The following is a 57671-nucleotide window of genomic DNA, read 5'->3' as shown; positions in this document are numbered from 1 at the left end:
GCATCGGACTGGAAGATGTAGAACTCCACGTGCACGTAGCGTTCGGCCGCCCGGATGGCATCGGCCATGGCGTCCAGGCTCGCCTGATAGTCGGGGATCAGCTGCGCGGCGTTGTCGCCGGCCAGCGGCATCGCGCCGAGATTGCGGTTGAGTGTGACCAGCGAGGTGAACCAGGCGGGGGCGTGCGGGCGGAGCGTCCCGAAATCCAGCGATGCGCTGGTGTCATGGATGTAGTCGTTGATGCGCTCCTGCTTGCGGCGCCGCTTGCGGGGAAGCCGCGGGTTGCCGATCAGCAGGAACAGGAAGACGCCGATGATCGGGATGAAGTAGATGGCCAGCAGCCACGCCATCGCCGCGGTGGGCCGGCGATTGCGCGGCACCACGATGATCGCCGTGACGCGAATGATGATGTCGACGATGAAGACGAGCACCACCCACCACGTCGCGTCGAACGTGATGGTGATCATCGATCGGTGCCTCTCCACGCTCCCGCTGAGCCGATCTGCTCAGCGTATCGGTGAGGACCGACGGCCTCGGAATCAGCGGCCGCATGACGCGGCGCACGGTGCCGGAAGAGGACCTCAGTGGTCGGCGGGAGCAGTGCCCGAGGATGCCGGGGGCAGTCCGCGCTTGGCGCGCTCCTCGGCCTCGATCTTGGCGTAGACGCGCCGCTCCGTGCGATCGGCGCGGATCACACTGCGCAGCACGAAGAAGAAGATCGCGGAGACCAGGAGGGTCGGCAGAAGCGTCCAGAACGCGGCGACCCAGTAGTCCATGCCTCCAGGATACGCCGTGCCGGTTCGACGCTCCCCCTGAGCGCCGGTTCCTCCACAGGCGGTGCTGTGCGGCCTCTCGCGCCCGACTTCTTCGGAGCAGCACCATCGGCTCCCCGCCGCGCGTCCGCCGCGGCCAGAGTCATGGGCATGACCTCCACCGTCGTCAAAGCCGCCGATGCCGCGCAGTTCCTCTCGTTCCTTCCCCGCATGCTGGGGTATCGACCGTTCCGAAGCCTCGTCGTCGTCCCGTTCCACGGCCCGCGCAGCCTCGGTGCCATGCGGTTCGATCTGCCCACGACCGGCGACGACCCGGTCGACGCGATCGCGGCGACGGTGATCGGCACGGTCTGCCGTCTGCCCGACGCCGACGCGGTCGCCGCGATCGTCTACACGGACGCCCGGTTCGCCGACGGGGGACGGATGCCGCACCGCGCACTGCTGCGGGCGGTCGAGCGCCGCGCCGACGCGTGCGGGCTGCGCACTGCCGACCTGCTGTGCGTCGCGGCAGACGCGTGGGGTTCCGCCCTGGACCCCGAATGCCCGCCGACGGGCAGGGCACTGGAGGAGCTCGAGACCGACGACCCCCGGCTCGCGGAGCTTCCGCTCCCCCGTGGCGATCAACTCGCCGGCTCGGAGCTGCCCCCTGGTTCCGCACGCGATCGCAGGGCCGTGGCGACGGCACTGCGCGCCCTCGAGGAGGCCATCGGGACCCTGTGCGGCCAGGATCCCGACGCCGACGGTCCGGTGCGCGACGGCCTCGGGGAGCCTTCGTTCGAAGATGTCACGCTTCCGGCCGACCTCGGACCCGTCCCGGGTCCCCTGGACGACGGGCTCACGGACGAAGGCCCCGCCGACCCGCCTGCACGCGTCGACCCTCGCGCGCTCGCGACCGCGTGCCGCCTCGATGACCTGCCAGGCTTCTTCGAGGACGTGCTCACCACCGCGGAGCCGGACGCGTACGAGACGGCCGCCGTGGTGTGGTGCCTGTCGCGTCCGTCGCTGCGCGATGTCGCCCTGGTGCAGTGGAGCGGCAATGTCTCGGAGGGCGACGAGGCGCTCGACGCCCAGCTGCGCTGGGAGGACGGCGAGGACTACCCGGCCCATCTGGCGGCGCGGATGTGGGGCGAAGGCGACCGGCCGCAACCGGCGCGCCTGGAAGACGCACTCGCCCTCACCCGGCACGCGGCCGCGCTGGCCCCGCGCGAGCTCCGTCCGGGACCGCTCGCCATGTGCGCGTGGCTCGCGTGGGCCCTGGGGCGCTCGACGCACGCCTGGGCCTACGCCGACCGGGCATACGAGATCGACCCGGAGCACGGCCTGGCCCAGATCCTCCTGTCGTTCGTGCACGCCGGGCATCTGCCCGAGTGGGCCTTTCGGCACGGCAGCGCAGGGTGAGGACCGGTGCGAGCGACGTCGCTACTTCACGAGCGGGAACAGGATCGTCTCGCGGATGCCGAGACCCGTGATCGCCATCAGCAGGCGGTCGATCCCCATGCCCATCCCCCCGGTGGGGGGCATCCCGTGCTCGAGCGCGCGGAGGAATTCCTCGTCGATGCGCATGGCCTCGAGGTCGCCGCGCGCAGCCAGCTTGGCCTGCTCGACGAACCGCTCACGCTGGATGACCGGGTCGACGAGCTCGGAGTATCCGGTGGCGAGCTCGAAGCCGCGCGTGTACAGATCCCACTTCTCCACGACGCCCGGGATCGAGCGGTGTTCGCGCACCAGGGGGCTGGTGTCGAGCGGGAAGTCCATGACGAAGGTCGGCCGCTCCAGCTCGGGCTTGACGAAGTGCTCCCACAGCTCCTCGACGAGCTTGCCGTGGATGGCGTGCGGGGGCAGCTCGAGGCCTTCGGCCTCGGCGAGCGCCACGAGCTCCTCGAACGGCGTTTCGGGCGTGATCTCGCGGTCGGCAGCATCCGAGAGCGATCCGTACATCGAGAGGCGATCCCACTGGCCGCCGAGGTCGTACTCGGTGCCGTCCGCCCAGGTGACGGTCGTCGAGCCGGTGACGGCGACGGCCGCATTCTGGATGAGCTCCTGCGTCAGGTCCGCGATGCCGTTGTAGTCGCTGTACGCCTGATAGGCCTCGAGCATCGCGAACTCGGGGCTGTGCGTGGAGTCGGCGCCCTCGTTGCGGAAGTTCCGGTTGATCTCGAAGACCCGGTCGATGCCGCCGACCACCGCCCGCTTGAGGAACAGCTCCGGCGCGATGCGCAGGTACAGGTCGGTGTCGAACGCATTGGACCGCGTGATGAAGGGACGGGCGGATGCTCCACCGTGCTGCACCTGGAGCATCGGGGTCTCGACTTCGACGAAGCCGTGCGACGAGAAGGTCTCGCGCAGACTCGCGTTCACCTTCGCCCGCGCCAGGACCGTCTCACGGGCGCGGTCTCGCACGATGAGGTCGAGGAAACGGCTGCGGACGCGGCTCTCCTCGCTCAGCTCGGAGTGCAGGTTCGGCAGCGGCAGCACCGCCTTCGAGGCGATGCGCCAGTCCGACACCATGATCGACAGCTCACCTCGGCGGCTGGAGATCACCTCGCCCGACACGAAGACGTGGTCGCCGAGATCGACGAGTTCCTTCCACGCCTGCAGCGACTCCTCACCGACCGACGCGAGCGACACCATCGCCTGGATACGGCTTCCGTCTCCTGCCTGGAGCGTCGCGAAGCACAGCTTGCCGGTGTTGCGACTGAACACGATGCGACCGGCGACCGCCGCGGTGACGCCCGTCTCGGCCCCGGCCTCGAGGTCGCCATAGCGGGCGCGCAGGTCGGGGATCGTGTCGGTGATCGGCAGCGAGACCGGGTAGGCACCGCCCGCCGCGTCGGCGCGCTCTGCGATCAGCCGCTCGCGCTTGGCGAGCCGAACCGCCTTCTGCTCGAAGACCTCTTCCTCGGTCGGCTCGGCGGGCTGGTCGACGGACGCGTCAGTCATGGGTGGGCTCCTCGGAAAGCAGACCCCCAAGTCTACCGACGTCTCCGCAGAGCTCTCGGGCGAGGCCCGAGCGGGTCAGGGCAGGAAGATCTCGGTGTTGTCGACGAAGCGGTGCCCGGCGACCGTCGCGGCGATGAGGGCGAGCGCCGGTCCCCGGCTGCCGTCGTCCGCGGGCAGGAATGTCGCCGGGTCGACCACGGTCAGGTAGTCCAGCTGGATGCGGGGCTCACCCATGAGGGTTCCCTGCGCCGCGGCGATGCAGGCGTCCACGCCGCGATCGGCGTTCGCGGCTGCGGCATCCAGCGCGAGGGGGAGCAGCCGTGCGGCGGCGAGGTCCCGCTCTTCGAGCATTCCGACGCGGGTCGACACTGGGAGGCCGTCGTCGCGACGCACCGTCCCCACGGTCGCGACCTCGACGTCGAAGCAGAGATCGCGGATCATCCGACGCACCAGGAACACGCGCTGAGGGTCGCGCTCGCCATAGACGGCCACGTCGGGACGCACCAGGTTCAGCAGCTTCGCCTCGACCGTCAACAGGCCGTCGAAGTAGTAAGGCCGTGTCCTGCCTTCGTAACGCAGGCCGAGGTCGCCGGCGGCGACCCGCGTCGTGGCCGCGCCCTGTGGCAGGAGCTCGGGAGCGTCGGGGGCGAAGATGACGTCGACGCCGAGAGACCGCAGCAGCTCCACGTCGTCGACAAGGCTCCGTGGGTACTCCTCCCACTGCGCGGACGAGGCGAACCGCAGCGGGTTCACGAACACCGAGACCACGATGACATCGGCGACCTCGCGGGCGCGGTGCACCAGATCGATGTGCCCGTCGTGGAGCGAGCCGATCGTGGAGACGAGGGCGACCCGCGCGCCCGGAGCGGCGGCCCGGATCTCCGCAAGCCGAGCGCGGAGCCCGTCGACGGTGCTGATCACCCTTGGATGGTAGCGGGCGGCTCGGCCGCCGGCCCGGCGCCGGCCTCGCTCAGCGCGTGGTCGATGGTGGTGTGCACGAGCGACGAGAGGAAGGAGCCGGGTTGCGCAACGCCGGCCTCGGCGAGCAGCGCCGCCGCCTGGCGCACGATGGAGCGGGAGAAGTCCCGTGCCGTCGCGATCGCCTCGGCGTACGCGGGACGCGCGGCTTCGTCCACCACGACGGGCTCGCATCCCAGCTCCACCGCGAGCGCCTGCGCGATGGGAAGCACCGGCGCCGGTGCCGTCACCGCAGCGTATGAGCTCGCCAGGGCACGCAGGTCCATCGACGTTCCGCTGAAGGCGATGGCCGGGTGGACCGCCAGCGGGATCGCACCCTTGGCGACGGCGGGAGCGAGGATGCCGGCACCGAAAGCGGGATCGGTGTGCAGCACCAGCTGCCCGGGCTGCCAGGCGCCGACCTCGGCCAGCCCGGCCACGAGCCCGGGCAGCTCCGCGTGCGGCACGGCGACGATCACCAGTTCGCTGCGCCGGGCGACCTCGGTCGCGTCGATGACCGGCACGCCGGGGAGGATCGCTTCGACGCGCTCGGGGTCCGAGCCGGGCGTGACACCGACGACGGCGTGCCCGGCACCACCCAGTGCGGCTCCCAGCACCGGACCCACCCGGCCGGCGCCGATGATGCCGACGCCGAGGCGCCCTTCCCGGCTCACGCGCCCTCCCCCGCAGGCGAGGCCGGCGTGGGAGCGGACGCCGCCGGAGCGTCGAAAGGCTCCGCAGGAGTGGCCGGGGCTGCGACCGACGCCTCGGCGGGCGTGGCCGGGACTGGGGCGGACGACTCCGCACGAGTGGTTCGGACCGTGGGCGTGGGCGGGACCGCGGGGACCGCCTCGGCGGTGTCTGCAGCAATGGGAGTGGCGGGCACCGCCGCGCCGGGATTCTCCGCGGGGATGGCGGCCGCCACGGCGACGGGGGCGGCATCCTTCTGATCCTGTGCCCACCGGTGCGTCCGGTCGGCCAGTGCCGCGCGCACCGACCCGCGTGCGACCTCATCGAAGAGCGTCAGGGCGGTATCGCGATCCACGGCGGCGAGGAAGGGCGAGACCGGTCCGGTCACGACATGGGCGCGCACATTGGTCACCCGCGTGGCGCGGTCGAGTGGGCCCTGGTACAGGCCGAAGCTCTGCAGCCGCGCCAGCGGCAGCATCACGAGCCTGCGCCAGACGATGCCGCGCCGCATGAGCAGCGCCTCGTCGGTCAGGCGGAAGCCGTTGCGGCGGTACGACAGCGGACGGATCCACCAGGCCCGACGCGGCGAGTTCGTGAAGGTGTCGCCCGTGCTCGGGCCGAGCATGCCCTCATCCACGATGAGTGCCCGCTCCGCGTCGGGAAGCGACGGCTGCAGCAGCCGGAGCACCCGGTCGACATCGGAGGCCGTGCCCACGGGAAGCACCGTGGTGAACTGATCGGTCGTGGAGTCGGTGGCGCTGCGGCCGGTGAGCCGGTTGATCCGCACCATCCACCATCCGGCCGGCCGCCACAGGATCGGCTGGGTCACCTCGACCGCATGCACGCGTCCGGGCGGCACGATCTCGGTGATCGTCGTCAACAACCCGAAGGTGATCCGGACGCCGTCGGGAGTGGGCGCGATCGAGTAGCGCAGCGAGCGGACGATCGAGCGCACCCAGTACGCGCCGAAGCCGATGATCGTGGGCACGAAGCCGAAGAGCAGCCACGTGATGCCCTGGCTCACGCCGATGACGATGGCGACGAACGCCAGGATCAGGCCGATCGTCGACATGCTGAGCACGTGGGATGCCACGAGCCGGCCGACCGGGATGTTCACGACCGATTCGGGCTCGGCGACGACCGCCTCGGGCCCCTCGATGAGTCCCGTGAGACCCTGCCCGACCGTGCGACCGAGCGCCGCCACGCGGCCGCTCGCTCGCTGCCCCGCGGCGGCGGCACCGCCGGTCGCGGCGAGCCGGCGCCCCGAGGCCAGGCGCAGGATGTCGGCGCGCACCGCTTCGGCGTCGGCCGTCGACAGGTATTCGAGCTTGACGTTGGCGTCCGCGCCGGCTCCCACGACCTCGAGCTTGGCCATACCCAGCAGGCGGGCGATCATCGGGCGGGTCAGGTTCACGCCCTGCACGCGGTCCAGCGGGGCGCGGCGCTGCGTGCGGAAGAGGATGCCGCTGCGCACCTCGACGTCGTCGTCGGTGATCCGGAAGGTGTGGAAGCGCCACGACGTGTAGAACACCGCGACCAGCACGATCAGCACGCCGAGGACGGCGAGGCCGGCCACGACGACGAGGTTGTTCGCGATGATGAAGTCCACCGGGTCCCCGCCGGCGGTCTCCCATTCGGCGACGTCGTCGCCCACCTCGGGTGCGAGCCACGGCAGGAAGATGAACACCAGACGGTCGCGCAGATTGGCGAGAACGATGCCGATCACCACGATGAGGAACAGGCCGCCGCGCAGCAGCGCGGTGAACGGGTGAAGACGATGCCACTCGCCGTCGCTGAGGGGCGAACGCGGCGGCCCGTCGACCGTTCCAGGGACGGCGGCGGCCGGGGAGACGGGGTCGTTGCTCATAGGCCCGTACGCCGGCTCTCGGCCACCTCGACGAGATGGTCGCGCAGCGTCTCAGCGGTCGACTGCTCCAGGCCCGGGATGACGACGCCGGTCGCGGCGGCGGCGGTCACGAACTTCAGCTGCGCGATCCCGAACCCGCGGTCCAGCGGACCATGGGTGATGTCGATGAGCTGCATGCGCCCATAAGGCACGGCGACGAAACGCTGCCACAGGATGCCGCGGCGGAAGACGAGATCGTCATCGCGCAACTGATAGCCGATCGAGCGCGCCTGCCGGGGAAGGATCGCGAGGGTCCACACCAGGATCACGGTGGCGATGCCTCCGGGGATCCACGCCCACAGCTGATGCATCAGGAGGGTGAGGACGAGAGTGGCGGCCACGACGAGCACGAGGAACGAGCCGGTGGAGATCAGCTGCACCGTGACGTACTTGCGTGAGATCTGGTGCCACCCGCCCGACAGCACGAGCCGGTTCTCCGACCGCGGCTCGACGATCCCGTCGAAGGCGGAGCCCGCGTCAGTGGTCGTGGATGCGGGGCTCGGGGCCGGCGTCCCCTCCGGGCTGTTCGTCATCATCGTCCTTCCGGATGGTGCACAGGTGCTCCGCGACCAGACCGGCGGCGATCAACACGGCGCCGCACACGGTCGTCGCGATGACCGTTCCCAACGAGCCTAGCGAGGGCATGACCGGACGGGTGGCGAGGAAGACCCACAGCCCACCGCCGAACCCGCCGAGAGCCGCGCCGACGATGCTCGAGGCCTTGGCGAGCATCGCGATGCGCACCGCCCGGAACGGATTGATCCGCCCGCCGGAATCGCCGTGCGTCGCGCGGCGGATCGGGATGGCGAACCCGATGACCACCCCGCCCAGCACCACGAGCAGGATGGGCAGGGTCACCGCGGGAGTGAATGTGGGCCGCCCCATCGAGGTCAGCAGCTGGTCGACGAGAAAGCCGGCCGCGACGCCGAGCGCCGCCGCCACGACGAGGACGCCGGCGCCGGTGCGCTTCATCGGGCTCCCGCCTCATGGCCGTTCGGGCGGTCCACGCGGAGCCGCCGCAGCGCCTCGTCGACCCGGCCGACGCCGGGCAGGACCGCGTCGGGATCGACGGTCAGCCAGGGCTCGAGCACGAAGTCACGCTCAGCCGCCCGCGGGTGCGGCAGCAGCAGACGGGGGTCGTCACTGATGACGTCGCCGTACGCGATCAGATCCAGGTCGAGCGTGCGATCCTCCCACCCGGCCACGCGCGCCGACCGGTCCGCGGAGCGCACTCTGCCGTACCGGCGCTCGATGGCGTGCAGATAGCCCAGCAGCACGGACGGCGCCAGTCGTGTGGTCACGACAGCCACGGCATTGAGGTAGCCCGGCGCCAAGGCATCCGGCCCGTCCTGCTTGACGGCGACGGACTCGATCGGCAGCGACACCCGCACCTCGTCGACCAACGGCAGCCGGGCCAGGTCGCGGACGGCGGCCGACATCGTCTCGGAGCGGTCGCCGAGATTGGCGCCCAGGGCGATGACCGCCTGCACGGGGCTGCGAGGGTGGCTCTCGACCTCGCCGTCGAATCCCTGGGCGAGTCGCCGGTTCACGACGCGCCTGCCTGCTCGTCGGTGCCCCGGGCGCGCCGGATCGTAACCGAGACGTCGGAGAACGGCACGGTGATCGGTGCGTGGGGCTTGTGGATCGTCACGGCGACCATCTGCACCAGGTCGAACGTCAGCAGCGCGTCGGCGACGCGGGCGGCGACGCCCTCGATCAGGTTCAGCGGCTCACCGCCCACGAGCTCGACGATGCGCTCGGCGACCTCGCCGTAGTGCACGGTGTCGGCGACGTCGTCGGATGCCGCGGCCGGCGCGGTGCTGAGGTACAGGGTCGCGTCGACGACGAACTCCTGGCCGTCTCGGCGCTCTTGGGCGAACACACCGTGATGGCCGAACGCGCGCACGCCCGTCAGCGTGATCTCGTCGAGGACGTCCACCTGCTCCCCTCCTCCCAGCTGCGCGCCACGGTGAGAGCATCCCGCGTGCCGGCGACATCGTGCACCCGCACACCCCACACGCCCGCCTGCGCGGCCAGCACGCTGGTCACGGCGGTGGCGAGATCGCGCTGCGCCTCGTCGGCGTCTGCGGGGTCGTCGGCGAGCGTCTCGGCGAGGAACCGCTTGCGGCTCGTTCCCACCAGGACCCGCGGGCCGACGCGCACGAGCCGCTCGAGCCCACGGAGCATCGCCCAGTTCTGGGCACCCTTCTTTCCGAACCCGATTCCCGGGTCGAGGATGACCCGCGACGGCGCGATCCCCGCCGTGGCGGCGGCCTCGACACGGCCGCGCAGCTCGGTGACGACCTCGTCGACGACGTCGTCGTACTGGGCCCGCGCGTACATGTCGGTGGAGTGGCCGCGCCAGTGGCTGAGAACGAGGTCGGCGCGTGTCGGCGCGACGGCGGCGAGCATCTCCGGGTCGGCGAGGCCTCCCGCGACGTCGTTGACGATCCGCGCGCCCGCCTCCACGGCGGCCACCGCGGTGGAGGCGTTCATCGTGTCGATGCTGACCACGATGCCGGCCTCGGCCAGCGCCCGTACCACCGGCAGCACGCGCTCCTGCTCGACGCGAGGATCGACCCGCTCCGCGCCCGGCCGGGTCGACTCTCCTCCGATGTCGAGGATGTGCGCGCCATCGGCGCGGAGCTTCAGCCCGTGGGCGATGGCGACGTCGGCATCGACGTAGCGTCCGCCGTCGCTGAAGGAATCGGGGGTGACGTTGACGATCCCCATGATCACCGCGCTCATCCGCGACCCGCCCCGATCAGCGCGACCAGTTCCGTCCGTGCGGCGGGTTCCGCCAGCTCCCCACGCGCCGCGATAGTCACGGTCGAGGCATCCGTCTGCCGTCCGCCGCGCATCGTGACGCACTCGTGGGTGGCATCGAGCACGACCAGCACGCCACGGGCATCCAGGGATGCCGCGATCACGTCGGCGATCTGCTCGCCCAGGCGCTCCTGCACCTGCGGCCGCGACGACAGGATCTCGATCACCTTCGGCAGTGCGCCGAGGCCCACGACCTGCTCGCCCGGTAGGTAGGCGAGGTGCGCGTGACCGCGGAACGGGAGCAGATGGTGCTCGCAGACCGAGCGGAACAGGATGTCGCGCAGCAGCACCGCTCCCGAGGGCAGCGTGTCGGGCGCCGGCCCGCGCGAGACCGAGATGGTGTGAGCGAGCGGTGCCGCGGCATCCTCCCCCACACCCGCGAAGAACTCGGCGTACGTCGCGGCGACCCGCTCGGGCGTCTGCTTCAATCCCGGGCGTTCGGGGTCTTCACCGATCGCCTCGAGCAGTTCTCGCACGAGCGCGGCGATGCGCTCCCGGTCGACGGCCACGAGCCGAGCCTACGCGGTCGCGGGGCGCGCCTGTCCGGACGGGCGGCGCTTCGGCGCCTTCTCGGGCGCCGGCTGCTCGGCTTCGACGCTCGCGGCCAGGCCCGCCTCGTCGCGGCGACGGGGCACCTCGACCGGGGGCAGGGTCGAGACCGGGCGCTGCTCGCTCGAGAGCCACTGCGGGCGCGGAGGCAGGCGCTTGACGTCCTTGAAGATCTCGGCGAGCTCCAGGTGGTCGAGCGTCTCCTTCTCCAGGAGCGCCAGCGCCAGGCGGTCGAGCACCTCGCGGTTGTCGTTGATGACCTGGTACGCCTCGTTGTGCGCCTGCTCGATGAGATCGCGCACCTGCGAGTCGACCCGCTCGGCCAGACGCTCCGAGAAGTCCCGGCCGTGGCCCATGTCGCGGCCCATGAACACCTCGCCCGAGGACTGCCCGAGCTTGACCGGTCCGATGTCGCCGGTCATGCCGTACTCGGTGACCATCTTGCGCGCGATGTTCGTCGCCTTCTCGATGTCGTTGGAGGCGCCCGTGGTGGGGTCGTGGAACACGATCTCCTCGGCGACGCGGCCGCCCATGGCGTAGGTGAGCTGGTCCTGCAGCTCGTTGCGGGTGACGGAGTACTTGTCGTCCAGCGGCAGCACCATCGTGTAGCCGAGCGCCTTGCCGCGCGGCAGGATCGTGACCTTGGTCACCGGATCGGTGTGGTTCATCGCCGCCGCCGCGAGGGCATGTCCGCCCTCGTGGTAGGCCGTGATGAGCTTCTCCTTGTCCTTCATCACGCGGGTGCGACGCTGCGGGCCGGCGAGCACGCGGTCGATGGCCTCGTCGAGCGCACGGTTGTCGATGAGCTGCGCGTTCGAGCGGGCGGTCAGCAGCGCGGCCTCGTTCAGCACGTTCGCGAGGTCGGCGCCGGTGAAGCCGGGAGTCTTGCGGGCGACGACCTCGAGGTCGACACCGTCGGCCAGGGGCTTGCCGCGGCCGTGCACCTCGAGGATCTTCTGGCGGCCCTTGAGATCGGGGGCGTCCACGCCGATCTGCCGGTCGAAGCGGCCAGGACGCAGCAGGGCGGGGTCGAGGATGTCGGGGCGGTTGGTCGCCGCGATGACGATGACGTTGGCCTTGGGGGCGAAGCCGTCCATCTCGACGAGCATCTGGTTCAGCGTCTGCTCGCGCTCGTCGTGGCCACCGCCGAGACCTGCGCCACGGTGACGCCCGACGGCGTCGATCTCGTCGATGAAGATGATCGCGGGGGCGTTGTCTTTCGCGTTGTTGAACAGGTCGCGGACGCGGCTCGCGCCGACGCCGACGAACACCTCCACGAAGTCCGAGCCCGAGATGGAGTAGAACGGCACGCCCGCCTCGCCCGCGACGGCGCGGGCCAGCAGTGTCTTACCGGTTCCGGGAGGGCCGTACAGCAGCACACCCTTCGGGATGCGCGCGCCCACCGCCTGGAACTTCGAGGGGTCCTTCAGGAAGTCCTTGATCTCTTCGAGCTCTTCGATGGCCTCGTCCGAGCCCGCGACATCCTGGAAGGTGACCTGCGGCATCTCCTTGGTCACGAGCTTCGCGCGCGACTTGCCGAACTGCATGACCTTGCTGCCGCCGCCCTGGGCGCTGGACAGCAGGAACCAGAAGAGCAGACCGAGCAGCAGGATCGGCAGCAGCAGCGAGATGAAGCCGTCGAACCAGGTCGCCCGCGGCACCGCGTCGTTGAACCCGTCCTTGGGGTCGGCGTTGTTGATGGCGTCGACGACCTCTTCGGCACGCGCCGAGACGTAATAGAACTGCACGTCGGTGGCGCCCTCGTACTCCTTCGAGAGCTTCATGTCGACCCGCTGGTCGCCGTCGGTGTTGACGACCTCGGTGACGGTGTCTCCCGAGAGCAGCTCGAGGCCCTCCTGGGTCGAGATCTGCTTCGCACCGTTGAGACTCGAGATGAGCGAGAACCCCACGATGAGGAAGACCCCGATCAGCAGGACGTAGAAGAGCGGGTTGCGGGTGATCTTCTTGAAGTCCATGGCGCGGGCTGGTGCCCGACCCCTTTCGTCGACATGCCGCCGCAGACAGGACACACCCCGTCGACGGTTGAACCAGGGTATCGCGCGGATTCTAGGCGTCGTCTGTGCATTCGCCCCGGTATCCCCCCGCCCCTCTTCCTGGCGTTGCGCGCCGTCTCCCACCCCGTCTTCCGCGTGCCGAGGACCCGGTCGTATGCCTGGTTTGCCGCCGGTTGGAGTCTCGCGGGCGGGCAGGAGCGGGATTAAGCGGGACGGCGAGGTCGGGGCGGCGGGAGGCGACCGGGGCCGGCGTCAGCTGTAGACGTGGGGGGCGAGCACCGCGACGTCGCGCAGGTTGCGGTATTTCTCGGCGTAGTCGAGGCCGTACCCGACCACGAACTCCGTCGGGATGTCGAACCCGACGTACTTGCAGTCCACCTCGACCTTGGCGGCTTCGGGCTTGCGCAGCAGCGCGAAGACCTCGACGGATGCCGCGCCGCGGGCTGCGAAGTTCTCCAGCAGCCAGCTGAGGGTCAGGCCCGAGTCGATGATGTCCTCGACGATCAGCACGTTCTTGCCGAGGATGTCGGTGTCGAGGTCCTTGCGGATCTGCACGACACCGCTGGACTTCGTGCCGGCGCCGTAGGACGAGACGGCCATCCAGTCCATCGTCACGTGCTTCTTGAGGGCGCGGGAGAAGTCGGCCATCACCATGACGGCTCCCTTGAGGACTCCGACCAGGAGGAGGTCTCGTCCGTCGTAGTCCTCGGCGACCTGTGCCGCGATCTCGTCGAGCTTGGCTCGGATCTCCTCCTCGGTGACGAGGACTTCGGTGATGTCGCTGGAGACGTCGGCCGCGCGCATGGAACGAGTCTACGTGGACGACTGATCGTCGCCGCGGACGGTCTGAGGGCTGACCACGAGCACCTCGACCACCTCCGCCTTGCCCGGCCGCGAGGTCACCCACGTGACCTCGATGTACCACTTCTGCCCGTCCAGTTCCTTGCGGAATCCGTCGGTGAGGCGCGCGCCGCCTTCGGTCTCGCGCACCCGCGAGGCGGCCCAGCCGTCACCGGTGAGCTCCGCGGCGATCGTGGCGGCGGCGTCGGCCGAGGCATCCGCCTGCGCTGCCAGGTTCAGACTGTCGCGCGCCTGCCACCACGCCGGATCGGACGGGGCGGCCGTGCCCTCGGTCGGCCCGAACCGCGGCTCGGATTCGGAGAACCCCGATTCGGGGGCGAGCTGCTGCGGAATGAGCGCAACCGTCTCGGCCAGCAGCCGGTCGGCTTCCGCCCGGTATTCGTCGAGGCGGCTCTCGGACGTCATGCTGCATCCTCCCAGGGCGAGCGTGAGGAGGGCGACGGCGGCGACGAGAACCCGGCGCACGTCAGTCGACCTCCGTGTAGGCGGGCGTGTAGTCGTCGCGGTCGATGCCGCTGATGATGACCGGATAGCCGCCGCCGGTGAGGATCTCATCCTCGGCGTAGAGCTCGGCTCGACCGCCCGTGATGACGGCGACCATGTTCTCGAATGCCGTCGACCCAGGCGTGTACAGCGAGCTGTGGCTGTCGATCTGCGAAGGCATGCCGTTGCCGGGGACGTTGTAGTCCTCGATGTTCGTGCTGTCCGGTTGCGAGGCGTCGATCACACCGGTCTCCAGGCGCGTGACGCCCTCGGCCGTCAGCGAGGACTGCCCGTGAAGGGCGTGCAGCTCCCCCTCGCGCCCCTGGATGAGCCCCACGACCATGTCGTTGCGGCTCATCATCGCGTAGTGGGGAACGTCCGACGTGTACGGGAAGTCGTCCAGACCAGAGACGCCGTCGCCCATGCCGGCGGCCGCGATGTAGAGGATGCGATCGGCCCGCAGGCCCGCCGCCTCGGCCAGACCGACCGTCGCTCCGCCGTAGCTGTGACCCACCACGGTCAACGTCGCCGCAGCCGGCACGGCGATCCCGGCGGCGAAGTCCCGCAGCCGCGGCGCGAGGTCGTGCGAGTACCAGGCGTCCATCGCCTCGGGAATCCACTGCGGGAACGGCCCGCCCGCCCATTGGAAGACCGCCGAGCTCGGTCCCGCGGCGGCCTGCAGGTCGGCAGCGTGGTCGTCGCCGAAATCGGTGATGTTCGAGCCGGTGCCGGGCACCGAGATGGCCACCGAACGCACCCACGAGGGGATGTCGCCGGTCGCGGGGTCGATGGGTCCGTGGTAGGTGGCGATCGCCTGACGCGACGGATCGAAGACGACCACGCGCGCCCCGGTCTCGGTGTGCACGGTGCCGGACTCGTCTGCGACCTGGATCTCCTGGCTCAGCAGACCCTCGTAGTAGTCGATCAGTCGCTGCTGCTCGGCGATGAGGTCGTCGTACGCCTGCTCGACGGCGCGGCGGCTGTGGTAGGTGCGCTCCAGCGCGGCATCCCGTACGTCCTGCAGTCGCGCGATCTCGGCTTCGCCCGCCGCGATCTCTTCCTGGATGTTCACGCGGTTGGCTTCGACGCGGTCGCCGATCGGGATGCCGTCGAGATTGCCGATGACGCGGGGCTCGGCTGCGATGAGCGCATCCTTCTGCGCGCGGTCCAGGCTGTCCCACACCTGCCGGATGAGCTCCGGGTCGGCAAGCGCCGCCATCTGCTGCGCGGTCACCTCGTCGGTGTCGCCCGCCCACAGCGCGGTGGCGGCGACGAAGCCGCCCGCGCTCACCGCACCCTCATGCGTGATCTCGGCGATCAGCGGGATCGCCCGCAGCGACGCGGCGGTCTCGTGGTCGAGCCGGTCGCGCTCCTCGCGCAGCGCGTTGTACGCCGAGCGGGAGGCGCGGAAGTCGTCGATCGCGCCCTGCCAGCGGTCGAGGTACGACCGGTCGTCGAGGTAGAGCCAGGACGGCAGCACGTCGTCCCAATCCAGTGCCCAGCCGACGACGAGCTCCGACGCGGCGTTGAGGGCCGCCTCCCGCCGCGTGCCGATGGCGGCGAAGTCGGATTCCGCCTGTTCACGCGCCGCCGCGGCACGGCGGCGGAGGTCGGCCACGGCATCCGCGTACCCGTCCAGCACGCCCGCCGCCGCGTCGGCTGCCTCGGCGACCGACGTGAATCTGCCTGCCAGGGTCGTGATGCGAGGGCGGAGCGCGTCGACGCTCAGCGCCGTGACCGGCGAAAGGGCCCGCAGCGCGCGCTGCGACGAGGTGCCGCGGTCGCGCTCAGACGTCGCGCGCGCACGGAAGAAGGCGGCAAGGTCGCGGATCCCCTCGACGTTTCCCGCCCCCGGATCGGCGGCAAGACCGGGCGCGGTCATCCGCCCGCTCCCGCCAGTTCGGCGTCGAGGGCACGCAGTTCGGCGTGCACCGTGTCGACGTCGGCGCGGAGGTCTGCGCCGACGCCGGCGAGCGCCGTCATCGCCTGGGTGACGATCGAGTCGACGTCGCCCAGAGCGGACTCGACGACCGGGGACCCCAGCGCGCCGAAGGCGAGGCAGACCGAGTCGACCGGGGCGTCGCCTGCGTGCTGCAGGTGCATAACCGCCTCGGCGAAATCCGAGTCATCGAATTCGAGGTCCGCCATGATCGCCACTCACCCTAGCGACGCGCGGGCGGCCCGACGGAGGGGACAATTCCCCATCCGGCCCGCGCAGCGCCGGCATCCGTTCGGCACCGGCACACGCCGGCTCTGAACCGCAGCACTGTCGCGACCGGCGCGCTGGGCACCGTCAGCGGGCGGAGAACTCGATGCGTCCCCCGACGCGGCGGGCGCGGCATCCGGGCAGGTCGATCGGCCCCTGACCCGACCAGTCGGTCACCAGGCGCGCCACCTCGATCGTCTGCGTGCGTGTGAGGCTCTGGTGGAACTCGCTGGCGACGACGTGCCGGATGATGCGGTTCCGCAGCGCCGCCGGGTTGGCGGCGAGCGCCGCGACGGAGATCGAGATCCCGGCCTCTGCGTGCTCCACGATGTCTTCGATCGTCTCGTCGATCATCTCGTCGAACGCCTCGGCGTCCTCGCGCAGCTGCGCCGCCGTGCGGGCGAGCGCTTCGGCGATGCCGGGGCCGAGCTCCGCCTCGAGCACCGGCAGCACTGTCTCGCGCACGCGCACGCGCGCGTAACGACGGTCGGAGTTGTGCGGATCGTCCCAGGGCTCCAGCCCCTGCGCCACGCATGCGGCACGTGTGGTCGCGCGTCGCACCTCGAGTAGGGGACGCAGCAGCGTGACGCCGTCGAGTTCTGCGGCCTCCGGCATCCCTTGCAGGCTCGTCGCGCCGGCGCCCCGGGCGAGCCCGAGGAGCACCGTCTCGGCCTGATCGTCGAGCGTGTGCCCCGTGAGGACCGCGACGGCGTCCGCCTCGCGGGCGGCGTCACGGAGCGCCGTGTACCGTGCGCTGCGCGCGGCCGCTTCGGGTCCCCCGTCCGAGCCGACCTCGACACGGACGACGCGGGCCTCGAGCCCGAGTGCGGCTGCGGTCGCGGCGGCCGAGGCCGCGGCATCCGCTGATCCGGCTTGCAGGCCGTGGTCCACGGTCACCGACAGCGGACGGAGGCCGCGTTTGGGCGCCTCGAACGCCACAGCGGCGGCGAGGGCGAGCGAGTCGGCCCCGCCCGACAGTGCCACGACCACGGCGGCGGCGTCGGGCAGCTGCTCGAGCCCCCGGCGCACGGCCAGCCGCACCTGCGCGACGGCGGGGTCAAGACCGGGGCGGCGCTCCTCCACCCGCCCACCGTACCGGGCCCGGGCGGTCAAAGCGCCGGGCTGAATCGTCTCCTCCACCCCTCGACGGGCAGTGCGCGCGCGATCCAGCCCGCCCGTTTGACGCCGAGTGCGCGACTAGGCTGGTCGCGGCATCCCACCGTCTTCCGAAGGAGCACCACATGGGCGCGTACGACGCCGTCATCGAGATCCCGCGCAACAGCAAGATCAAGTACGAGGTCGACCACGGCACCGGTCGAGTGTTCCTCGACCGCATCCTGTACACGCCGATGGGCTATCCCACCAACTACGGCTTCTTCGAGAACACCCTCGGTGAGGACGGCGACCCGCTCGACGTGCTCGTGCTGCTCGACCACGACCTCGCGCCCGGAATCCTCGCGAAGGTGCGCCCGGTCGGCGTGCTGAAGATGAGCGACGAGGCCGGCGGCGACGACAAGGTCGTCGCGGTCCTCGCGAAGGACCCGCGCTGGGATTACATCCAGGACGTCGCCGACATCCCGGAGTACACCCAGAAGGAGATCGCGCACTTCTTCGAGCACTACAAGGACCTCGAGCCTGGCAAGTGGGTCAAGGTCGACGAGTGGGCCGGCGCCGCCGAGGCCGAGCGCCTGGTCGACGAGGCGTTCGCCCGCTTCGCCGAGCACGAGGGGCAGACCAAGACCCAGGGTGAGGGCGTCGCGCCGAACACCCTCTGAGCGTGCACGCGAAGAGCGGATGCCGTGGCATCCGCTCTTCGTCGTTTCCGGGCGCTTGTCGGGGCGCTACACCGAGATGCCGCGTGCCGCCATGAACGGGATCGGGTTGGTGGTGCCGCCGTTGATGTAGACCTCGAAGTGCACGTGGCATCCGAACGAGTTGCCGGTGTTGCCCTCGCTCGCGATGAGCTGGCCGGCCTGCACCCACTGCCCGTAGCCGACGAAGATGCCGCCGTTGCGGATGTGCCCGTAGCCGGTGCCCACGCCGTTGCCGTGGTCGATCTTGATGTAGTTGCCGTAGCCGCCGTTGTAGCCGGCGTAGACCACGCGGCCCGCGGAGGCGGCGTAGATGCCTGAGCCGCAGCCGGCGGCGAGGTCGACGCCGTAGTGGAAGCCGCTGGAGCAGTAGCTGTTGCCGCACTGCACGGTGCGGGGGCCGTAGCCGGAGCTGCGGTGACCGGAGGACGGGCGGGCCCAGCCGGATCCGACGACAGCGCCGCCGCCACCGCCTCCTCCGCCACCGCCGCCGCCGTTCTGCTGGGCGAGGCGGTCGGCCTCCGCCTTGGCGGCCGCGGCAGCCGCGGCGCGGGCGGCAGCCTCCGCCTCCTTGCGCTTGCGCTCGCCTTCTTCGTACTCGGCGATCGTCTTCGCGGTGGTGTCCTGCAGGGCCGCCAGCTGCGCCTCGAGCTCGCCGCGCTTGGTGTTCTGCGCGTCCAGCGCCGCCTGCGCTTCGTCGGCGGCCTTCTGCGCGGCCATCATCTTCTCTTCGGCGACCTGCTGCAGGCGGTCGCGCTCCGCGCGCTGCACCTCGGCCTGGTCGCTGAGGCTCTGCGCCGAGTCGCGGGCGGTGACCGCCTGCGCGTAGACGGCCTGGTTGCGCTGGACGAGCTTGTCCATCGTGCCCAGGCGCGCGAGCAGGTCATCGGCGGACGTGGCGGAGCCGGCGAAGAAGAGCGACAGCGACGTGTCGTCGCCGCCGTTGCGGTACAGCTGGGCGGCGACGCGGCCGGCCTTGTTCGCAGCATCCACCGCGGCGGCGGCCTGTTCGTCGGCCTGCTGCTGCAGCTGGTCGGCGCGCAGGGCGGCGTCGAAGTACGCCTGCTGTGCGACATAGAACTCGTCGGCCGCCTGCTGGGCGAGCTGCTGCTTCGCCGCGACGTCCGCTTCGAGCCCGGCGATGAGGTTCTTGATGTTCTGGACCTCGGCGGCCTTGGCCTGTTCGTTGGCCTTTGCCGCGGCGACGTCCGCCCACGACGGGTAGTCGGCGGCGTACGCGCGGCTGACGAGCGGGCCGGCGACGGCGTTGACGGTCCCGAGAGCTGCCACACCGAGGATGCCGAGCCCCAGGGCGGCGCGGCGGTTCATCGCCGGCCACAGCCGGCGCTGCTCACGAGGAGAGGGAGCGCACCCGCATTCCGCCGCTGCGTCGTCGACGGAGGTCTTCTCGGTGATGGATTCGGGCTGCACCGGGTCCCTCCCTCGCGGTATCAACTCGATTCACATTAGCAACATGAGTCTCACGCGCAACCCTTTTCTCGCGCGCGGATCACCGCCTCGCACAGCGGTCACCCGGCCAGTGTCACCCCGCACCCCCGGATGCACAAGGAGGCCACGCCCTCGATTCGCGTTTTCCCGCGGCATTACGTATGCTTGGTCCTCGGCAGTGAGCCCCCGGGTTCACCCGGCCCCATCGTTTAGCGGCCTAGGACGCCGCCCTTTCACGGCGGTAGCACGGGTTCGAATCCCGTTGGGGTCACTCCCACAATTCAATAAGCATGGCCCTGTAGCGCAGTTGGTTAGCGTGCCGCCCTGTCACGGCGGAGGTCGCGGGTTCAAGTCCCGTCAGGGTCGCTCCGAGCGACGGGCCCTTTTCTCGAAGAGGGCCTTTCGTCTAGGACACGGCAGGTCTTGCAAAGGAAACCACCGTGCGGCTCTGTAGCTCAGTTGGTAGAGCGTTCGACTGAAAATCGAAAGGTCACCGGATCGATGCCGGTCGGAGCCACAAGGGTGATCGTTACAGTCACCCCAGGAACCCCCGCGTAGCTTCTACATCGCGGGGGTTTCGCTTTCGTTGCTGGCGCATCCGCTGATCTGCGGAGCTCAGGTTGATGGAGATCTCCAGAATCGAGGCTGCGTTCCGCGCCCGATGGGTCACGGAGCCGCTGTCTGTGCCGCAAGGAACTCTTCGGTCTGCGTCACAGCGTCGTTCAACACGGCGTTGTAGATCGCCAAGCCGCCCGGATAGTCGGCGGTTGCGACGAGGTCGCTCTTGATCCGGAGGATCGCGCGTCTCTGTTCGGGGGTCAGCGAAGACCTCAGATTCTGGTGCCATTCGGCGACGTTTTCGTGGGCGTCGAGCGCGAAGAGGCTGATGTCAAGCTCCCACCGGTCGCCGGCATGCCGCACACCCATCTGAAGGTGTAGCCGCCGGTCTCGTTCAGCCACCGAGGCGTCGCTCCGCTCATCAGCCAGCACGACGTCGACGACCTCACACCGGCGAGCCAGCGTTGCTGCGAGGGCGAGCGCCTCGGATGGCCCGTATGCGGATCCTGCAGCCACAGTGATGTCGATCTCACGGTGTGTCATCAGCTGGGAGACGACGCTCCCGACGAGGTGCGCCTCGCCGACGTGACGAATCTCATCCAGAATCCCCGCCTCGGTCAGCAGCTGATGCGCCGCGACGTGCAACTGCTCGGCGCGGACCTCCAGACCGTCAGCGCCCTCCGCGCTCCCCTCCTCCATCCGTGCGTTCACGACCCGCCGACCGGCTCGCTCTTGCTCGACCGGAGCATGTCCTTGAGCTCGGCGACCTCGGCGCGAAGCTGCTCGACCTGATCCGAGGTGGCCGCGGTGTTCTGCGTGCCGACCGAGACCTTCTCCACGATCCAGGACGCCAGGGTCGCCGTCACGACGCCGATGAGGGCGATCCCGCCGATCATGAGACCGACGGCCACGATGCGCCCGGTGATCGTCACGGGGAAGAAGTCTCCGTACCCGACGGTGGTGACGGTCACGAACGCCCACCAGATCGCGTCGCCGAACGATTGGATGGTCCCGCCGTGCCCTCGCTCGGCATCCAGCACCGCGAGGCCGGCCACGACGATCGTCAGAGCTGTCGCGCCCACCGTGTAGACCACGACCTGTCCGCGCAGTCGAGCGCCGGCGCCGCGCTGGATGATCGCGAGGATCGTGAGGAAACGCATCAGCCGCAGCGGCCGCAGCATCGGCAGCAGGACGATCGCGAGGTCCAGCAGATGGCGGACGAACCACCGCCCACGCGGCTGCGCGAGCGAGAGGCGCACGATGTAATCGACGGCGAACAATGCCCAGGTGACCCAGATCACGACCTCTGCCGCGACAGAGAAGAAGCCTGCCTCGCGAACCAGGATCTGCGTCGCATACGCGATCAGGAAGAGGACGGCGGCCACCATGAGGGGCCAGTCCATGGCCCGTTCCCACCGCGCGAGACGATCCCCGTACATGGGCAGGAGCGTACTGCCTGCCCGGCGTCCGGGTGAGCTCGAACGCGCCGACCAGCGCCGCCGCCACCACCCAGACGGGCACTCGACAGCGCACAGGGTGATGCCGGGGTGAAAAAACCTTGATCCGAGGATCGCCGCCGATACGGTGGCGCCCGGGAGGCGCTTCCCCAGCGCGCCTCCGAAGGGGGACTTCCGTTGCACACTCGATCGCGAATCGCCCGGCTGCTGGCCGCGGGCGTCGCCGTCCTCGGCCTGCTCGCCGGAGGGCTCGTCGCGGCCGCACCCGCCTACGCCGCCGAGAGCATCACCATCACGCCTGCCACCACGACGGTGCAGAGCAACGCGCTGGCCAACTACACGGTGACGTACTCGTGCAGTACGACGGGCGGATGCCTGAACTCCACCATCACGATCCCCACCAACACCGTCGCCGGCAACGGCACGAGCACCGACTTCTCGAACTGGGTGTCGGCCGGCAGCTGCCCCGCCCTCTCGCGCACCGCGGGACAGGTCACGTTCAGCCTGGGGACGGTGCCGACGGGGACCTACCAGTGCACCTTCGGCGTGCGGGCGCCGAACAAGACCACGCTCAACGGCGCCACCGTGACCATCGCCCCCACCTTCACGAGCAGCGGGGGATCCGCCACCGTGCCCACGCCTGCCGTGCAGACGATCACCGCGGGCCACAACGCGGGGATGGGGTCCGGCGTCAACCCCACCAGCGTCCTCAGCGGCGCCACGATGACGCTCAGCTTCAGCTTCGCCTGCGGAACGACCAACTTCACCGGCGACCTCGGCTTCACCGCCCTGCGGATCACCGACGATCTGCCGGCCAACTTCACCTTCGCCGGTCTGAGCACCGCCCCCGTCTCGCTGCCCGGCACCCTCGCCACACCCGCCGTAGGAACCTCGGGCGGCACGATCACGTACGTCGGCGACGGATCGGAGTGCCTGAACCCGAACAACAATCGCCTGGTCTTCACGGTGACCGGGACCGCCGCGACCAACGGCACGCCCGATCCGGTCGGTGCGAGGATCTGCCACACCGCGACCTCGAGCTTCACCTACATCGACGGGTTCTCGGCGACGGCATCGCCGACGCCGGCCGCGCCGTGCGCGACGGTCGTCGACCTGGACTGGCGCACCAACAAGACGCCCGGCACGAAGACGATGACCAACCGCGGGCAGTACCGCGCGATCGACAACACCGCGCCCACGAACTACACCTTCCCCGGCGACTGGGACGGCGCGCAGACCACCAGCTACGAGATCAGCGTCAACACCAACCCGGCGACGACGAACTCCGGCCTCAGCTACGACATCAAGGACCCGCTGCCGTGCCTGGACAACGTCTCCGGGGCGAAGTACCTGAGCAACACCCCCGGCGTGGTGTGCGCGCGGCCCGCCTACATCCCGCGAGTGGTCACGGTGACCGGCTTCACGCCCGCAGCCGGCGCCACGATCAACCTCCTCATGGCGGACGGCACAACACGTACCGTGCCGTACGTCGCGGGCACCGGGTGGACACTGCCGACCGCGCCGGCGGTGGCGGAGATCGACATCCCGCCATTCGCGCAGGAGGGCAGCAACAACTTCGCCGCCATCCGATTCACCGTGACCGGGTACGCGGCGCCTGATGCCGTGCCCGGACACGTCCTCAGCAACACGACGTCGGTGAACGCGTACCTCTCGGGGACGACCACGCAGGTCAAGACGACGCAGGGGCAGACCGCGCTCATCCTCGTCGCCGACCCGGCGACCTACGGCGACGGCGCACTCGTGTACGGCAGCATGAGCGCGAGCCACATCGGCAACTGCGTGGGGCGCGTGCTGATCCAGGGTTCCGGCATCGAGATCACCGACGCGCCCTCGAAGCCCATCACGCTGGCGTACCTCTCCCCGGAGGATGTCGGAACCATCGCGGTGCCTCCGCTGACGGTCACCCTGAACGGCCCCAACGGCCGGGTCTACACCGCCACCGGCCTCTCGCCGTCCAGCCAGACCGTCGACTACAACGGCACCGGTCGCACGCTCGTGCAGTGGACCATCCCGGCGGGCCTTGCCGCACTGCCCGGCATCTACACGGTCAACATGGCGGCGTTCGACGTGCCGCTGGGCTCCGGTTGCGCCGGGACGTTCCAGAACGCCATGACGATCGGGTACGGCGCTCCGATCGGCTTCTGCGCGGTCAACGGCGCCAACGTGGCACCCCCGGCGCTCGCGCCCGGCGACACCGCCCTCGACACCAACGGCTCCTCGATCCCGGGCAACTTCTGCGGTGCCTCCGCCCAGTTCACGGTGGCGGCGACCGGCGCCGGCTTCACGGTCGACAAGGTGGTGCAGGGCAACCTCGACCCCTCGCCCATCGGCGCCGGCGGGACGGGGCACGTGAGCGTCGACGGAGGAACGGCGACGTACACCGTGTCGTTCTCCAACAGCGGCCTGTCCACCCTCACCGACCCGGTGATGTACGACCTGCTGCCCCGCGTCGGCGACACCCGAGCGTCGTCGACGGCGGCCAGGGGCTCGCAGTTCCCGGTGACGTTGACCGGGATCAACGCGCTGCCGGCCGACCTCACGGTCGCGTATTCGCAGGCGGTGAACCCCTGCCGACCCGAGGTGCTCACCCCGAACGCCGGCTGCGTCGACGATTGGACGACCACCGCACCCGCGTCGCTGGCAAGCGTCACCGCCCTGCGGTTCCGCTACGACGGCAACGTCCGCGTCGGCAACAGCTTCTCAGCCTCGTACACGGTGAGCACTCCGGCCACCGCTGCCGGCAACATCGCGTGGAACAGCATCGGCACGAACGTCATCGCCGGAGACTCGCTCCTCGGCAAGGCGGAATCGTCGCTGACCGGCCTGCAGGCGCAGAGCGCCCAGCCGGCGATCACGAAGACCGCCGACAGGACGACGGTCGACGCCGTCGGCCAGCAGGTGAACTTCACGTTCACCGTCACGAACAACACCGCGGTCGCCCTCGCGAACGTGCGCGTAAGCGACGCCATCGTGAACTCCGCGGCGTCCAGTGTCGCGCCCACTCCCGTGTGCTCGTCGCTGACTTCGCCCGCGGGCACCTGCTCCGGTCCGTCCACGGCCCTCGCGCCCGGCCAGTCGGCCGTCTTCACCGCGACGTACACCGTGACCCAGGCCGACCTCGACCACGGGTCGGTGTCCGACCAGGCGACGGCGACGGCGAGCCCGCCGACCGGCCCGAGCCTCAGCAACAGCACCGGCGTGGTCACCGTGGCGGCGACGCAGAACGGCGCACTGAGCCTCTCGAAGAGGGCGACCCCCGGCACGGTCGACTCCGTCGGTGACGTGATCGACTACTCCTTCACCGTCACGAACACCGGCAATGTCACCCTCCGCGGCGTCGCCATCGACGAGACGGCGTTCAGCGGCAGCGGCGCGATGTCCACGATCTCGTGCCCGAGCGGGGCGCTGGCTCCGGGAGCATCGACCGAGTGCACCGCGACCTACCCGGTCACCCAGGCGGATTTGACCGCGGGCCGCATCGACAACACGGCGACCGCCACGGCCACCACCCCGGCGGGGTCGCCGGTGACGTCCGCGGCCTCCACCGCCGCCGTCGACGTGGAGCAGGTGAGCGCACTCGACCTCGTCAAGTCGGCGAGCCCGTCCGGGGAGGCGGCGTACGTCGCCGGTCAGGAGATCACCTACTCGTTCGTCGTGACGAACACCGGCAACGTCCCGGTGACCGGCATCACGGTCGACGAGGTGGACTTCACCGGAACCGGCGCGCTCTCGGCGATCGACTGTCCCACCGATGCTCTCGCGCCGGCCGCGCAGCTCACCTGCACAGCCACCTACGTGTTGACGCAGGAAGACGTCGACTTCGGGTCGCTGACCAACACCGCCAGAGCAGCCGGCACGGCACCGGGCGGCCCCGTCGTCTCCGAGGACTCCACGGTACGGACGCCGCAGGTCGCGGCATCCGACCTCACCCTCACGAAGACGGCCAGCACCGGTTTCGTGAACGCCGCGGGTGACGTCGTGACGTACACCTACGCGGTTCGCAACACGGGCAACGTCACCGTGCACGCAGTGACCGTCGACGAGACGGAGTTCACCGGTACGGGGCCGACCCCTGTCGTCACGTGCCCGGAGACCACACTCAGCCCGGGTCAGCAGGTGCTCTGCACCGCGCCGTACACGGTGACGCAGGCCGACATGGACGCGGGAGAGTTCCGGAACACGGCCCGGGCGTCGGCGTTGGACCCCACGACGGCGAGCGTCGAGTCACCGGAGTCGAGCGCGACGGTGACGGCGAACAGCGAGCCGGCCCTCACGGTCGAGAAGACCGCCGATGTCACCTCCTTCGACACCGTCGGTGATGCCGTCGTGTTCTCGTTCCTCGTGACGAACACGGGCAATGTGACGCTGACCGCCGTCACTGCGATCGAGCGCACTTTCACCGGCTCGGGGGAGGTCGGCCCGATCGACTGCCCGGCCGACGTGCTGGCGCCCGACGAGTCGATCACCTGCACGGCGGAGTACGCGGTGACACAGGCGGACATCGATCAGGGCAGCATCAGCAACACCGGTGAGGCCTCCGGCGAGACGCCGACGGGTGACCCCGTGCTGGCCGCGGCATCGACCGTCAGCGTCGCGGCGGCGCAGGCCCCGGGCATCGACTTCGAGAAGACGGTGACCCCGGAAGAGGCGGATGCCGCGGGCGATGAGGTGACGTACGTCTTCCACGTCACGAACACCGGCAACGTCACCCTGACCGGGCTCACGATCGCCGAGACCGCATTCTCGGGTACCGGGGTGCTCGGCGTTCCGGACTGCGGGGCGACCCTGGCGCCCGGTGACGACGTCACCTGCGAGGTGACGTACACGCTGACCCAGCCCGACGTCGACGCCGGCGAGGTGACGAACACCGCCGTCGCGACCGCATCCGCCGGAGGCGCTGAGCTGTCGTCGGAACCCTCGTCGGCGACCCTCACGGTGGCTCGCGTGGCCGATCTCTCGCTCGTGAAGTCCGCGGACGTCACGGATCCCGAGACCATCCGTGCGGGTGATGTGGTGACCTACTCGTTCGTCGCCACCAACACCGGCAACGTGACGATCACCGACGCACGGGTGGTCGAGGGCGCGTTCACCGGAACCGGCCAGCTGGGTGCCCTCGACTGCGAGCCGTCGGGACCGCTGGCTCCCGGGGATCAACTGATCTGCGCCGCCGACTACACGGTCACACAGGCGGACGTCGACTCGGGCGAGCTCTCGAACACGGCGACGGCGACGGGTGACGCCCCCGACGGGGTGGAGCCTCCCGTATCGGAGGAGTCGACGGCGTTGCTTCCGGCGCCGGCCAGACCAGGTCTGGCCCTGGTGAAGACCGCGGACGCCCGACAGGTGCAGCAGGCCGGACAGGTCGTCGCGTACACGTTCACCATCACGAACACGGGCAACACCACGGCCCGGGACGTCTCGGTGACCGAGGAGTCGTTCTCGGGCCACGGCGCCACCCCCGTCGTCGACTGCCCCGCCGACATGGATCTCGTGGCCGGGCAGACGGTCGAATGCTCAGCGACCTACACGGTCGTCGCCGCCGACCTCGACGGCGCCGCCCTGGTGAACACGGCGTCCGCCACAAGCGTGGCGCCGGACGGCTCCGAGGTCGCGTCGGACCCGTCGACCGCGCGGATCGATGACGTCGCGACGGCGCCGGCTCCGCAGGGCTCCGGCCTTGCGATCACGGGCGGCACGATCGCCTGGAGTGCCGTGGTCCTCGCCGTGGGCCTGCTCCTGGGCGGAGGCGTGCTCCTGCTCGTCCGGCGTCGGCGACGGGAACAGGGCCGCAGCTGATCGGTCGGTTGCGCCGGGGGTCCGAGAGTCCGACGGACCCCCGGCGCACCTACGAGGTGAGCCGCCGCCACCGCAATAGCATGGCATCGTGCCCACCGTCCCGGATCCCCGCCGTGGCGATGTGCACGAGGTGACACCGGATCAGCCACCTCTCCTCCGGCTGCTGGCGGACGCCGTGGACGCGGCGGACTGGGACAGAGCGACGGATGCCGTGCGAGCCGGCTGGTACGCGCTCGTGTCGGATCATGCCGACGGTGCGCGCGAGATCTTCCACCGCGTGCCGGTCAGCGTGCTGCGCCAGTATCCGCTGCTGGCGATGGAGTACGGCATCCTTCTGAATCAGCTGCGCTTCCAGCGTCTGCGTCCCCTGCGGTATTTCGCGATGGCCGTGCGCGCCGCGCGCTCGAAGCGAAACCACGACCTGCGCGCGGTGGACCGGCTGCTGATCAGATCGTCAGAGTCCGCGGGTTTCCGTCTCCTCGGCCGCACAGACATGTCGGTGTCGGCCGCGCGCGCATCGATGGAGCTCGCCGAAGCCCTCACCGACGAAGAACGCGCATCGCTCACCGAGCTCCCGCGCCTGTACGCCGTGCTCGGTATGTCGTTCTACTACGGCGGCCACCACGCCGAAGCGCTGCGCGCGGCGTCACTCGGCCTCGCCGAGGCATCCCTCGTTCCGCCGTCCAACGGCATGGGCCCCCTTGCGCTGCTCGCCGGCATCCACGCCCTCCGAGGCGACCTGGCCAACGCGCGTGAACACATCGAGTACGGCAGGTCGGATCTCTGGACCGACCGCCAGCGCGACGGGTACTCAGGCATCTTCTATCGCATCGCCGAGTCCGTGCTCGCGCTCGAAGCGTTCTCACCAGAGGACGCGCGCGCCCGGCTCGACAGCCTCTACGCGATGACGAGGGGCCGCCGCACGACCGAGCACTGGTCGCTGCTCGCCGAGATCGACGCGCTCATCGAGCTGGTCGGCGGTCATCCGGGCCGCGGACTGGCGCGCCTGGAGGAGGCGATCGAACTGCGGGGCGGCGAAGGCGGAACGAAGCGCGCCAGGGCGCGGCTGGCTCGCATCCGCTCACTGCTGCACCTGGCTCTCCGCAATCCCGACGGTGCGAGCGCCGTGCTCGCACGCGATCTGCCGAGTGGGCACGTCGCCCGGATCGAACGCGCGCGTGTGGCGCTGTCACTCGGGCAGACCGGCACCGCCCTCAACGAGCTGCGCGCCGTGTCGGGCGCGCACCTGTCCACGAGGCAGACCGCGGAGGTCGCGGCGCTGGACGCAGCAGTGCTCCTCCGCGTCTCGATGACTCCGCGCCGGGAAGCCGCCGTGCAGCGTCTCGGTTCACTGCTGGACCGCTCGGGGCTGCGCCTGCCGCTCTTCCTGCTGCCCGCCCCCGATGTGGCGCGGGTCGCCGGGGCGCTGGACGAGGCCGGTTTCGCGCACGTGACCGCAGGGCTCCCCCCGCAGCCCCTGCTGGGCGACGTCGAACCCCAGGACCTGCTCACCAAGCGAGAGCTCGCCGTCTTGGAGCAGCTCATGCACACCCCATCGATCGCGCGCATCGCCGAAGCCAACGTGGTGTCCACCAACACCGTCAAGTCGCAGCTGCGGAGCATCTACCGCAAGCTCGGGGTGTCCAGCCGTGAAGATGCGATCGCGGTCGCCATGGAGCGACACCTGTTCGCCGAGGCGGACTGACGAAGATGTCGCGATCTGCGATCCGGACAGGGCGACGGCGAGAGCGGCGAAGCGCGGCGCGGTCGATCCGGGTTTGCGTCATTCGCTCGGCGTCGAGGTTCCTCCCCGGAGCGCAGTGACATGGACGCCTGATTCCCGCAGAGCAGCGGCCACGATGCCGTCCCCTTCGACGAGGGTGCCGCTGTGCGTACCGTCGTAGATCTCGCCGCACCCGCACGAAGGGCTGCGCGCTTGCAGGATCGCTCGCTCGATCCCGAGGGAGGCTGCGATGCCGACGACACGCTCCGCACCGTCACGGAACTCGGCGGTGACGTCTTCGCCGGCGTCGGTGACGACAACGGCATCGCCGCGCAGCACGTCCGCGCCGTCTCCCCCGACGATCTCCGCAGGTGGGCGAGGGGTGGGCAAACCCGCGAGCTGCTCGGCACACAGCGCCACCGCCTCGCCGCGCTCGACGGCGGCGACGATCTGCGCATCGGGTCGCGAGAGGGCGTCGTAGCGGCAGGGCACACCGGCGAGGCATGCCGAAACCAGGAGCCGCGGAGTCTGCTCATCTTGAGGCGCGACGTGTCCGGTCATGCGGTGAGTCTCACACGACCGAAGCCCGAACGTCGTCAACGACGGCGATGTCAGGACAACGGTCCCGCGCGCCGGCGATGTCTGAGGACGGTTGAGTTCGGCTTCGGGACAGATGTCCCTCGCGCACGGGCTCGTCATCCCGCAAGCTGGCCCCTGCACCTGCCGCTTTCAGCCGTCGGTGCGTGCGAGAGCAGGAGGAGAAATCGTGGCAGACGAGACCGGTGTACCCGGGGCGGACATTCCTGACCGTCGGGGCCGTACAGGCCTGCACCGTACGGGAATGGACCTGCGACGCAATCCGCGCGTCCGCGTCAAGGAAGTCCGACTGTTGAGCTCCAACTGGTACATCACCCGTGCGAACCGCATCGAGCTGCAGCGCGCCGACGGAAGCTGGGTCGAGGCCGAACGCGAAACCTACGACCGAGGCGATGGCGCCTGCCTGTTCCTCTACGACGACCTCGCCCGCACGATCCTGCTCGTGCGTCAGTTCCGTTACCCCGCGTACGTGAACGAGCACCCCGACGGGATGCTGCTGGAACTTCCCGCCGGTCTGCTCGATGAAGACGATGCCCGCACGGCGATCACGCGGGAAGTGGAGGAAGAGGTCGGTCTTCGACTTTCGGACGTTCGTCCCGTGTTCAACGTGTACATGAGCCCCGGCTCGGTCACCGAGCGTCTGCACTTCTTCACGGGCGTGTACCGAAGCGGAGACATCACCGTCGGCGCAGTCGCGGGCGTCGCGGATGAGGCGGAGCACACGGAAGTCGTCGAGATGCCGTTCGAGACCGCGTTGGCGTCCATCGGTGAAGAGATCGTGGACGCGAAGACTATCCTCATGGTCCAGTGGGCGGCGCTCTCGGGGCCGTTCGCCGTACCGTGAGTCCGATCGGAGCCGCATGAACGAGGAGTTCTCTCTCGCGCCGTCACGCGAGCACAGGCTCGAGCTTGCCGACGGGCGCGAGCTGGCGGTCGCCGAATTCGGCGAGCCGACAGGTGTACCGGTCGTCTTCTTCGCCGGAGCGGCGAGCTCTCGATCGATGAACGCGTTCGGCACCTCCGCGCGGGAGCGCCACGTACGCATGCTGACCTTCGACCGCCCAGGGCTGGGAGACTCCACGCCGCATGCGGCCAAATCGCTGACCAGCGTCGCCGCTGATCTCGCGGACGTTCTCGAACAGCTCGAGCTCATCCAACCGTACGCGCTCGCGAACTCGCAGGGGGCCCCGTTCGCGCTCGCGGCTGCGGGCCAGGGGATGTTCCGGCGCACGGCGCTCGTCTCACCGGCTGACGAAGTCGCGCACGAGGCGGTTCGCTCCCAGCTACCCGCGGACGTCGCGTCATTCGTCGAGAGCGTCCACACCGACCCGCACGGGATCACGTCATTCCTCAGCGCGTTCGACCCTGACCGGATGTTCGAGTTCGTCATGTCGGGGGCGAGCCGGTCGGACGCACCGGTCTTCGGGAACGAGCGATTCCGTCAGCTGTTCCGCCGCTCACTGGAAGAGGCTCTCGGCTCCGGAGGCGCGGGCTACGCACAGGACACCGTTCTGGCGTCATCGCGGTGGCCGGTGGCCGTTCCGCGGGATGGCTCACTGGACATCTGGTTCGGGTCCGATGACACCGCTCATTCGCCCGACCTCGGCGCAACGTTGTCCGGCCGGTTCGGCGGCGAACGCAGGATCGTCGACGGGGTCGGCGGCTCGCTCTTGTGGGTGCGTACCGGACAGATCCTCGACCAGCTCATGACGTGATTGTGGCCGCACTGCCGGCACGATCACATGCCGAACTCGGTGCACTGCCCGACCGTGCGGAACCCGTGCCGACGGTAGACCCCGCTCCCCTCGTCCGTCGCCTGAAGGACGGCAGTGGGCACGCCGGCGGTCGCGGCCCACTCGAGACAGGTCGAGACGAGAGCCGACGCGATACCCCGGCCCCGATGGGATTCGAGCGTCGCAATCCCGTAGAGCCCTGCCACTCCGGCGGCGACATGCACTTCGGCGCCGGCGACCGCCTCCCCGCCGGCGTAGGCGACGAAGAACCGGCTCGTCGGCTCATCGCCCGAGACGGCGTCGGATCCGGCCGCGTGCAGGAATGCGGCGACATCGGTGGCCGGCGGGTTCCAGTTCGCGGCAAGGATCTGCGCGTAGTCGTCGAGCTGGCTTCTTCGCTGCACCGGAAGGATGTCGACACCCGCCGGCGCGACGGAACGGCGTCGTGATCCTCGCACCTCGGCGTACATGACCTCCTCGGTCTCACCGGCGGCGAATCCCGCGGCCGGCAAGACCCGCTGCGCCTCGTCGAGGACCGTGTCGTCAGCGACCCACCACGAGAACGGACGCCGCACACGCCGCACGTACTCGGCGACCACCGTGACGTCGTCGACGCGAAACCCGCGCCGGAAATCAGCGCGCGAGACGATGTTGTACGTGTCGTGATCGAACCCGCTGTCCGCTACCTGGAAGTCGCCGACGCGAAAGACAGTCGCGCCCTCGACGAAGGGGTGGAGATGCGCCGCGTGGGCGGCGAGGTTTCGCTCTGTCGCCTGAAGCAGCAGGCGCCGCTCTGCCGAAGGCGGTGATACTCGGTGACTGCTCATCCTGCTCCACACTCTCGTCGTCCTGTATCGAAAGGACGGGACATCCACTTTCCTTTCGCGGGCGGAAGTCCCGCGCACGCTCAGCCTCGGCCGAGCCCGGCCTCGCGCGCTCGGATGATCATCTGGGGACGGTCCCGTGCGGCGAGCTTGGACAGAATCGTCGATACGGCGTTACGGACGGTCTTGTCGCTCAGGAACAGCCGAGCGGCGATCTCCGAGTTGTTGAGACCGGCAGCGACAAGGTCGAGCACTTCCCGTTCCCTGGCGGTGAGCTCTTCGAACGTCTCGGGCGCCGCGGGCTTCACGTCAGCGAGAAGGCCGCTGATCTTCTCCGCGATGGCCGACCCGAAGACCGCCCCTCCGGCTGCGACCGCATGGATTGCGCGCTCGATCTCATCTTGCGCAGCACCCTTGACGAGGTAGCCCCGGGCACCGGCGCGCATCGCGTCGAGGACGGCCTCGTCCTCTTCGTTCATGGTCAGCATGAGCACGGCCGCCGCGGAGCCGCTCTGGCGAAGCCTCCGCGTCGCCTGGATGCCGTCGATGTCGGGCATCTGGATGTCCATCACGACGACGTCCGGCAGGAGTTTGCCGGTCTTCGACAGGGCGTCGACGCCGTCCGAAGCCGTTCCCACCACCTCGATGCCGGGAAGCGACCCCAGCAGGACGGCGAGTCCGTCCCTGTACACCGGATGGTCGTCGGCGATGAGGACGCGCAGCTCGGGAGCATCGATGTGCATGATCAGTCCTTCTCGGTGATGAGTGCGGTTGCCTCGTGGGCAGGCTGAAGGGGAAGGGACACGTGGATGCTGAGACCGTGGGGGTGCGCTGCTTCGGCTCGCCACGAGCCGCCGAGCTCTTCGGCGCGTTCCCGTTGCGCCCGCAATCCCACCCCGAGGGCCAGTTCCGCGGGCAGGCCGACTCCGTCGTCCTCGATACGCAGCCGCAACCGATCTCGAGTCTCGTCGATGTCGATCGACACGTCGCAGCGCGTCGCCCGCGAGTGGCGCACGACGTTGTTGAGCGCCTCGGAGACGATGCGGTACGCCGCCACCTCCACGGCCGCGGACATGCGCGGGAGCGACGATGCATGGAGTCGGATGTGGACGCCCGCGTCAGAGCCGTTGAGACTCAGGAGATCGCACTGGCGCGAGAGGGCTCGGACGAGCCCGACTTCATCCAGCGACGGCGGGCGGAGCCCATGCACGAGGCGGCGGAGCTCCTGCATCGCGGCGCGCGTCTCGGTCAACGCCTGCTCGAGCGTGGCGATGGCCCGCTCCGGCTCCTCGTGCACGAAGTTCTTCGCGCTCTCCATCCGCAGCGCCAGGGCCGCCATCGTCGGGCCCAGACCGTCGTGGAGGTCTCGGTGGATGCGGTGTCGTTCGTCTTCGCGGGCGAGGACCATCGCCTCCCGAATCTCGTGATGCTCGTCGGCAGAGATGCTCGGACGCACAGCGGCGGCGTGGATGCGGTCGTGCAGCAGTATCTGGTCCCGGTGGAAGAGCCGGGATTCTCGGGAGGGCGACAAGGAGAGGTTGCTGTTGCACATTCTCCGGAGAGTCGGCGGGTCGTCGGTGAGGGTGGGTGCGGAGCGCCCGGATCCGACCACTGCTGTCCCCCCGAAGGCGGCCAGGCCCAGCGTCCCTGCCACCGCCGCTGTCAGAGGAGTGCGGCGTCGTCGCGCCGCCGCACCGCGGCGAGCGGTGGGTGACGAACTCGACTGCTCGCGGGCCATCGATGATCTCCCTTCGGTTGATGTCGCCCTGCCCGGATCGGAACCCCCGGGTGCCAGAACTCCTTGGCGCAGGCCCGTCGTGAGACGGGCCTGCGCGTTCTGCACGATCAGGCAGGCTGATGCGCGTCGAGCGCGCTATCGCGAGTGGGCACCTCATCCAGCGAGTGATACACGGGGATGCCGCGCTCGTGAGCGATCCTCACATCTTCGTCTGCGCCCCTGGAGTCGCCCGGGAGGCGGAGCACGGCGTCGCAGTGCTGCAGCAGACGTTCGGCCGTGGGGTAGAGGACGTCCCGCGCGAGCGGCTCGAACACGCTGCTTCCGGCGCTGTCGAGGACGGGAAGGGCCACCCATTCGCCGATCATCGGCACATGCCCCTTCTCGAAGATGGGCCACGCCGCGCTCTCGAGGCGGCGCAGGTTCTGGGACATGAGGGTGGGGTCGTCGCCTGTGCCTGACCGGTAAGGACCGGCGATCAAGATGAGCATCGGTTTTTGCATGTTCTGCACGTTATCAGAGATTGCTAGAGTGTCAACGTGCAAGAACAGGACAGATCATTCACCGCCGAGCGCAAGGATCTGCTGCTCGCCACGCTCCAATCGCAGGGCAAGGTGCTGGCCAAAGATGCGGCGCGAGCGTTGGGTGTGTCGGAAGACACCATCCGGCGCGACCTTCGAGAGCTCGCTGCGGCAGGCCTCTGCCGCCGGGTCTACGGCGGCGCCCTTCCGATGCCGGCCGCTCAGGTCACGTACGAGGAGCGCACCGCGCTCAACACGTCCGGGAAATCGCGCGTCGCTGTCGCCGCTGCGAAGCTGGTTCAGCCCGGGATGACGTTCGTCCTCGACGGGGGCACCACGGCAATGCAGGTCGCGCGCGAGCTTCCCCAGGATCTCGTGGCGACCGTGGTGACGCACAGTCCGACCGTCGCCGTCGAGCTGCTGGGCAAGACGAACATCGAGACGGTCCTCGTCGGGGGCCGCATCTTCCGTCACTCCGTCGTCGCCTCCGGGGCCGCGACGGTCGAAGCAGCCATGCGCATCAACGCCGACATGTTCCTGATGGGCGTCACCGGAGTCAGCGTCGAGTTCGGCCTGACGACCGGCGACTCCGACGAGGCGGTCGTCAAGCGCACGTTCGCCGAGCGCAGCGCCGAGACGTTCGTGCTCGCCAGCTCGGAGAAGATCGGCGCTGCCTCGCCCTTCCTCGTGCTTCCCCTCTCCGCGGTGAGCGGTGTCATCACGGATGCGCCCGACAGCGCCGTGCTGTCAGCGATCGCGGAGCACGCTCGCGTTGTGAGCGCGTAGCGGGACCGTTCCGGCCGTTCCGGACCTCCAGCGCTCAGAGCGAGCGCCGCATGAAGAACCGATCCAGACGCTCGCCGTCTTTGTGCACGGTCTCGGGATAGACGACGGTGAAGCCGCTCGCCTGGAAGACCGGGCGCGCGACCAGACTGGCATGGGTCGTCAGGATCGGGATCTTCAGGCGGCGAGCCTCGGCCTCGACATGCTGCAGGAGCGCTCTCCCGACACCCCGGCGGCCGTGATCGGGGTCCACGAAGAGGCGGTCGACATATCCGTCGCCGGCAAGATCGATGAAACCGGCCAGCTCGCCCCCTCGTTCGGCGACGAAGGTCGCAACGCGCGCGCGATCGGCCGCCCAGGTGGCGAGGTCACGAGGACCGCCGAGCCATGCGCTCACCTGGCCCCGGGTATACCGCGACAGGGCGGAGATCGAGACGGCGCGCTCGAAGATCCGGAGAGTCGCTTCGGCGTCCTCCGGGAGGTACGGCCGGATGGCGATCGCGGTGTCTGGCTGGGAACCCACGGAGCTGGTCCTTTCTGCGAATCAGACGGGGAAGCGGCCGAGCTGGCGACGGATGAGCGCGAGGACGATCTCCGGTTCCTCCTGAGCCAGCCAGTGCCCGGCGTCCAGCTCCACGAACTCGTGCGGGCCGGTCAGGTACTTTCGGCCCTGCTCGATTCCCATGCGGGTGACGGCGACGTCCCGGCCGCCCCAGATCAGCATCGTCGGGATGGACACCTCCCCGAGAACCGTGTCCGGCTCGTCCAGCACGCTCATGTGCCCCCGCGACGCACGGTACCAGTTGAGCGCGGCGTCGAAGGCGCCCGGAACGCCGAGAACGGAGAGGTACTCGGCGATGAGAGCTTCGGAATGCGCGTCGAGGTGGACGCGAAGACCCGCTGCGTCGTCGGCGAGAAGGAACTCCGCGAAGGCGCTGTCGACAGCGCTCAACATGGCCAGCTGTTCGCGGTAGGTCGCTGCGGCGGGGTCGTCCCTCGTGGCCTGCGCGAACGCACGGTAATGCGGGATCGAGAGCGCGGTGTAGGAGGCGATCCGCTCGCCCTTGTCGGCATCGACGGCGGACCAGCCGATCGCTGCCCCCCAGTCGTGGGCGACGAGGTGGAAGCGCTCGAACCCGGCGGCGGTTGCGATGCCGAACACGTCCGCCGTGAGGTGCTCGCGGGCGTAGTCGCCGACATCCTCGGGGCGGGCGCGGGGGCTGTACCCGCGCTGGTCGGGAGCGACGCAGCGGTATCCCGCGGTGGCGAGGGCGGTCATGATCTCCGTCCACATCGCGCTGGTCTCCGGGATGCCGTGGAGCAGGAGAACGGGTTCTCCGTCGCTCGGCCCGGCTGCGAGCGCATCGAAGATCATGCAGGATGCCTCGAGCTCGATCCGTTCGATCACGCCGATGGTCATGGGTGGCCTTTCTGTCAGTGATGCCGGTCTGGCCCGCGAGGTCGGAGGAGGGGCCATCATCGTCGTCGACAGCCTCCCCGTGTGATGCCGCCGTTCCCAGGGCGCGAAGTCCTTCCACTGGATGCGTCGGTCACGTTCGTGCGGGCGTCAGGTCCCGGCGGGGTGCCGTGCGGTCCTGCGCCCGAGGACCGGCCATGACGGTCAGCGGGTGCGATGAAGGCGCCCGTCGACGACGCCGCGCCGGGCTCGCGTGGTACCCAGCACGACGGGGCCGGCTCCGTGAGGAGCCGGCCCCGTCGGGTCAGTGCTCGATCAGCCCTGTGCGCGTCGCCGCAGGCGCAGCACCACCAGGATGCCGCCGCCGAGGGCCAACAGCACCAGGCCTGCGCCGATCACCACGCCGGAGATCTCGCCACCCGTGGCGGGCAGTGCCGCCGGCCGGGGAGGGTTCACCGTCACCGCCGAGGTCGACGGATCGGACGTGATCGAGCCGCCTCCCGGCAGCGAGCCGCTCACCGTCGCCGTGTTGGTCAGGCGACCCGTCGTGAGGTCGGCGGCGACCACCGTATACGTCGCGGTGCAGGTCACCGTCTCGCCCGGGTCGAGGACGGAGGCGCCGTCGGGGCACGTCACGGCCGAGAGCTCGCCTCGTCCGGTGAACTCGCCTTCGGTGACCGTGGGATCGGTGATCGTGACGTTCCCGGTGTTGCGCACCTGGAACGAGTACGTCACGATCTGGCCGGCTGCCGTGATCTCATCGACATCCGCGGTCTTGGTGACCGTCAGCGACGGCAGCGGGTCGGTGCTGAAGGTCGACGTGGACGGCACCGAGGTGATCGGATCGCCCGCGGGCGGGGTTCCGGTGACTGTTGCGGTGTTCGTCACCTCGCCGGCGTCGATGTCGGCCTGCGTGACGGTGTACGTGGCCGTGCAGGTGACGTCATCCCCGGGTGCGAGCACGCTGTCCGCGGGACACGTGATGGCGGAGAGTTCACCCGAGCCCGAGAACTCCGTGTCGTTGACGACGAGGTCGGTGATCGTCACGTTCCCCGTGTTGCTGACGAGGAAGGAGTAGGTGACGGTCTGTCCGACCTCCGCCGCGTCGACGTCGACGGTCTTCTCGACCGTGAGCGCGGGCGACTGCGTGATGCCCACCGTGGCCGACGACGGCTCCGACGTGATCGGTTCGGCGTCGCCCGGAGGCGTGCCGCCCGCGGTTGCCGTGTTCGTCAGGATGCCGGCATCCACGTCGTCCTGCGTGACGGTGTACGTGGCTTCGCAGGTCTGGACCTGCCCGGCGTACAGCATGGTCGCGGGGCAGTCGATCGCCGACAGCTCGCCGGAGCCCGAGAAGTCCACGTCGTCCACTGCCACGTCGCTCAGCGTCACGTTTCCGGTGTTGGTGACGAGGAAGGAGTAGGTGATCGTCTGACCGGCCGTGCTGACGGTGCCGGGGGCGGCGGTCTTCGCGACGGAGATGCCGGGCTCGGCCGGCGTCGGGATCGCCGCTTCAGACGGGTCCGACGTGATCGGGGTGCCGCCCACGGGTGTTCCTGTGGCGGTGGCCGAGTTCGTGATCTGACCCGCGTCGACATCCTCCGCCGTCAGGGTGTAGGTGGCCTGGCAGACCATCTGGTCACCGACCGCCAGGGTAGTCGCGGGGCAGTCCACGGCCGACAGGTCACCGGTGCCGGAGAAGTCGCCTTCATCCACGGTGATCCCGGTGAGCGGGACGTTGCCGGTGTTGCTCACCACGAAGTGGTAGGTCACGACTTGGCCCGGCTCGTACGTCGTGTCTTCCAGGTCGGCGGACTTGACGACGGTGATGCCGGGGTCGGGCGCCGTCGTCGACGTCGAGGTCGTCGACGGCGTCGACTCGAACTCCTCACCGTCCGGCGTCGTGCCGCGGACGGTCGCGGTGTTCTCCACGGAACCGCTTGCGACATCTGCGGCCGTGATCGTGTACACATCATCGGCCGCGCACAGCTGGCCGGCACCCGGGTCGAGCGAGGTCTGCGGGCAGGTCACTGCTCCGGCGAGCGGGTCATCCACAGTGATGCCGGTGATCGTGACATCGCCGGAGTTGGTGACGTCGAAGGTGTACTGGATGGTGTCGCCGGCGTCGGTGATGCCGTTGCCGTTGACGTCCACCGGATCCCCGGCGTGCTTCACGATGCTCAGACCCGCGGGGAGGCTGGTGTTCGTCGACGTGTTGTTGCCAGGCGTGGGGTCTTCCTCGTTGGAGGTGACGGTCGCCGTGTTCGCCACGGCGGCATCCAGACCTGCCGGAACCGACGCGGTGATCGTGTAGGTCACCGACTGGTTCGCGAGCAGGCGGCCGCCGACGCACTGCACGGCATTGCCGGTGATCGAGCAGCCGCCGTCCGTGCTCACGACGTTCGTGAGCGGCGCCGGCACCGCGTCGTTCACGACGAAGCCGCTCGAGTTCCCGGGGCCGTTGTTGGTGACGGTCAGCGTGTACGTCACAGTGCTCCCGGGGACCACCGCCTCCGGCCCGTCCTTGACAATCGACAGGTCGGTGGGAAGCCCGGGCGAAGCGGTGCCGTCGTTGTTGGCGTTCGGGGGGCCGGGGTTCGCCGATACGAGCGTGAAGGTCGGGGCGGCGCTGGCAGCATTGGCGACGGCGATCTGATAGATGGTGCCCGAGACGTTGTACGAGAAGCCGAGGTTGCCGTTGCCGAAGGTCCATGCCGCGCCGCCCTGATCGGCCACGTCGGTCGGGAAGGGCGTCGTGAAGCGGACCGTGGCGCCTGTCGCCGGGTTGGTGCGGCTGATGAGTCCGCCGCCCATGGTCCAGAGGAACCCGTCCTTGAACGCCATGTCGTTGCCCACGGCGAGCTCGCCGGTGATCGGCGTGGTGCGCACGACGGCGCCGGTGGCGACGTTGATCACCTGCAGCACGATCGTGCCGGCGGAGTTGGCGTAGGAGTAGAAGTAGCCGTCGGGGCCGAACGTCGCCGACACGGACCCGATGTAGGTGCTGGTTCCGACGCGGGTGAGCGTGCCGTCCTGCCCGACCCGCACCAGCGATGCACTTGGCAGCTGCGGGTTCGAGCTCGCCCCGACGAGCGCGTAGATGTAGTTGTCCGCCGTGTTGTAGGCGATCGCGTTGTAGTCCACGGACGCGGGCCCACCCTCGGGTGAGAACGTGACGTTCCCGGAGGCATCGGTCATCGCGGTGTAGAGCCCCGTTGGCTGACCCTGCGCGATGTACACGTAAGGATCGGCGGGATCGAACGGGTCGCCCGGTGCGGCCTGCGCCGACTGCGGCAGCAGAGCGACGTTCGCGATCACCGATGTGGCGAGCGCCAGGACGCCGATGCCGGCCATGAGGCGCGTACGCCGCCTCACCGCACTTTCGCCCGACCCTTTGCTCTTCTCTTGCCTACTCGTCTTGAGACGAAGCGATTGCACAGTAGTTCCCCCTGATGTAACCGGCTGCGTGCCTCGGGCGAAGACCGACGCCTGAGGCCGCCTTCCCACCTGCCTATCAGGAGATCTTCGGGCGATCGGGTTTTTTCACCCGCCCATTCACCCGGTCGCCGCCGCTCGCCGGCGCTCGTTGGCCCGTCAGCGCTTGACGCGAAACCCGAGATACACGAAGCCGTTGACGAAGCGACGCTCGTCGAAGAGCTCCAGGTCCAGCCGCAGCCCCTCGTCGAGGAAGCGGATGCCGCCGCCCACGACGGCGGGCGCCACCACGACATGCACCTCGTCGAGGATGCCTGCCCGCGCCGCAGCTGAGGCCAGCCGGCCGCCGCCGATGGCGATCGGGGTGGTCGAGGCATCCACCATCTCGCGCACCTGGGCGGGATCGAAGAGGCTCCGCAGCTCTGTGCGCCGTGTGGAGACCGCGTCCAGCGACGCGGAGTAGACGATCTTGTCGATGTCGCGCCAGTGCACCGCGAACTCGCGCTCGGCGGGCGGCAGATCGACGAGCGGCAGGTCGTCCCAGACCTTCATGACGTCGTACACCCGCCGCCCGTAGAGGTGGGTGCGCGAAGGTGAGACCAGGTCGTTGACGAAAGAGTGCACCTCGGCATCGGGCGTGGCCCAGTCCCATCGGCCATCGGGTCCGGCGATGTAGCCGTCGAGCGACGCGGAGTTGAAGTAGATGAGCGACCCCACGCCCGCACGCTATCGCGCACGGCACTCACCGCACACCCCTCGCAGCACATCCCCAGCCGCCGGTCTTGCGCGCGGGGCGGATGCCAAGGCTATTGTTTTTCGATAGCTACATGCCGTTTATCGATAGGTCTGGGATGCGCCGTACAACGATCGTGGTTCTGAAGGCTCTCATCGCCGTGTTGATCGCGCTCCTCGTGGTGTGCCAGCTCGCCGTGCTGCCGGGCATGGCTGCATCCCTGGCAGGCATGTACCCGCACCTGGCGTACCTGCAGGTGCCCGGCGTCGTGATCGGCGTCATCTTCACCGTCTGCGCCCAGGTCGTCCTGGTGTGCGTGTGGCGACTGCTGACGCTCGTGCGCGCCGACAGCATCTTCACCCCGCGTGCCTTCCCCTGGGTCGACGTGAGCCTGGCCGCCGTCGTCATCGCGACGGTGCTCGTGGTCACCACGCTCGCACTGCTGGCCACCGCCCCCGCCACATCGCCGTCGGTCCTGCTGCTCTGCTTGCTCGGCATCGTCGTCGGCGCCGGGATGTCGCTGCTGCTCGTGGTGCTGCGGGGTCTTCTGCGCAAAGCCTCGCAACTCGAGCACGATCTGTCCGAGGTGGTCTGATGCCGATCATCATCAATCTCGACGTGCAGTTGGCGAAGAAGAAGATGTCGGTGACGGAGTTCGCCGCCGCGATCGACATCACCCCGGCGAACGTGTCGGTGCTCAAGAACGGGCGAGCCAAGGCGGTGCGCTTCACGACGCTGGACGCCATCTGCCGGGTGCTGGAATGCCAGCCCGGCGACATCCTCGAGTGGGTGCCCGACGACCACCCCGCCGCCGTCGGCGCGACGGAGGGCGACGCATGACCGGCGCACCTCCCGGCGACCGCACCGCAGCGCACCCCACCGCACCGGAGTGGAGCGAGGCCGCGATCGCGGGACTGCTCGAGGTGTCCCGCTGCCCGGTCTGCGCGGTCGGCGTCGTCGCCGGACGACGCTGCCCCTACTGCGGTGCCGACTTCGCCGGCGAGATCGGCGACGAGCTCTGGCGCGCGTCGCGCACGGCGGCCGAGGCGCTGCGCGCCCGCCAGGCGGTGCTCGATCGTGTTCCGCGGCGTCCGCTCGATGCACGCGCGCCCCTCGCGGTCGCGGCGGCGGGTCCCGTCGAACCGACCCGCCAGCCGGCCTCGGTGGCGTCGGTGTCAGCGGCCTCTCCCCCGGCGTCGTCGGCGACGGTGCAGTCCGTTCTCGCCGTGGCGGGGGCCGGCCTCGTCGCGGTCGCCGCCGTCGTGTTCACCTTCTTCAACCCCGACCTCACCGCGCCGCTGCCCCGAGCCCTCATCGTGGGCGCGATCGCAGCGGCGTTCCTCGGCGGAGCGGCGATGCTGGCACGACGCCGTCTGCGGTTCTCGGCCGAGGCCATCGGAGCGCTCGGCGCGATCTTCGTGGCGCTCACCGCCGCCGCGGCGCTTCCCCTCCTGCCGAATGCGGTGAACGACTGGGCGTTCGCGGCCGTGACGGCCCTCCTGTGCGGCGGCGGGCTCGCCCTGCTCGGTCCGCGGGCGGGCATCCGCGCGTGGCGCTGGTGCGGCCTCGTCGCACTGGCGCTGGTGCCGGCCATGTTCGGACTCGGAGGCGCATCGGCGATCGCGACGACGGCCGGATGCCTCGCCTCCGCCGCCGCTGCCAGTGCGCTCGTGGCGCTCACCGAGCGGCTGTCCGGACCGCTCACCGCCGAACGGGTGACCCTGACGGCGGCGCAGATCGCCATGGTGCTGACCGCGCTCATCACCGTGTGGGGGGCGGATGCCGCAGACGGCGCTCCGCTCGCGTTCCTGGTCAGCGGCACGCTGTTCGCGACAGCGGCGGTCGCCGTCGCGTCGGTGCGACATCCGGCAGGTGGGTTCTGGGCGGCAGCCGCAGGAGCCACGCTGGTCGCGGCGGTGACGGTCCTGCCGGCGGCGGCACCGTTGTTCCCCCTCAGCACCTGGTTCGCCGTCTTCCCCGTCGCGGCCGGGCTCGGCCTGCTCCTCGTCGGAGCGGTCGCGCCGCTGCACCACCGTGTGCCGCGCGGGCCGTTCTTCACCGGAGCCGTCGCGGTGGTGGCGGCTGTCGCGGCGCTCCCGACGATGATCGCCGTGCTCACGATCGTGAGCACGCTGACCAGACCAGCCGACGACGTGTTCCTCCTCCCCGGTGACGGCGCCGACCTGACGACGGGTCTGGCCGCTCTCGCTCTCTCGGTCGGCACGTTCGCCGGGCTGACCGGGGCGGCGGCCGGCACGTCGCAGGCGTCGCGACGGCTCGGAGTGGTCGGCGCCTGGTACGGCATCCTGGCGTTCCTCACGCTGCTGTGTCTTCCCTCGCTGGAGCTCTGGACGCGCATCGGCCTGGCACTGCTGGCGGCCGTGGGCGCGGGCGTGATCGTCGCGACGCGGCTTCGGGATGCCTCGACCGCGGCCCGTCTGCCGCTCATCGTCGGATCCCACGCCGCCGTGGTGTTCGCGACGGTGCTCTCGTGGCGCGACGACGGACTCACGGTGTGGGCCGGCGTCGCGATCGTCGTGTCGATCGCCGCACTGGCTGCCACGGTGCCGCGCGCGGCGCGGTTCCTGCACGTGGGCGCCGCCTTCGCCTATGCGCTCGTCGTGCTGGCGACGGCGCTGACCCGCGCGGGTGCGGAGCCGGTGGTGGTGGTGTGCCTCACGACCTGCGGCGCCGGCGTCACAGCAATCGCGGTGACGTTCGCCCGACGCATCCCGGTCCGCTACTGGCACGCCGTCCTCGCGGTGACCGCCGTGCCCTTCGCGATCGGGGTGGTGCAGGTGATCTTCGAGCGCAGCGGGTGGACGGCACTGTCCACCGCGGTCATCTTCTGCCTCGCCCTGACCCTGGTCGGGACGACGCGGGAGGGCCTGAGCATCCTCGTGCGTGCACTCGCGGCCGCCACACTCGTTCCTGCGATCGCGGTGGTGACCGTCTGCCTGGGAGCGCAGCTGCTCGCGGCCAGCGGGTCTCCGGTCGTGCTGCCGGTCATCGCACTGGTGGTCGCAGCCGTCCTCGCATCGGCCGACGCCATCACGGGGTCCCTGCGGCGACGGCTCGATCCCGCGCATGCTCGGGCCGCCGCGACGGCGATCGAGGCATCCGCGCTGCTGACCGGGGCGATCGCCGTCATCCTCGCTCTCGCCCGCCCCGCGGCGGGTCTGGCGACCGCTCTACTCGTGCTCGTGATCCTCGGCGTGGGATTCGCCGCCGCCGCACTGTTCTCACCTCGCCGGTACGCGTGGCCTCTTGCCGGAGCCTCGTTCACCGGTGCGCTGTGGAGCGGGTGGGGCATCCTCGGCGTCGCCGGTCCCGAGCCGTACCTTCTGCCGCCCGCGCTCGCTGCTGCCGTCGTGGGCGCGGTGCTCACGGCACGTGGCACGCGCGCCGTCGGCTTGTACACGGTGGGTCTGACCGTGGCCGTGGTGCCGGTGCTGCTCGCTCTGGCCGCGGGGGCCACCACAGCCCTGCCGGGCGAGCTGACCGCCGGCGCCTCCGGCACGGCGCGCGCATCGGCCCTCATGATCACCGCGTGGGCGCTGGTGGCGGCATCCGTCGTCGTCACACGCAGTGCTCGCCCGTGGGTGCGGCGACTTCGGGTGCTGCGCGCACCGACCCTCGCCGTCGCCGTCGTGGCAGCGGCAGGGGCGGCCGTCCAGGGCGTGCGGTGGGGCCTCGGCCTGGATGCGCCGCCGACGGACCCGGCCATCGTCGCCGCACTCTCGCTCGGCGTGGTCGGCGCGGGCGCGGCGGCGCTCGCAGCACGGGGCCTGCGCCGAGCGGCACCGGAGGGCGCGTGGGCGGCGCGCACGCGGTGGCTCGGCGCGCCCGCCGTCCTCATCCTCGCGGTCGCCGCATGGCCGTCGATCCAGCGCGAGTGGCCGGTGATCTGGACCATGTGGGCGCTGCAGCTCGCCTTCCTGGCGCTGATGGTGCTCGTCGCCGCCCGGACCCTGCGCGTCGCAACGGGACTGCCTCCCGTGTGGTTCCTCTTTGCAGTGTCGTTCGCGACCGCGGTGGTGGCGTGGAGCCCCCGCGACCTGCGCGTCGAGTGGTTCTCGGTGCCGCTGGGTGCGTTCCTGCTCGCCGCCGGAGCGCTCGCGCTGCGGGGCGCGGCGCGACCCGCGACATCGACCGATCTCGGAGCGCGCACGCTGGAGTCCTGGCCCGCCGGCTGGAGCGGATCGTGGGCGCTGCTCGGCCCCGGATTGGTCACGCTCCTCAGCGCGTCGGTCGCTGCGACCTACACCGATCCGCGCACGTGGCGCGCGATCCTCGTCATGGCGATCGCCCTGGTGGCGATCCTCATCGGCGCCCGCCTGCGCCTGGCCGCGCCGTTCGTTCTCGGCATCGTCGTGCTGCCGGTCGAGAACGTGCTGGCATTCCTGGTGCAGATCGGGAGAGGCATCGAGGCGATGCCGTGGTGGATCACGCTGTCGGTCGTCGGCGCCGTGCTCCTCATCATCGCGGTGGGCTACGAGCGCCGTGCGGGTGACGACAGCGGCATCGCGGCGCGCCTGCGGGACCTCGCCTGAGGACCGGCCGGCTCAGGAGCCGACAGTCACGTCGACCTGGATCTCGGCGGCCAGCTGTTCCAGCTGGGTCGTGAGAGCCTCCGGATCGACGGATGCCGGGACGCGCGCGACGATCGTGGCCTCGAAGAGCCGGCCCCCGTACATCGCCGCCTCGGTGGTGCGGGTGGTGAGGTGATCGATCGACACCCCGTGTGCTCGCAGCACCGTCGAGATGTCGCGGACGATGCCGGGATGGTCGTTGCCGATGACGTGCATCGTCAGGGCCTGCGCGGACGCGCCGGCGGGCAGGTCGTCCGTGCCGGCGTGGACCGCCACCTTCAACAGGCCGTCGAGCACGCCCAGCGCCTCACGCAGCTCGTTGGCGCGCTCCGGAGCGATCGTGACCTCGATGATCCCCGCGAAGGCGCCCGACAGCTCGGCCAGTTCGCTGTTCTCCCAGTTGCCGCCGTGACGCCCGACGACATCGGCGACCGCCGCGACCAGTCCGGCGCGGTCATCCCCGACCACGGTGAGCACGAGCGTCGTCATGCGCTCACTGTACTCACGCGCCGCCCTGTGAGGCAGGCGGCCGGGCAGTGCACGGCGCCCGTCAGTGCGGCACGAGCTCGCCGCTGACGGGAAACGGCAGACGGAAGCGCTCGGGGCGGGCGCCGACCGCCGAGGCCGCCCCGTAGTCGTCGGCGACGACGGTGATGCCGCGCACGCTCGCCTCTGCGATCCGCACGGCGCGCTCCGTGCCGTCCGCCTGCCGCAGCCGCCAGCGTTCGGCGAGATAGCCGATGCCCAGCTCCTCCAGGAGCTCTTCGGCGGCGAGCCAGTCCACGGGTGCGGCATCCGGCTGCGTCCGCTCCCTGCCGAGCAGATCGAAGGCGCGGAACCCCTCCCCGTCGGCGACGATCCATCCCACGATCTCGCCGTCGGCGCGGCGGTGTTCGATCCAGTCGGCGGGAAGCATGGCACCCGAGCGTACCGACACGCCCGGACGGCTGCCACTCCGACTTGTCCACAACGTGCGATGTCACCGGCGGCGAGCGCCGGCATCCCGCTACCATCGCCTCAACGATCGGGTGTGGGGAGCGCGCGATCCGGACTCGTGGGGAGTCGTATGGCTGCAGCCGGAGTGGGGCCCGGGGGGCGCCCGGTGCGCCGCAGAAGGCGCGTGTTCGCCGGCGTCGCCGGTGTCGTGGTGGTGCTCGCCGTCGCCGCGGGGACCGTGACCGCCATCGCGATGGCACGTGCCGGTGCCGTCGACGCGGAGCCGGATGCCGCCCCCAGCGCTCTGTCGACGGAACCGCCGACGCCCACCGCGACGCCGACGCCCCTCACTCCCGAGGAGCAGCTGCTGGCGGGCACGGACGATCCGGCCGCCTGCGTCGTCAGCTTCACCGGCGACGGCGTCGGCGACGCCCCCGTGCTGCAGACGCAAGGACAGCTGTATGCGGGGCTGCCCATCCCCGCCCGCGACGGCCTCGTCTTCGCGGGGTGGTACGCGAGCGCGGGCGACGCGGCGGCCCTTGCCATATCGGGCCGGGTGAACGGGTCCGAGCCGGTCGCCTGCACCGACCGGCGAGTGACCCTCTACGGCGCGTGGGTGAGTCCCGAGCAGAACGCGGCCGAGAACGCCCGCATCCCGATCCTCATGTACCACCAGTTCACGCCCAAGCCCGAGGGCGAGAGCGGCTGGCTCCGCGGCAACTACGCGTACATCGGCGACTTCGACGCGCACATGAACCACATCGCGACCGGGGGGTTCTACCTGCCCACCTGGGACGAGCTGTCGGCGTTCATCGACGGGCGACTCTTCCTCCCCAACCATTCCGTCATCGTGACCGACGACGACGCCGATCAGACCTGGTTCGACCTGGCCGCGCCCGTCGTGGAGAAGTACAAGGTGCTGGCGACGTCGTTCATGATCACCGCGTACCGGCAGGACCCACCGCCGAACATCTACGTGCTGCGCCGGTCGCACACGCACGACATGCATCAGGCCGGCGACAACGGCGACGGCCGCATCGTCAACTGGTCCATCCCCGAGATCGTCGCCGACATGGAGGCCTCGTATTCCGTGCTGGGCGTCAAAGAGGTGATGGCCTACCCGTTCGGCCACTACAACGACACCGCGAAAGAGGCGCTCCGGCAAGCCGGGTGGGAGATGGCGCGCACCATCGAGCCGGGCTACGTCACCATCGGCACGGACAAGCTGGCCCTGCCGACCGTCCGCATCAACTACGGCATGGGCCTGGACGCAGTGATCAACCTCATCGGCTGAGGGCGAGATCACCCCACGGCGTCGGGGTGAATGAGCCCAACAGCCCAGCCGCCGTTCGACAGGCAGGACAGGCCTCTGTGAGGTCGATATCGAAGACAACCCGGAAACGGCACCCCGGTCCGAGGGCATCACCGTCGTCACGCAGCATCACGCCTCCCACCCATCCGAATTCCGGCCGGTGTGCGACAAGTGCCGATCTTCCGGGTGGCGCACGGGACTCTAGAGAGCCGTCGGAAGAGGTTGCTGTGCCCCGCCTCTCTGCTGCGGAAAGGCGGGGCACAACGGGAGGTGAGGGAAAGCGTCCTAGCTCTCGCTGCCGGCAGCGTCCTGGGGGTGACGCCGCCGGGCGATCAGGACGGTAGTTGCTCCCACGAGAAGCAGCAGCCCGGCAATTCCGCCGGCCGTCCAAGCGATGGCGCCGCCGGTGACCGCGAGCCCCGGCGGCGGGGGTACCAGGTCGTGCTGGGTGCAGAGATCGGAGCCCGGTGCGCAGACCGGTTCCTCGCCCGTGACCGCGATGACGTTGCCGAGACTGTGATCGCCCTGCTGGTCGTACGGCTTCACCGTGGCGGTGTACGTCACCGTGACGGTCTCACCCGATGCCACCTCACCGGTGACCCGGATGGTGTCGCCTTCGTGCAATGCGGTCACGGAGGTGGCCGAGGCGGTTGGACCGGCAGTCACGGTCGCATCATCGAGTACGTCCGCCAGGTAGTCGGTGTAATCGATCGGCACATCCGCGGCGTCCGGGTTCGTCGACACGTTGCGGAACGTCAGCGTGTAGGTCACCTGCTGTCCCTGCGACACCTCAGTGCCCGACGCGGGATCGGCCGACTTCGCCGCGACCACGTTCGACACCGGATTGACTGTGCAGTCCGGACGGTCCGGGTCGACGGGAACGCAGTTCTCGTCCGGGTCGGTGCCGGCAGGCACCAGTGCGTTGCCGAGCCGGTCGTCGCCGCGCTCCCCGTCAGGGTTCACGGTCACCGTGTATGTCACCGTGACGAGCTGGCCGGCGGTGAGCACGCCGGTGACGGCAAACCGGTCGCCGCCCACCGACACCGTCAGAGCCGGATCCGAGCTCAACGGGTTGCTCGTGATGGTTGCATCGTCGAGCACCTGGGTGAGGACGTCGTCACGATCAACGGTCACGTCTGCTTCACCGGTGTTCTCGAAGTGGAGCGTGTAGATCACCTGCTGACCCGGCTGCACCGTGCTGCCCGACGCCGGGTCGACCGTCTTCCAGTCGTCGAGTTCTCCCATGCGGTGTTCGGTGGTGGGCGGGTCACACGGAGTGTCTCCGCAGAGCTCAGGGGTGTCCTGTGCGAGCACGTTTCGAGCGAGGTTGTCGCCACGGTCTCCGTCCGCGCGGATCGTCACCTGGTAGGTGACGGTCACGGTTCCGCCAACCGCGATGGGGCCACTGATGCGGAGTGTCTCTCCGGTCACGGCGGCGGTGACGGCGGGATCAGAGGTTTCGGGATCGCGCGTGAGATCTGCGTCATCGAGGACGTCCCTCAGGTCATCGGTCGAGTCGACGACGCCGCTCGCTTCCCCGTCGTTGTTGTAGGTGAGCGTGTACGTGATGACCTGCCCTGGGGCGACGTCGGTACCGCTGGCCGGATCTGATGCCTTGGCAGAGGTGACGTGCGGCAGCGGTGTTTCCACGAGCGACTGGCAGGTGGGATCCGATGTCGGGTCACATGCCTGCGTGGACGCGACGTTGCGCAGCACGTGGTCTCCGGTGTTGGTGACCTCGACCGTGTAGGTGAACGTCACGCTGTCGTCCACGTCGAGCGCCCCGACCCAGGTGAGCAACGGAGACTGGTACGTCAGGGTGCCGTTGCCCGCTTCAGCGTCGTCGTTGTACGTGGCGTCGTCGAGCACTCCCGAGAGGTCGTCGATCGCACGCGCCGGTTCCTCGACGGTGTAATCGGCTGCGCCGTCGTTGGTGACGGTCACCTGGTACGTCACGGTGTCCCCCGTGACTGCCGTGTCCGGCGTCGACGACTTGACCACGCTGAGGTGTCGGACGGGGTTGGTGGTCGTGGGCGGGTCGCAGTCGGGCATGCTGGCGTCGCACTGAAGCACATTCTCAAGCAGATGGTCGCCTTGCTGCGGGAACGTGTTCACGCGCACCGTATAGCTCACGGTGAACGTCTGGCCCGCGGGCACGGCGCCCGTGATGGTGAAGGTGCCGTCGGCCTGGATCGCGCCGACGACCAGGCCAGCGTCGGAGGCGGTCGGACCGCTGATCAACGTGGCATCGTCAAGCACGCCGGAGAGGTCGTCGCTGGTATCCACTGTTGCCGCGGTCTGTCCGGTGGAGGCGAAAGTCAGTGTGTACATCACCTGCTGACCGGCGGCAACAGCGTTGCCGTCGGCCGGGTTCACGCTCTTGTACTGCTGCAACCCTGCACCGGGGATCTGCACCACCCGGCACGGGTTGTCGGCGTCGAGCGCCAGGTGGGCCGGGAGGCATGCGGTGTTCCGAAGCTGGTTGTCACCGCCCAGGCTGGAGTCGTAAGTCACCGAATACTCGATGATCGCGGTGTCGCCTGATGGAAGCACTCCGGTCCATTCCAGCCGCTCCCCTGCGGCGTCGAACGTGACGTCGCCCACGGTCGCGGTCGCGTCGCCGTTGTAGTCGGCATCGTCCAGCACGCCCGAGAGATCATCGGTGGCAGTGCCGGGCGCGGCGGCGGTGAAGTCGCCGGGGCCTTCGTTCGTGATGGTCACGGTATAGGTCACGGTCTCGCCGTTCGCGGGAAGGTCGGTCCGATCAGCCGACTTGGAGATCGTCAGTCGCGGGAGCTGCGTCTCGGTGACCGCGCACGGCTCGCCGTCAGCTTCGTCCGCCGGCACACACGCCGAGTTGCGGACGACGCCATCCCCGCCCGGCTCGACGGTGATGGTGTACGTGAGCGTGACCGTTTCGCCGGCCTGCAGCGGGCCGGCCCACCGGAGAGTCTGCCCATCAAGGATGGGAGCCGCCGCAGTCGAGCCTTCCGAGAACGCGACCTGCGCGTCGTTGTTGTAGCGGGCGTCGTCCAGGGCCGCGGACAGGTCGTCCGTGATGCGCGCTGGGATTGCCGCGGTGTAGTCCGCCGCACCCGTGTTTGTTGCGGTGATGGTGTACGTGATGACGTCACCGACGCGGGTGTCGGTAGTCGCGTCGGAAACCTTCGCGATGGTCAGAGCGCGGTCTTGCACGGTAACCGCAAAGTCCTCCACCTCACCGGCTGCCGCCGCCCCGGTGGGCAGGAAAGTCGTCACGTCGCCAGGGAACAGCCGCAGGCGGGCGAACGAATCGTTCGTGGTGGTCGGAGCCGGGAACGTCAGGTCGTAATCCACGGTGCCGGAGTTCGCGGGCACCGGCACCGTCACAAGTTCACTCGCCTCGAAGACACCGTTGCCGTTGAGGTCGACCCAGCCGGCCAGTGTCGCCGCGGCATTGCTGGTGTTGGTCGCCGTGACCGTGACAGTGTTCGACTGGCCCGTCTTGATGACGACTGGTCCAGAGACACCGTCCTCATCGGCAGCGTTGTCGGCGTCGTCGCCGGTCGCGTCAGCGCTCGGGAACCCGTCGTCCTCATCGTCGATCGACGTGCCAAGCATCAGCGGCGCAGTTCCGGCGGCTGCGTCGTACCCGGGGACGAGATGCCGCGGACCGTTCGTCGCGAGGCTCGTGCCGTAGCTCTCCGGCGCGTCGCCGTAGTCCTGGATCGGCTCGCACTCGTACATGTGGAAGTCGTCGAAGTTCATCCATACCTGACCGGCGACGGTCGCGTCGTTCGCCGGGGTTGCGTTGCGGACCTCAACACGAAGGTACGGCCACGCCTGGCTGGCCTCGAGAGTGAACGTGTTCAGCTGCCACGTGGGCCGCACGCCGTTGCCGGCGTAGTTGACGACGGGCGTAGTGTAGAGCAGCTCGGTGTTCGCCGCGGTCTGCGGTGTCGCGGGGGCAATGGAACCGGAGTTACGGTCATTGGTCCCGAAGAACCGCACGAAGCCGTTGCCCTCGCGGCCGTAACCGCCCGCCGCCATCGAGAAGAACCCGACGTACGTGGCGTCCGGGTTCAGCGCCGCCGTCAGCGTGTTCACGGCTCCTTCACCGGCATTCCCGCCCGTCGAGTGACCACCCTCGAATCCATATCCGTCCGCGCCGGCACGGACCGGCTGCGTGCTGGCGACGGGCCCGGAGTCGAACGTCGGGGAGAACACGTGATACTGGCCGCCGCTCGGGTGGCTGTCGAACCAGTTCTGCGCGTACGAGATCGTGCTGGCAGAACTGTTGTTCTGGAAGTCCTGAGTGCGGGTCTCGAGGCTGGGGTTTTGGATGAACCCCACCGGCACCGGATCCGTGCCGGCAGGACATAGGCCCAACGCGATGCCTTCCGCGTCGTACAGTGTCCTGGCCAGGTTCGTGGTGGTCGTGGTTCCGGCAACAGTGAAGTCGAAGCGTGCCGTGCTCGCACCCGGGACGAATGCGGCGTTCTCCGGCACGGTATAGGTGAACTTGTTCGCACCTGCCGCCATCGCAGCGCCCGCCATGATCCGCTCCTGCGCGGTGTACGCGCCGTCGCGATCGAAGTCGATCCATGCCGTGACCGTCCCCGCGCTCGGCGCGGTCACCCACACTGTCTCGAGCCGGCCGGGGACTGAAACATCCGTGTTGAACTGGACAGTCTCGCCTGCCGCGAAGGCTGGCGCCGAGGCGGTCACAGGTAGGAGCAAACCACCCATGATCGCCGCAACCACTGCCGTGACCTGGATCTTCTTTCTTGAACTCCGCGTCAACGCGCGCATCGGTCCCCCGACCTTCAGCAAACCCACAGAAAAGTGCACTCCACGTCACTTTGGCAGTGATGATTGCCGAGACAGCGATTTTTCACCCCCTCCATCACCCGTCCAACCGCCAACTCCTCGTCCCAGTCCCGTGTATCAATCGGTGCGCGGCAGACTCCTGGGGGTCGACGGGTGATCGGAAACACAGCGAAGCCTGAGGCTTCGAGCTTTCGCTGCAGCGTTCGCCCGTTGTAGAGTGACAGCACGCCAGGCCTTCGGGCTTCATGGGGCATCGGGTGTGGGATCCGATGGGCGTAATTGGGGAAAACGCGGACGGCTTCGGCTGCCGCATCACACTGGGGAAATAACGCAATGGCATTTCTGCATGCCGTGCGGTCGTCGTGCACTGGGGTTCGGCGATGACCGCCATCGACGCGGGCGGGAGCACCGCGATCGGTCTGGACGCACCTGCGTTCCAGCCTGTCCTGACGCCGCGCGCGCCCATCTCGGCGCCGATCACGACCCTCGTTCCGAGGACCGAGCCCGCACTGGAGCGACGGCGACTGTGGGAGCGGCGCTACGCGCGCCGCATCCGCCTCACCGACGGCGCCGTCGTCATCGCGACCACCGCGGCCACCGCCTTCTTCGACACCTCGCTGACCAGCAGCGCCGGCCTCGGCGTGCTGCGCGTCGCCGGTGTCACGGCGCTGGTATGGCTCGCGATGCTGGCCCTCGGCCACAGCCGCGACGCCTCCGTCGCCGGCTCGGGTGCCACGGAGTACAAGCGCGTCGCACACGCCACCGGGTTCGCCTTCGGGATCATGGCGATGCTCTTCGTGCTGTTCCAGTGGGACGGCGCACGCGCTCAGCTGCTGGTCGCCCTGCCCGCGGGCATGGTCGCCCTGCTGGTCGGGCGGTGGTCGTGGCGCAGGTGGCTGCTGCAGCAGCGCCGCTTCGGTCACTACACCTCGCGGGCGATGGTGGCCGGCACGCGCGACGACATCGAGTACGTCCTGCGCGCACTGAACGAGGGCGGCATGGGTGGCTACACCGTCGTCGCCGCCGCTCCGTCGGATGCCGACACGCGTCCCATCGTCGTGGACGGCCGCATCTATCCCGTCGTGGGGACGATGGACTCGGTCTCCGTCCACGCACGCACGCTGGGAGCCGACACGATCATCGTGGCCAGCCGGCCCGACGACGATCCCGACTTCATCAAGCGCCTCAGCTGGGAGCTGGAGGGGACGGCATCCGAGCTCATCATCTCGAGCCGCGTGGCCGACGTCGCCGGTCCCCGCATCTCGCTGCGCCCCGTCGACGGCCTCCCTCTGATCCACGTCAAGATCCCGGAGTTCGAGGGGGGCAAGCACTCGCTGAAGCGGGCCCTCGACATCGCCGTCGCCGCCGTTGCGCTCATCCCGATCGCGCTGGTCACGCCGTTCGTGGCGCTGGCCATCAAGCTGGACTCCCGCGGGCCGGTGTTCTTCCGGCAGACCCGCATCGGACGTGACGGACGCGAGTTCGGCATGATCAAGTTCCGCACGATGTGCGTGGATGCCGAAGCCAAGCTCGCCGAGCTGCAGGCGCAGAACGAGGGCAGCGGGCTGCTGTTCAAGATGAAGAAGGACCCGCGCATCACCCGGGTCGGCGCCGTGCTGCGCAAGTTCTCCATCGACGAGCTGCCGCAGTTCTGGAACGTCCTGGTCGGCGACATGAGCGTGGTCGGACCCCGGCCGCCGCTGCCCCGGGAGGTGCACGAGTACGAGGGCAAGGTGTATCGCCGGCTGTTCATCAAGCCCGGCATCACCGGCCTCTGGCAGGTCAGCGGTCGCAGCGACCTCTCGTGGGAGGAGAGCGTGCGCCTGGACCTCCGGTATGTGGAGAACTGGTCCATCACCAGCGATCTGATGATCATGTGGCGAACCGCGAAGGTCATGATCGCCCCCGCAGGGGCGTACTGATGGCGCGGAGAGCCTTCGGCCGACGACAACGGCGTCGCCGGCCGAGCTAAGCCGGATCCGCGGTCACACGTCCGTCAACCCCCGTCAGGTGCACACTGACGAACCCCGAGACGGCAGCCCTTTCCCCCGGGGCGTGACCGCGGATCCCTCTCCCCGCTGACGCGGGTGCACACGATAACGTGGAAAAGGACCGACAGGGGGTGGGTCCGACGACGGCTGGGGGGCCGCGCATGGTGAGCATCGTGATCGCAGCGCACAACGAGGAGGCGGTCATCGGCTCGTGTCTGGACGCGCTCCGGCGCTCCGGTGTGGGGCCGGATGCCGAGATCATCGTGAGCGCCAACGGCTGCACCGATCGCACGGCCGAAGTGGCCCGCACGCACGGTGCGCACGTGATCGACCGGCCGGAGCCCGGCAAGCCCGGAGCGCTCAACGCGGCGGACGAACAGGCCACGGGCTTTCCGCGGATCTACCTCGACGCCGACATCCGCGTCCCCGCGGGCGGCGTGGCGGCGCTCGAGCGGCTGCTCGAACAGGGGGCGTCGGCCGCCGTCCCTCGTCGCCGCATCGACACGACGGGGCGGCCGCTGGCCGTGCGCGGGTACTTCGCGATCAACGAGCGCCTCCCGGTCTTCCGCGACGGCCTGTTCGGTCGTGGAATGATCGCCGTCTCGGGTGAGGGTCGAGCCCGGTTCGATCGATTCCCGGCCATGATCGCCGACGACCTGTTCCTGGACTCCCAGTTCTCCGACGACGAGAAGGCGGAGGCGCACGACGTCGTGGTCGTGGTGGAGGCGCCGCGCACGACGCGGGCACTCCTGAACCGCCTCGTACGGGTGCGGCGCGGAAACGCCGAGATGCGCGCCGCCTCCGCCCGCGGAGAGGTCGGTGTCGCCGTGCGGTCCTCCGACAAGTGGGCATGGCTGCGCGACGTCGTCGTGCCCCAGCCTCGCCTGATCTTCGCCGCCGTCCCCTACCTGGCGATCACCATCATCGCCGCGCTGCGCGCACGGCGACCGGCGCGCGGTCTGGACGGGTGGGGGCGCGACGACAGCACGCGCGGGTCGGGCGCCGGCACTCGGGAGACCGTCCGATGATCGTCAACGTCTGCTTCCACGGCATCGGCGTCAGCCGACGCGAGCGCGAACCCGGCGAAGCGCGCTACTGGATGGCGCAGGACGTGTTCCTCCGCGTCCTCGACGAGGCCGCGGACCGGCCGCACGTGCGCCTGAGCTTCGACGACGGCAACCGCTCGGACGTCGACATCGCCCTGCCGGCGCTGCGCGAGCGGGGCCTCACCGCGACCTTCTTCGCACTGGCCGGCCGACTCGACGACCCCGCCAGCCTCAGCCCGGCCGACCTCGCCGAGCTGCGCTCGGCCGGGATGTCGATCGGCAGCCACGGCTGGGAGCACGTGCCCTGGCGTGGCCTCTCCGACACCGCCGCCCGGCGCGAGTTCGTCGATGCCCGCCGCGCGTTGGCGCAGGCGAGCGGCGCGACGATCACGGAGGCGGCGTTCCCGCTCGGGCGCTACGACCGCTCGACGCTGCGCCGCCTCAAGTCCGCGGGGTACCGCACGGTGTACTCCAGCGACCGGTTCCCGGCACGCCCGGGCTCGTGGCTGCAGGCGCGCTACAGCGTGTCGTCAACAGATGACGTGGAGTCCGTGCGCCGGGTGATGGCCGGTCGCCCCGGTGCCCACGAGGCGCGCAACGTCGCGGCGAGCATGGTGAAGCGGCTCCGATAGGGCGCAGCGGACCAGGTACTTTGGAAGGAGGCATCCCGCATCAGGGATGCCCGGATCGCTGTCTTGGGGGACGCGACATGGGGGAAGTGGACACGACGCCGGGCGATGGCCCTGCCGACGACGCGGCGCCGACGGCCGAGAAGCCGAGGAGTCTGACGCCCGCGATGCGACGGGTGCTGTGGGGCGTGGGCATCGTCGTCGCGCTGGGTCTTGCGGTGGCGATCTGGCTCATCGCGACCGGTGCCGGCTCCGGCACACCCGATGCCGCCGATGCGGGCGCGACCCCCGACCCTTCTGCTACCCAGGGACCGATTCCGGGTGCGACGCCGACGACCGGCAGCGAGGTGCAGCCACCGGAGGAGACTGCTCCTCCGGCCGACCGGCTCCCGCCGTTGCCCTCGCCATCAGCGCTCGTGAGCGACCCGCTGCCGGCCTCGGGATCGGCATCCGGCGAGCTCGTGAAGGACTTCCCCACCGACGTGGCCGGCCCGATGCCGGACTCGCAGGTGCTCGAGAGCTCGATCGCCACCGAGGGTTCGACGATGCAGGTCACCCTGGTGGCTCGGACGGACGCCTCCGTCGACGAGGTGCGCACGCACTATCGCGAGCTGTGGGCGGGCCTGGGCCTGGCTGATGCCAGCGGCGGCGACGGGGTCCTGACATACTCCGACACGCTCTCGTCGCTCTCGCTGGCGTTCTCACCCTCGTCCGGGACGGGAACCGTCTACATGATCTACGGCGTCCTACGCACGAGCTGAGGCATCGTTGTACATCTCCTTCTCCAACTCACCCGAGCCCGAAGACAAGACCGCCTCTCTCCGGCGCAGACCGCCGGGCACCCGCACGGTCTCGTCGACTGTCATCACCCTCGGTATCGTCTCGCTGCTCACCGACATCTCCTCGGAGTCGGTCGCCGCCATCCTGCCGCTGTACATCACGGGTGTGCTGGGGCTCTCGACGATCGCCTTCGGCTTCCTCGATGGTCTCTACCAGGGAGTCAGCGCGCTGGTGCGCATCGGCGGCGGATACGTCTCGGACCGATTCGATCAGCCCAAGTGGGTGGCATTCATCGGCTACGCTCTGGCCGCAGTCGCCCGCGTCGGGTTGCTCTTCGCTTCTGGATTCGCCGCCATCACCGCCGTGATCACCGCAGATCGGATCGGCAAGGGCATCCGCACTGCGCCGCGGGACGCGCTCATCACGGCATCCTCGGATCCTGAGAACCTCGGCAAGTCGTTCGGCGTGCATCGCACCCTCGACAACATCGGTGCGGCCCTCGGCCCGCTGATCGCCTTCTTCATCCTGCTGCTGATCCCCGACGGCTTCCACACCGTCTTCGTCGCCTCTCTCGCGTTCGCATTGATCGGCGTGCTGATCCTCGGACTGGTGGTGCCGAACGTGCGCACCCGGGCTCACCGGACCGCCGAGGCTCACCGCGGCGGGGAACTCGCTTCGGCCCGGCAGAAGTTCGACTGGGCGGCAGTGACCCGCGGACCGATGCGGCGTGTGCTGGCCGCTGCTGGGATCCTCGGAATCCTCACGATCGGCGACGGC

The 57671-nt window shown here is 69.7% G+C and carries 49 protein-coding genes and 3 tRNA genes (2 of these 52 cut by a window edge); 19 read left to right on the top strand and 33 right to left on the bottom strand.

What is annotated here, in order from left to right:
* Together cls and C9992_RS14360 are read right to left on the bottom strand one after the other, a co-directional pair.
* Nucleotides 1-467, bottom strand: partial view of a cardiolipin synthase gene (gene cls, locus C9992_RS14365; protein ID WP_106816324.1) — the 5' portion only. It extends 1000 nt beyond the left edge of the window; the window shows 467 of its 1467 coding nt (coding positions 1-467); its start codon is at nucleotides 465-467; its stop codon lies off the left edge, out of view.
* A gap of 114 nt (nucleotides 468-581) precedes the next feature.
* The gene (locus C9992_RS14360) at nucleotides 582-776 is read right to left on the bottom strand and encodes a hypothetical protein (protein ID WP_106816323.1); all 195 of its coding nucleotides are present in this window, start codon (nucleotides 774-776) and stop codon (nucleotides 582-584) included.
* Nucleotides 777-923: 147 nt separating this feature from the next.
* Between C9992_RS14360 and C9992_RS14355 the strand changes: the two genes are divergently transcribed.
* Nucleotides 924-2171, top strand: coding sequence for a DUF4192 family protein (locus C9992_RS14355; RefSeq protein WP_106816438.1), 1248 nt, complete (start codon nucleotides 924-926; stop codon nucleotides 2169-2171).
* Between the two features lie 21 nt (nucleotides 2172-2192).
* Here the strand turns inward: C9992_RS14355 and lysS are convergent, their stop codons facing one another.
* The 16 genes from lysS to tilS form a co-directional block, all read right to left on the bottom strand.
* A complete protein-coding gene (gene lysS / locus C9992_RS14350) occupies nucleotides 2193-3713 on the bottom strand; it encodes a lysine--tRNA ligase (RefSeq protein ID WP_106816322.1) in 1521 nt (506 codons plus the stop codon).
* Nucleotides 3714-3788: 75 nt separating this feature from the next.
* Complete coding sequence (panC, locus tag C9992_RS14345; RefSeq protein ID WP_106816321.1) at nucleotides 3789-4634, bottom strand: pantoate--beta-alanine ligase; 846 nt, start codon at nucleotides 4632-4634, stop codon at nucleotides 3789-3791.
* Nucleotides 4631-5344, bottom strand: coding sequence for a Rossmann-like and DUF2520 domain-containing protein (locus tag C9992_RS14340; RefSeq protein ID WP_106816320.1), 714 nt, complete (start codon nucleotides 5342-5344; stop codon nucleotides 4631-4633). The genes panC and C9992_RS14340 overlap by 4 nt, the downstream gene beginning before the upstream one ends.
* Nucleotides 5341-7227, bottom strand: coding sequence for a PH domain-containing protein (locus C9992_RS14335; RefSeq protein WP_106816319.1), 1887 nt, complete (start codon nucleotides 7225-7227; stop codon nucleotides 5341-5343). The genes C9992_RS14340 and C9992_RS14335 overlap by 4 nt, the downstream gene beginning before the upstream one ends.
* Entirely contained in the window at nucleotides 7224-7799 is a 576-nt protein-coding gene (locus tag C9992_RS14330; RefSeq protein WP_106816318.1) for a PH domain-containing protein, read from the bottom strand. The genes C9992_RS14335 and C9992_RS14330 overlap by 4 nt, the downstream gene beginning before the upstream one ends.
* A complete protein-coding gene (locus C9992_RS14325) occupies nucleotides 7744-8238 on the bottom strand; it encodes a DUF3180 domain-containing protein (protein WP_106816317.1) in 495 nt (164 codons plus the stop codon). The genes C9992_RS14330 and C9992_RS14325 overlap by 56 nt, the downstream gene beginning before the upstream one ends.
* Nucleotides 8235-8816 (bottom strand): 2-amino-4-hydroxy-6-hydroxymethyldihydropteridine diphosphokinase, encoded by a 582-nt coding sequence (folK, locus tag C9992_RS14320; protein ID WP_106816316.1) that lies wholly within the window; start codon nucleotides 8814-8816, stop codon nucleotides 8235-8237. The genes C9992_RS14325 and folK overlap by 4 nt, the downstream gene beginning before the upstream one ends.
* The gene (folB, locus tag C9992_RS14315) at nucleotides 8813-9205 is read right to left on the bottom strand and encodes a dihydroneopterin aldolase (RefSeq protein WP_106816315.1); all 393 of its coding nucleotides are present in this window, start codon (nucleotides 9203-9205) and stop codon (nucleotides 8813-8815) included. Before folB ends, folK begins: the two co-directional genes overlap by 4 nt.
* Nucleotides 9178-10014, bottom strand: a complete 837-nt coding sequence (folP, locus tag C9992_RS14310; protein WP_106816314.1) for a dihydropteroate synthase — start codon at nucleotides 10012-10014, stop codon at nucleotides 9178-9180. Before folP ends, folB begins: the two co-directional genes overlap by 28 nt.
* Complete coding sequence (folE, locus tag C9992_RS14305) at nucleotides 10011-10601, bottom strand: GTP cyclohydrolase I (RefSeq protein ID WP_106816313.1); 591 nt, start codon at nucleotides 10599-10601, stop codon at nucleotides 10011-10013. The genes folP and folE overlap by 4 nt, the downstream gene beginning before the upstream one ends.
* Before the next feature lie 9 nt (nucleotides 10602-10610).
* Nucleotides 10611-12617 carry an ATP-dependent zinc metalloprotease FtsH gene (gene ftsH / locus C9992_RS14300; RefSeq protein ID WP_106816312.1) on the bottom strand — a complete coding sequence of 669 codons (2007 nt, stop codon included), beginning with the start codon at nucleotides 12615-12617 and terminating at the stop codon, nucleotides 10611-10613.
* A 291-nt stretch (nucleotides 12618-12908) separates the two neighbouring features.
* A complete protein-coding gene (gene hpt / locus C9992_RS14295; protein WP_106816311.1) occupies nucleotides 12909-13460 on the bottom strand; it encodes a hypoxanthine phosphoribosyltransferase in 552 nt (183 codons plus the stop codon).
* Nucleotides 13461-13469: 9 nt separating this feature from the next.
* A complete protein-coding gene (locus tag C9992_RS14290; protein WP_146145337.1) occupies nucleotides 13470-13922 on the bottom strand; it encodes a hypothetical protein in 453 nt (150 codons plus the stop codon).
* Between the two features lie 61 nt (nucleotides 13923-13983).
* Nucleotides 13984-15882 carry an alpha/beta hydrolase gene (locus C9992_RS14285; RefSeq protein ID WP_106816309.1) on the bottom strand — a complete coding sequence of 633 codons (1899 nt, stop codon included), beginning with the start codon at nucleotides 15880-15882 and terminating at the stop codon, nucleotides 13984-13986.
* On the bottom strand, nucleotides 15879-16148 hold the full coding sequence (locus C9992_RS14280) for a hypothetical protein (protein ID WP_146145336.1): 270 nt from the start codon (nucleotides 16146-16148) through the stop codon (nucleotides 15879-15881). Before C9992_RS14280 ends, C9992_RS14285 begins: the two co-directional genes overlap by 4 nt.
* 145 nt (nucleotides 16149-16293) lie before the next feature.
* Nucleotides 16294-17289, bottom strand: coding sequence for a tRNA lysidine(34) synthetase TilS (gene tilS / locus C9992_RS14275; protein ID WP_106816307.1), 996 nt, complete (start codon nucleotides 17287-17289; stop codon nucleotides 16294-16296).
* A gap of 158 nt (nucleotides 17290-17447) precedes the next feature.
* On the opposite strand from tilS, the gene ppa reads away from it, so the two are divergent.
* Nucleotides 17448-17981: an inorganic diphosphatase gene (gene ppa, locus C9992_RS14270; RefSeq protein WP_106816306.1), complete on the top strand. Its 534-nt coding sequence runs from the start codon at nucleotides 17448-17450 to the stop codon at nucleotides 17979-17981.
* A 66-nt stretch (nucleotides 17982-18047) separates the two neighbouring features.
* On the opposite strand, the gene C9992_RS14265 is transcribed toward ppa, so the two are convergent.
* Nucleotides 18048-19448, bottom strand: a complete 1401-nt coding sequence (locus tag C9992_RS14265) for a M23 family metallopeptidase (protein ID WP_106816305.1) — start codon at nucleotides 19446-19448, stop codon at nucleotides 18048-18050.
* Between the two features lie 216 nt (nucleotides 19449-19664).
* Here C9992_RS14265 and C9992_RS14260 point away from each other — a divergent pair.
* From C9992_RS14260 to C9992_RS14250, 3 genes are all read left to right on the top strand, one after another.
* A tRNA-Glu gene (locus C9992_RS14260) sits at nucleotides 19665-19737 on the top strand.
* A 21-nt stretch (nucleotides 19738-19758) separates the two neighbouring features.
* Nucleotides 19759-19832 (top strand) — tRNA-Asp (locus C9992_RS14255).
* A gap of 78 nt (nucleotides 19833-19910) precedes the next feature.
* Nucleotides 19911-19983: transfer RNA gene (locus tag C9992_RS14250), tRNA-Phe, on the top strand.
* A 149-nt stretch (nucleotides 19984-20132) separates the two neighbouring features.
* Here C9992_RS14250 and C9992_RS14245 read toward each other — a convergent pair.
* Nucleotides 20133-20735, bottom strand: a complete 603-nt coding sequence (locus tag C9992_RS14245) for a hypothetical protein (RefSeq protein WP_146145335.1) — start codon at nucleotides 20733-20735, stop codon at nucleotides 20133-20135.
* Nucleotides 20732-21463, bottom strand: coding sequence for a potassium channel family protein (locus C9992_RS14240; RefSeq protein WP_235008247.1), 732 nt, complete (start codon nucleotides 21461-21463; stop codon nucleotides 20732-20734). Before C9992_RS14240 ends, C9992_RS14245 begins: the two co-directional genes overlap by 4 nt.
* A gap of 195 nt (nucleotides 21464-21658) precedes the next feature.
* Between C9992_RS14240 and C9992_RS14235 the strand changes: the two genes are divergently transcribed.
* Nucleotides 21659-27298 carry a DUF7507 domain-containing protein gene (locus tag C9992_RS14235; RefSeq protein WP_106816303.1) on the top strand — a complete coding sequence of 1880 codons (5640 nt, stop codon included), beginning with the start codon at nucleotides 21659-21661 and terminating at the stop codon, nucleotides 27296-27298.
* 88 nt (nucleotides 27299-27386) lie between these two features.
* Nucleotides 27387-29003 carry a response regulator transcription factor gene (locus C9992_RS18440; RefSeq protein WP_106816302.1) on the top strand — a complete coding sequence of 539 codons (1617 nt, stop codon included), beginning with the start codon at nucleotides 27387-27389 and terminating at the stop codon, nucleotides 29001-29003.
* Nucleotides 29004-29081: 78 nt separating this feature from the next.
* Here C9992_RS18440 and C9992_RS14225 read toward each other — a convergent pair whose 3' ends face one another.
* Nucleotides 29082-29582 carry a DUF523 domain-containing protein gene (locus C9992_RS14225; RefSeq protein WP_106816301.1) on the bottom strand — a complete coding sequence of 167 codons (501 nt, stop codon included), beginning with the start codon at nucleotides 29580-29582 and terminating at the stop codon, nucleotides 29082-29084.
* A gap of 280 nt (nucleotides 29583-29862) precedes the next feature.
* Here C9992_RS14225 and C9992_RS14220 point away from each other — a divergent pair, with 280 nt between their 5' ends.
* Nucleotides 29863-30462 carry an NUDIX domain-containing protein gene (locus C9992_RS14220; protein ID WP_235008246.1) on the top strand — a complete coding sequence of 200 codons (600 nt, stop codon included), beginning with the start codon at nucleotides 29863-29865 and terminating at the stop codon, nucleotides 30460-30462.
* 16 nt (nucleotides 30463-30478) lie between these two features.
* Entirely contained in the window at nucleotides 30479-31333 is an 855-nt protein-coding gene (locus C9992_RS14215) for an alpha/beta fold hydrolase (protein ID WP_106816299.1), read from the top strand.
* A 23-nt stretch (nucleotides 31334-31356) separates the two neighbouring features.
* On the opposite strand, the gene C9992_RS14210 is transcribed toward C9992_RS14215, so the two are convergent.
* From C9992_RS14210 to C9992_RS14195, 4 genes are all read right to left on the bottom strand, one after another.
* The gene (locus C9992_RS14210; RefSeq protein ID WP_106816298.1) at nucleotides 31357-32178 is read right to left on the bottom strand and encodes a GNAT family N-acetyltransferase; all 822 of its coding nucleotides are present in this window, start codon (nucleotides 32176-32178) and stop codon (nucleotides 31357-31359) included.
* 80 nt (nucleotides 32179-32258) lie between these two features.
* Entirely contained in the window at nucleotides 32259-32918 is a 660-nt protein-coding gene (locus tag C9992_RS14205; protein ID WP_200826349.1) for a response regulator transcription factor, read from the bottom strand.
* A 2-nt stretch (nucleotides 32919-32920) separates the two neighbouring features.
* Nucleotides 32921-33727: a sensor histidine kinase gene (locus tag C9992_RS14200; protein ID WP_160150897.1), complete on the bottom strand. Its 807-nt coding sequence runs from the start codon at nucleotides 33725-33727 to the stop codon at nucleotides 32921-32923.
* Nucleotides 33728-34020: 293 nt separating this feature from the next.
* On the bottom strand, nucleotides 34021-34413 hold the full coding sequence (locus C9992_RS14195) for a DUF4406 domain-containing protein (protein WP_200826348.1): 393 nt from the start codon (nucleotides 34411-34413) through the stop codon (nucleotides 34021-34023).
* Nucleotides 34414-34449: 36 nt separating this feature from the next.
* Here C9992_RS14195 and C9992_RS14190 point away from each other — a divergent pair, with 36 nt between their 5' ends.
* Nucleotides 34450-35217, top strand: coding sequence for a DeoR/GlpR family DNA-binding transcription regulator (locus C9992_RS14190; protein ID WP_106816295.1), 768 nt, complete (start codon nucleotides 34450-34452; stop codon nucleotides 35215-35217).
* 34 nt (nucleotides 35218-35251) lie between these two features.
* Here the strand turns inward: C9992_RS14190 and C9992_RS14185 are convergent, their stop codons facing one another.
* The 4 genes from C9992_RS14185 to C9992_RS14170 form a co-directional block, all read right to left on the bottom strand.
* Nucleotides 35252-35737: a GNAT family N-acetyltransferase gene (locus tag C9992_RS14185; protein ID WP_106816294.1), complete on the bottom strand. Its 486-nt coding sequence runs from the start codon at nucleotides 35735-35737 to the stop codon at nucleotides 35252-35254.
* Between the two features lie 21 nt (nucleotides 35738-35758).
* Complete coding sequence (locus C9992_RS14180; protein WP_160150896.1) at nucleotides 35759-36634, bottom strand: alpha/beta fold hydrolase; 876 nt, start codon at nucleotides 36632-36634, stop codon at nucleotides 35759-35761.
* A gap of 312 nt (nucleotides 36635-36946) precedes the next feature.
* Nucleotides 36947-39985, bottom strand: coding sequence for a DUF7507 domain-containing protein (locus C9992_RS14175; protein ID WP_106816292.1), 3039 nt, complete (start codon nucleotides 39983-39985; stop codon nucleotides 36947-36949).
* Nucleotides 39986-40225: 240 nt separating this feature from the next.
* On the bottom strand, nucleotides 40226-40783 hold the full coding sequence (locus C9992_RS14170) for a dihydrofolate reductase family protein (RefSeq protein ID WP_106816291.1): 558 nt from the start codon (nucleotides 40781-40783) through the stop codon (nucleotides 40226-40228).
* Nucleotides 40784-40935: 152 nt separating this feature from the next.
* Here C9992_RS14170 and C9992_RS14165 point away from each other — a divergent pair, with 152 nt between their 5' ends.
* The 3 genes from C9992_RS14165 to C9992_RS14155 are packed head-to-tail and all read left to right on the top strand — an operon-like array spanning nucleotide 40936 to nucleotide 45352.
* Complete coding sequence (locus C9992_RS14165) at nucleotides 40936-41394, top strand: DUF2975 domain-containing protein (protein ID WP_160150895.1); 459 nt, start codon at nucleotides 40936-40938, stop codon at nucleotides 41392-41394.
* Nucleotides 41394-41639: a helix-turn-helix domain-containing protein gene (locus tag C9992_RS14160; protein ID WP_106816289.1), complete on the top strand. Its 246-nt coding sequence runs from the start codon at nucleotides 41394-41396 to the stop codon at nucleotides 41637-41639. The genes C9992_RS14165 and C9992_RS14160 overlap by 1 nt, the downstream gene beginning before the upstream one ends.
* Entirely contained in the window at nucleotides 41636-45352 is a 3717-nt protein-coding gene (locus C9992_RS14155) for an SCO7613 C-terminal domain-containing membrane protein (protein WP_106816288.1), read from the top strand. The genes C9992_RS14160 and C9992_RS14155 overlap by 4 nt, the downstream gene beginning before the upstream one ends.
* 12 nt (nucleotides 45353-45364) lie before the next feature.
* On the opposite strand, the gene C9992_RS14150 is transcribed toward C9992_RS14155, so the two are convergent.
* Both C9992_RS14150 and C9992_RS14145 read right to left on the bottom strand, forming a co-directional pair.
* Nucleotides 45365-45880 (bottom strand): glycine cleavage system protein R, encoded by a 516-nt coding sequence (locus C9992_RS14150; protein WP_106816287.1) that lies wholly within the window; start codon nucleotides 45878-45880, stop codon nucleotides 45365-45367.
* 61 nt (nucleotides 45881-45941) lie between these two features.
* The gene (locus tag C9992_RS14145; RefSeq protein WP_106816286.1) at nucleotides 45942-46307 is read right to left on the bottom strand and encodes a hypothetical protein; all 366 of its coding nucleotides are present in this window, start codon (nucleotides 46305-46307) and stop codon (nucleotides 45942-45944) included.
* A 204-nt stretch (nucleotides 46308-46511) separates the two neighbouring features.
* Here C9992_RS14145 and C9992_RS14140 point away from each other — a divergent pair, with 204 nt between their 5' ends.
* Nucleotides 46512-47621: a polysaccharide deacetylase family protein gene (locus C9992_RS14140; protein WP_235008245.1), complete on the top strand. Its 1110-nt coding sequence runs from the start codon at nucleotides 46512-46514 to the stop codon at nucleotides 47619-47621.
* Nucleotides 47622-47924: 303 nt separating this feature from the next.
* On the opposite strand, the gene C9992_RS14135 is transcribed toward C9992_RS14140, so the two are convergent.
* Nucleotides 47925-52256, bottom strand: a complete 4332-nt coding sequence (locus C9992_RS14135) for a DUF7927 domain-containing protein (protein ID WP_160150894.1) — start codon at nucleotides 52254-52256, stop codon at nucleotides 47925-47927.
* Between the two features lie 572 nt (nucleotides 52257-52828).
* Here C9992_RS14135 and C9992_RS14130 point away from each other — a divergent pair.
* The 5 genes from C9992_RS14130 to C9992_RS14110 all read left to right on the top strand — a co-directional run.
* Entirely contained in the window at nucleotides 52829-54370 is a 1542-nt protein-coding gene (locus tag C9992_RS14130; protein WP_106816284.1) for a sugar transferase, read from the top strand.
* 230 nt (nucleotides 54371-54600) lie between these two features.
* Nucleotides 54601-55467: a glycosyltransferase gene (locus C9992_RS14125; protein ID WP_106816283.1), complete on the top strand. Its 867-nt coding sequence runs from the start codon at nucleotides 54601-54603 to the stop codon at nucleotides 55465-55467.
* On the top strand, nucleotides 55464-56117 hold the full coding sequence (locus tag C9992_RS14120; protein WP_106816282.1) for a polysaccharide deacetylase family protein: 654 nt from the start codon (nucleotides 55464-55466) through the stop codon (nucleotides 56115-56117). Before C9992_RS14125 ends, C9992_RS14120 begins: the two co-directional genes overlap by 4 nt.
* A gap of 77 nt (nucleotides 56118-56194) precedes the next feature.
* Entirely contained in the window at nucleotides 56195-56875 is a 681-nt protein-coding gene (locus C9992_RS14115) for a hypothetical protein (protein ID WP_106816281.1), read from the top strand.
* A 7-nt stretch (nucleotides 56876-56882) separates the two neighbouring features.
* Nucleotides 56883-57671 carry the 5' portion of an MFS transporter gene (locus tag C9992_RS14110; protein ID WP_106816280.1) on the top strand. It continues 546 nt past the right edge of the window, so only the first 789 of its 1335 coding nucleotides appear in the window; its start codon is at nucleotides 56883-56885; the stop codon falls past the right edge of the window.

It is taken from the genome of Microbacterium timonense (genome assembly GCF_900292075.1).
Taxonomy (GTDB): Bacteria; Actinomycetota; Actinomycetes; order Actinomycetales; family Microbacteriaceae; genus Microbacterium; species Microbacterium timonense.
Note: the sequence above shows the minus strand (reverse complement) of the source record. Positions and strands in the feature narration are given on the sequence as shown.

Bases quoted from the DNA above. Each gene is read 5' to 3' on its own strand.
- C9992_RS14240 (WP_235008247.1), bottom strand. From the start codon at position 21,463: ATGTACGGGGATCGTCTCGCGCGGTGGGAACGGGCCATGGACTGGCCC.
- C9992_RS14280 (WP_146145336.1), bottom strand. From the start codon at position 16,148: ATGGCGGACCTCGAATTCGATGACTCGGATTTCGCCGAGGCGGTTATG.
- C9992_RS14335 (WP_106816319.1), bottom strand. From the start codon at position 7,227: ATGAGCAACGACCCCGTCTCCCCGGCCGCCGCCGTCCCTGGAACGGTC.
- C9992_RS14175 (WP_106816292.1), bottom strand. From the start codon at position 39,985: ATGGCCGGCATCGGCGTCCTGGCGCTCGCCACATCGGTGATCGCGAAC.
- lysS (WP_106816322.1), bottom strand. From the start codon at position 3,713: ATGACTGACGCGTCCGTCGACCAGCCCGCCGAGCCGACCGAGGAAGAG.
- C9992_RS14120 (WP_106816282.1), top strand. From the start codon at position 55,464: ATGATCGTCAACGTCTGCTTCCACGGCATCGGCGTCAGCCGACGCGAG.
- C9992_RS14195 (WP_200826348.1), bottom strand. From the start codon at position 34,413: ATGCAAAAACCGATGCTCATCTTGATCGCCGGTCCTTACCGGTCAGGC.
- C9992_RS14220 (WP_235008246.1), top strand. From the start codon at position 29,863: ATGGACCTGCGACGCAATCCGCGCGTCCGCGTCAAGGAAGTCCGACTG.
- ftsH (WP_106816312.1), bottom strand. From the start codon at position 12,617: ATGGACTTCAAGAAGATCACCCGCAACCCGCTCTTCTACGTCCTGCTG.
- C9992_RS14125 (WP_106816283.1), top strand. From the start codon at position 54,601: ATGGTGAGCATCGTGATCGCAGCGCACAACGAGGAGGCGGTCATCGGC.
- C9992_RS14145 (WP_106816286.1), bottom strand. From the start codon at position 46,307: ATGCTTCCCGCCGACTGGATCGAACACCGCCGCGCCGACGGCGAGATC.
- C9992_RS14285 (WP_106816309.1), bottom strand. From the start codon at position 15,882: ATGACCGCGCCCGGTCTTGCCGCCGATCCGGGGGCGGGAAACGTCGAG.
- C9992_RS14130 (WP_106816284.1), top strand. From the start codon at position 52,829: ATGACCGCCATCGACGCGGGCGGGAGCACCGCGATCGGTCTGGACGCA.
- C9992_RS14115 (WP_106816281.1), top strand. From the start codon at position 56,195: ATGGGGGAAGTGGACACGACGCCGGGCGATGGCCCTGCCGACGACGCG.
- C9992_RS14330 (WP_106816318.1), bottom strand. From the start codon at position 7,799: ATGACGAACAGCCCGGAGGGGACGCCGGCCCCGAGCCCCGCATCCACG.
- ppa (WP_106816306.1), top strand. From the start codon at position 17,448: ATGGGCGCGTACGACGCCGTCATCGAGATCCCGCGCAACAGCAAGATC.
- C9992_RS14210 (WP_106816298.1), bottom strand. From the start codon at position 32,178: ATGAGCAGTCACCGAGTATCACCGCCTTCGGCAGAGCGGCGCCTGCTG.
- hpt (WP_106816311.1), bottom strand. From the start codon at position 13,460: ATGCGCGCGGCCGACGTCTCCAGCGACATCACCGAAGTCCTCGTCACC.
- C9992_RS14155 (WP_106816288.1), top strand. From the start codon at position 41,636: ATGACCGGCGCACCTCCCGGCGACCGCACCGCAGCGCACCCCACCGCA.
- C9992_RS14200 (WP_160150897.1), bottom strand. From the start codon at position 33,727: ATGTGCAACAGCAACCTCTCCTTGTCGCCCTCCCGAGAATCCCGGCTC.
- C9992_RS14215 (WP_106816299.1), top strand. From the start codon at position 30,479: ATGAACGAGGAGTTCTCTCTCGCGCCGTCACGCGAGCACAGGCTCGAG.
- C9992_RS14160 (WP_106816289.1), top strand. From the start codon at position 41,394: ATGCCGATCATCATCAATCTCGACGTGCAGTTGGCGAAGAAGAAGATG.
- C9992_RS14290 (WP_146145337.1), bottom strand. From the start codon at position 13,922: ATGACGTCCGAGAGCCGCCTCGACGAATACCGGGCGGAAGCCGACCGG.
- C9992_RS14360 (WP_106816323.1), bottom strand. From the start codon at position 776: ATGGACTACTGGGTCGCCGCGTTCTGGACGCTTCTGCCGACCCTCCTG.
- C9992_RS14150 (WP_106816287.1), bottom strand. From the start codon at position 45,880: ATGACGACGCTCGTGCTCACCGTGGTCGGGGATGACCGCGCCGGACTG.
- C9992_RS14205 (WP_200826349.1), bottom strand. From the start codon at position 32,918: ATGCACATCGATGCTCCCGAGCTGCGCGTCCTCATCGCCGACGACCAT.
- C9992_RS14325 (WP_106816317.1), bottom strand. From the start codon at position 8,238: ATGAAGCGCACCGGCGCCGGCGTCCTCGTCGTGGCGGCGGCGCTCGGC.
- folP (WP_106816314.1), bottom strand. From the start codon at position 10,014: ATGAGCGCGGTGATCATGGGGATCGTCAACGTCACCCCCGATTCCTTC.
- C9992_RS14355 (WP_106816438.1), top strand. From the start codon at position 924: ATGACCTCCACCGTCGTCAAAGCCGCCGATGCCGCGCAGTTCCTCTCG.
- C9992_RS14180 (WP_160150896.1), bottom strand. From the start codon at position 36,634: ATGACCATCGGCGTGATCGAACGGATCGAGCTCGAGGCATCCTGCATG.
- C9992_RS14225 (WP_106816301.1), bottom strand. From the start codon at position 29,582: ATGACCGGACACGTCGCGCCTCAAGATGAGCAGACTCCGCGGCTCCTG.